The following is a 57,671-nucleotide window of genomic DNA, read 5'->3' as shown; positions in this document are numbered from 1 at the left end:
CTCCACGTCCGAGGAGACGCCGGAGCCGCGGGTCCTGAGCAGCGAGTCCATCTCGTCGATGAACACCACCACCGGCTTGCCTTCGGCGGCGCGTTCGCGGGCCCGCTGGAAGATGAGACGAATGAGCCGTTCGGACTCGCCCACGTACTTGTTGAGCAGTTCCGGTCCCTTGACGGACAGGAACACGCCCTTGACCGAGCGCTCGGCATCGCTGATCGCTCCGTCGCCGTCCGCGTCGTACCCGCCTTCGCACAGGGCGTTCGCCACGGCCTTGGCGATCATTGTCTTGCCGTTGCCGGGCGGGCCGTACAGCAGTACGCCCTTCGGCGGCTTCAGATCGTAGCGTTCGAACAGCGCGCGATGCTGGAACGGCAGCTGCACGGCGTCGCGGATACGGCCGATCTCCTCGTCCAGACCGCCGATGTCACGGAAGGTGACATCCGGCGTCTCCTCGAGCACCAGATCGCGGTCGCCTTCGGCCGGCAGCAGTTCGATGGCCATCCTCACGGACGGATCCACGATCACCCGGTCGCCTTGGTTGACGTTCCGGCGTGCAAGCGCGGTGGCGCGGCGGACGAGTACGGGATTGCCGGAGGCGTCGGCGATGATGAGACGACCGTCGTCAAGCGTCTGGCGGACGGTGCGGACCTGGCCCACGGTGTCCGCGTCGCGCTGTTCGACCAGTACCAGCTTCTCGTTGAGCATCACGGTGGTGCCGGTGGTCAGTCGCGCGGCGTTCACGTTCGCGGCCACGGGCACCACCATGCGTCGGCTGCCGGAGATGACCTCGGCCGAGGCGTGCTGGATGCCGTCTTCGTCCGTATGGGTGGAGTCCACCCTGACCATGGTGGCGAAGGTGAGCGGCGGCTGGGCCAGTTGGGCGAGCTGCGACTTGGCTTTGGTGAGCTCCTTGCCGGCACGGGTGAGCGCCTCGGCGAGCGCATGGTTCTTGGCCATGAGCCGGTCGTTGAGTTCGGCGAGATCTTCGGTTGCGGTCATGTGTTCCTTCTTGGCTTTCCGGCCCGGGCGAACCGGTTCCGGCCGGATTCGTCCGGCTTCGCGGACAGCTCCGCGGGCGGATTTCCTACTTACGCATCAGCGTACGCACTTTGCGTACCACGAACCACACGATGACCAGAACCACGGCAGCGATGACCACGTCCTCGAACACGCCGAGCACGCCTTGGATGGAGCACCACTGGTCGCCGAGCAGGTAGCCGGCGGAGACCAGGATGGTGTTCCATACGGCCGAGCCGAGCAGGGTCCAGCCGGTGAATTGCAGGAAATTCATGCGGTTGAAGCCGGCCGGGATCGAGATGAGCGAACGGACCACGGGGATCACGCGCCCGATGAGCACGGACCAGGTGCCGTACCTGGTGAACCAGTCGTTGGCTTTGCCGACATCCTTGCGGCTGACGCCCGGAATCCTGTCCGCGGCACGGTTGATGCGGTGCAGGCCCACCCATCGGGAGATGCCGTAGAGCGCCCATGCGCCGAGCAGCGAGCCGATGGTGGCCCAGATGATCGCGCCGGGCAGGCTCAGCGTGCCGCGGGCCGCGGTGAAGCCGGCGAGCGGCAGAATCACTTCCGAAGGGATGGGCGGGAACACGGATTCGAGGGCGATGGCCAGGGCCACGCCGATGCCGCCGATGGTTTCCATGAGACTGACGAGCCAGGCGGTGATCGTGCCGATCAGGCCGGGTTCCGCGGCGGTGCATACAGGCGTGGGGTCCGCGGCGAGGGCGGCGATATTGGTGGCGAAGGCGTCGGTCAATGTCGTGGTCAGTGCCGGGGAAAAACTCATAGGGGGCATTGTCCCAAGGTTTTTCGAGAATCGGAAGCATGACGCAAGAAGATGTGCATTTTGTTGACAAGTCCGCCGAAGGGTTGAACGGGGACGGCCTGAACGGCGAATCTTTGCCGCCGGTTCCCACGCTGTCCGAGCCTGGTCTGCTGGTCATGGACGTGGATTCCACGCTCATCGACGAGGAGGTCATCGACGAGCTGGGCGAGGCGGCCGGCTGCGGCGAGGAGATCGCCGCGGTGACCGAACGCGCGATGCGCGGCGAACTGGAGTTCTGCGATGCGCTGCGCGCCCGCGTGGCCCTGCTTGAAGGGTTGCCGGTCTCCGTGTTCGACACCGTGCATGACAAGCTGCACTTCACCAATGGCGCGTTGGAGCTCATCGACACGCTGCACGCCCATGGTTGGAAGGTGGGCGTGGTCTCCGGCGGATTCCATGAGGTGGTGGACCGTCTGGCGGCCGAGGGCAACATCGACTACTGGATCGCCAATCGTCTGGAGACGGCGGACGGCAAGCTCACCGGCAAGGTGCTCGGCGAGATCGTGTGCAAGACCGTGAAGCTGCACGCGCTGGAGGCATGGGCGAAGCGTCTGGGCATCCCGATGAGCCAGACCGTGGCCGTGGGCGACGGCGCGAACGACATCCCGATGATTCAGGCCGCCGGCCTGGGTCTGGCCTTCTGCGCCAAGCCCAAGACCCAGCTGGCCGCGGACGATGCCATCAACGAGCGCGATCTCACCCGCGTGCTTGATTTCCTGCGATAGGTGGGCCCGCAGGTTGCGAGACGCTTCACCACGCCTCGCAACCTCTTCTTCGGTAAAATTTTACCGTCTTCAATATCCCCACTTATAGTGGTGCCATGACTTTCGAGGACGCGGAACAGCTGACGCTTGCGGGGCTTGCCCCACGCAAGCGTCGCAAGCGCGCGCCCGCGGAACACCACCCGGCCGAGCACAATCCCATCGCCCAGGTGGTGCTGGACGTGCAGGCCCTGCATCTGGGGCAGACCTTCGACTATTTCATCGACGAAAAAGACAGCGAGGCCGCCCAACCCGGCGTATTGGTGCGGGTCCGTTTCGGCGGCCAGCGGGTCAGCGGCGTGATCTGGGCACGCACGGATTCCAGCGAGACACCGCACTCCTCCATCAGATACATCGAACGGGTGCTGAGCCCGGATGTGCTGGTGCCCGCCTCGATGCGCGAGGACATTGGTCTCATAGCCCAGGCGTACGGCGGTACGCGGGCCAATATTCTGCGGTTCGCGGTGCCGCCGCGCGTGGCCAAGGTGGAGGCCGAGCAGCGACTCGCGGCATCGTTCCGACGCCCGGTGGGTGGCGGTGCCAGCGCGGGCTCCCCTGTTGCGGGAGTGTCCGATGGTGCCGCACAGGGGTACAAGCGCATCAGTGCCAATTACGCGGATGCCAACGTGCTGCAGGACGGTCTCACCGGCAACCGTTTCCAATCCTTCGTCTTCGATCTTCTGCCGGGCGCGCAGGAATGGCAGCGGGACATGGCCTGGATGGTGGCCACGGCCCTGACCGCCGGTAAATGCGCGGTGGTGGAATTGCCCACCATGCGCGAGGTTGAGGATCTTCTCCCCGCATTGCGCAATTACGGGCTCGCACCGTTCGCCCCCTCTCCCTCGGGCGGTTGGACCGGGGACGTGGCCGTGCTCAACGCGGAGACCATGCCCGCCGCCGACCGGTATCGCACGTATCTCGCCGTCGCCCTGGGGCAGGTGAAGGTGGTGATCGGCACCCGCGCGGTCATGTATGCACCGGTGGAGGGACCTGCCCTGTTCGCCATTCTGGAGGATGCCGCCTACCAGAACATGGACGGCATGATGCCCTACCCGCAGGCCCGTGGGGTGATGCGGCTGCGTGCCAAGGCGCATGGCGGCGTGTTCGTGGCCATGGCCAATGCACGCACCCCGCAGAGCCAGTGGGAGAATGTGGGACCGGACACGGTGGAGACGCCGGTGAGCGGTTTCTCCACGGCCATCCATCCGTTGGGTTCGCCGTTGAAGGATGCCACGCCGTGGGTGCGGTGGCTCAACCGGGATGAGCTGGCGAGGTTGGCGGACCCCAGTATCGGCGCCCGTGTGCCGCACACCGCGGTGCGTGTGCTGAGCAAGGCGTTGGAAAGCGGCCCCGTGCTGCTGTCCATTCCTCAGGACGGCATCAGTGAGACGTTGAGCTGCGCCAAATGCCATCGTCAGGCCCGTTGCGCCAAATGCATGGGACCGTTGCAGCTGCCGGCCGACCGGCGGGATGCCACGCCGAGATGCCGTTGGTGCGGGGCTGCGGCCATCAACTGGGCATGCCCCGGCTGCGGGCATGAACGTATGCGCGTGGTGCGTGTGGGCGCGGCAGGCACCGCCGCGGAACTGGCCGGGCTGTTCCGTGGAGTGCCGGTGGTGCTGTCCAGCAAGACGCAGGGATTGGTGCGGGACGTGGCCTGCCAGCCGATGATCGTCATCGCGACGCCCGGATTCGAGCCGAGGGTACGACCCATCAGTGCCGAGCAGGGTGCGGCCGGGCATGAATACCGTGCGGTGGCGGTTCTGGATGCCTGGACCAGCCTGTATGCGCTGGGGGTGGATGCCCGGTTGGATACGCTGACCGCGTGGATGCGGGCGGTGTCGTTGTGCGCGCCGCGTTCTCGCGGCGGTCAGGCGTTGATCCTTGGCGAAACCGATCCGGCGATTGCCCAGTCGTTGATGGTATGGGATTCGCGGATTCTGGCGGCCAAGGACATGGAGGAGCGTGTCGAGACCGGCATGCCTCCGGCTGTGGCCGCGGCATGCGTATGGGGGCGTCGGGATGCGGTGATGACGCTGATGCAACGCATCGGCGCACTGTCCGGAGATTGGGCGGTTTGCGGCGAGATGCCCGGCATGCTGGGACCGGTGCCCATCGCCCAGCCGGATACCGTGGACGCCCGGGAACTGGAGGCCACGGCGGATCGGGTCAAGGCCGTGGTGCGCGTGCCGCAGGGCGAGCGCGCCGAACTGGCCGCACGGCTGCATCGCGAGGCCGCCCGGCATGTGGCGGCCCGGGAACCGGGGGAACTGCGGTTCCGCATCGATCCCAAGGACCTCATCTGAGTGGCGGTCCATCGTCGCCTAGGCATGGAACCATGGAAACGGACGTCAACATATTAAGGAGGACGCGATGAAGGGTTGGCCCGGAGAACCGGATATGGAATACGACGTGCTGGTCGCGGACGGCGAGGCCGCCGCGAACGCCGGCAAGCCGATCACCGATGTGATCTTCGATTTCGGCAATGTGCTCATCTACTGGGATCCGGCCGCCGCGCTCATCCCCCGCTACAGCCAGAAGACCATCGATGAGTTCCTGGACAACGACATCTCCGGTTTCTATGATGTCAACGATCTGATGGACGGCGGCATGCCCACGGATGAGGCCATCGCCGTCATGCGCGAGCGCACCGGCGACAAGTGGGCGGACATCCTGCGCTACTACATGGATAACTTCCGCGATTCCCTGACCGGCATCGTGCCGGGTGCGCGTGTGTTGGTCAACGATCTCAAGGCCGCGGGCATCGGCGTGTGGGGCCTGAGCAACTGGGAGGCCGACGTGTTCCATGTGGCCGAAGAGCAGTGCGACATCCTCCAGTTGCTGGACGGCAAGCTGGTCTCCGGTTTCGTACACCTGCGCAAACCGCACAAGGACATCTACGAGGCGGCGCTCAAGCAGTTCGGCATCAAGGCCGAAGGCGCGCTGTTCATCGACGACAAGGCCATGAACATCGTGGGGTCGAATTCCGCCGGCATCCGCGGTGTGCGGTTCCAGGATCCGGTCAAGCTGCGTCAGCTGCTCATCGCCAACGGCGTCGACATCCCGAACGTGCAGTAAACCATAATTATCAATTGCTCATACCCTGAGTTGGGTATTGCCATCGCTCCGGCTCCCCTTGTCAGGGGAGCTGTCGGCGAAGCCGACTGAAGGGTAGTCCGACAAGACCCATATTCCATCTTGGTTTACCACAACCAAAGAAATACAACATCCATCATTGTTCAAGGAGATTCATGCTCAGACTGGTGTTCGCCGGCACGCCCGATGTGGCCGTGCCTTCGCTCAAGGCCTTCGCCGCAGACCCTCGTTTCGAGGTGGTCGGTGTGATCACGCGGCCGGACGCGCCCACGGGCCGCGGACGCAAGCTCATGCCGAGCCCGGTCAAGGCCACGGCGACGGAGCTCGGGCTGCCGGTCATCGACTCGAAGCCCCGCTCCCCCGAGTTCCTTGAGGCGCTGGACGGCCTCAACGCGGATATCGCCGCGGTCATCGCCTATGGCAATATCCTGCCGAAGAACGTGCTGGATGCGGTGCCGATGGGCTGGTACAACCTGCATTTCTCCAACCTGCCGAAATGGCGCGGAGCCGCTCCCGCGCAGCGTGCAATCTGGGCTGGAGACGCCACCACCGGCGCTGATGTGTTCAAAGTTGGCGAAGGCTTGGATGATGGCCCGATCGTGGCCTCGATGACGGTGGAACTCACCGGCCGCGAGACTTCCGGCGAACTGCTCGACCGTTTGGCCGAGGAAGGCGCTCCCATGTATGTGGATGCGCTGGCCGCTGTGGGCGATGGCACAGCCACGTTCACGCCGCAGCCGGCTGAGGGCTTGGAGTACGCGCACAAGATCACCGTGGAGGACGCACGCATCGATTGGACGGATTCAGCCGAGGCCATCGACCGCCAGATTCGCGCCTGCACGCCTCATCCGGGTGCGTGGACCAAACTGTATGCCGAAGGTCTGCCGTCGACCGCGGATACCACGGATGAGGCCGATGCGACGGCGACTGCCGAGACAGATGCCGATAAGTCGGCCAAGTCCATCACGCTGCACGTGCTTGCCGCTCAGCCGGCCGACGCCGACAATCCGAATGCGCCCACCAATCTCAAGCCCGGCGAACTCAAGGTGGGTAAGAAGAACGTCTGGGTCGGCACCGGCACCGGCGCACTGGAGCTTACCCAGGTCAAGGCACAGGGCAAGAAAGCCATGCGTGCGGCCGACTGGGCCCGCGGCGCACGGCTTGCGGCCGACGCCTGCGTGCGGTGAGGTTTCTGACTCCCATTTCTAAGAAAATTTGTCATTATCGGGGCTGAAGGGAGCCTTTAGCTCCTACTCGCAGCCCCCGCAGCCAGCTTCGCCCGGAGAGGAGAGCCAGCGATATGAAAGAAGTCCTCCACGGTATTCCGTGGAGGACTTCTTTCATATCGTCAAGCGCCTATCACGCCAAACCAGAGAGCTTGTTGATGAGCTCAGGATCGCGCGTAGCACCCTTGTCAGCGGAGCGGGCGAAGGCGGCGTAGGCCTTGAGGGCCTGGGACACCTTGCGGTCGCGGTGAGCCACATAGCCGTCACCGGCCTCGAGCTCGGCGCGGCGCTCGGCCAGCTGCTCGTCGGTCAGTTCGACGTTTACCGAACGGTTCTCGATATCGATGTTGATGATGTCGCCGTTCTTGATGAGCGCGATCGGGCCCTTGTTGGCGGCCTCAGGCGCGATGTGGCCGATGGCCAGACCGGAGGAACCGCCGGAGTAGCGGCCGTCGGTGAGCATGGCCACCTGCTTGCCGATGCCCTTGCCCTTGACGAAGGAGGTCGGGTACAGCATCTCCTGCATGCCCGGGCCACCCTTCGGGCCCTCATAACGAATCACCAGAGCCATGCCGGGCTTGAGCGTATCGTCCAGAATGACCTTGATGGCCTCTTCCTGGGACTCGACCACCAGGGCCGGGCCGCGGAACTTCCAGATCTCCTGCGGCACGCCGGCGGTCTTGACCACGCAGCCGTCGGGAGCCAGGTTGCCGCGCAGCACGGCGAGGCCACCCTCGTGGATCTCCGGGTGGTCGATGTCATGGATGGCACCGTTGACGCGGTCGGTATCGAGCGTGTCGAACAGCGTGGTGTGCGTCCACGGCTCCGGGGAGATGATGTGGCCCGGTGCGGCCTTGTACATCTGCTTGGCCTCATCGGTGCAGGTGTCGCGCATGATGTCCCAATCGTTGAGTTTGTCCTCAAGGGTCGGGTAATCGATGGAGTGCACGTTGCGGTGCAGCTTGCCGGCACGGTCGAGCTCGCCGAGGATGCCGGTGATGCCGCCGGCGCGATGCACGTCGGAGATCTCCCACTTGCCGGACGGCGAGGCCTTGCAGATGCAGGGCACGGTGTGGGAGATGCGCTCGATGTCATCCAGGGTGAAGTCCACGTCCGCGGACTGGGCCATGGCCAGGATGTGCAGCACGGTGTTGGTGGAACCGCCCATGGCCACGTCCATGGTCATGGCGTTCTCGAAGGCTTCCTTGGTGGCGATGGAGCGCGGCAGCACGGAATCGTCGTCATCGCGGTAGTACTGGTTGGCGATCTTGACCACCTGCTGCGCGGCGCGCTTGAACAGGTCCTTGCGGTAGGAGTGGGAGGCCAGGATGGTGCCGTTGCCCGGCAGGGCCAGGCCGATGGCCTCGGTCAGGCAGTTCATCGAATTGGCGGTGAACATGCCGGCGCAGGAACCGCAGGTGGGGCACACGGTCTTCTCGTAGTTGAGCAGATCCTCCTCGGAGACGTTGTCGTCGGCGGAGGCGTACATCACGGAGATGAGGTCGGTGTTCTTCTTGACGGTGCCGTCGGCCAGCACGGTGGTGCCGGCTTCCATCGGGCCGCCGGAGACGAACACGGTCGGGATGTTGAGGCGGAGGGCGGCCATGAGCATGCCCGGAACCACCTTGTCGCAGTTCGGGATGCAGATCAGGGCGTCGGCGCAGTGCGCGTTGCACTGGTATTCCACGGTATCGGCGATGATATCGCGGGAGGGCAGGGAGTAGAGCATGCCGGTGTGGCCCATGGCGATGCCGTCGTCCACGGCCATCGTGTTGAACTCGCGCGGGATGCCGCCCGCTTCCTTGATGGCCTCGGAGACGATGCGGCCCACCTTGTTCAGGTGGACGTGGCCGGGGAGGAACTCGTCGAAGGAGTTGGCGATGGCGATGATGGGCTTCTTGCCCATGTCGTCGCCGCTGACGCCAGCGGCACGGTACAGGGCGCGCGCGCCTGCGAAGACGCGGCCGGACATGAGTTTTGCAGATCGCATTTCAGTCATGACTCCATTCAAGCCCTTACGCGGGACACGGGTTTTGTCAAGACTCACATAATGGAATTTTCAAAAACGTAACTTTTCCGGGGTACGGGAAAACACCCGGAAAAGCCGAAACGTACGTAAAAAGGACGATATTCCGGGGAAGTCTGCCCGAACGGCTACACTGGCTTCGTTTGAGATAGATTTTTCCAAGTCTGGAGATAAGCATCATGGCTTTTGGCACCGACCCGCACCCCACCGGTCTTGCGAACCCGCCGATCGACGACCTCATGCAGCACGCCGATTCCAAGTACGCGCTGGCCATCTTCGCGGCCAAGCGCGCCCGTCAGATCAACTCCTACTTCACCCAGCTCAACGAGGGCCTGCTGCAGAACGTCGGCCCGCTGGTGGAATACCAGAACAACGAGAAGCCGCTGTCCATCGCCTTCCGTGAGATCGACGAGGGTCTGCTTGAGGAGACCCTGGGCGAGGACGACACCAACGAGGGCAACTGACCTCGTCCGTCACGTCTGAGGCTCTGATAGTCGGGACTGCGGACCGGAGGCAGGGTTTTCACCGGAACGGTGAATTTGGGCGACACGCTTGCCACCTTGGCCGATAACGGCTATAACTCGTCATCAGAAGCAAACACGCTAGGGCTCGTGCCACCGCGCTGGTTGGCACGAGCCCTTTTGCATGCCCGCTTCGCCACGACGGGCAATATGCATCCGGCATGTATCAGATGCGCACCGTCCGCCGATAATTCAACATCAACAACGAACGTATCATTGTGCCTCGCGTCCGACGCGGGGCGATAAGTCCTGGGGAAAGGGATGATATGACCGAAGAAAAGCGGCTTATTTCCGCCGAATCCGTTACCGAAGGCCATCCTGACAAGGTCTGTGATCAAATCTCCGATGCCATTCTCGACGACCTGCTGGCGCAGGATCCCACGAGCCATGTCGCCGTGGAGACCTCCGCCGCCACGGGCGTGTTCCTGGTCTTCGGCGAAGTCACGTCCAAGGGGTACTGCGACGTGCAGGCCAAGGTCCGCGAGACCCTGCACAACATCGGCTACACCTCCTCCGAAGTCGGTCTGGACGCCGATTCCTGCGGTGTGATCGTGGCCATCACCGGCCAGAGCGCCGAAATCAACCAGGGCGTGAGCCGTCTCAACGCCGCCGAGGAGTCCGCCGCCAGCCGCGAACAGCGTTACGAGGCGCAGGGCGCCGGCGATCAGGGCGTGATGTTCGGCTACGCCACCGATGAAACCCCCGTGCTCATGCCGCTGCCGATCTATCTGGCGCATCGTCTCGCCTTCCGTCTGACCGAAGTGCGCAAGTCCGGCGAGGTGCCGCATCTGCGCCCGGACGGCAAGACCCAGGTGACCATCGAATACGACGACAATGACCGCCCCGTGCGTCTCGACACGGTGCTCATCTCCACCCAGCATGACCCCGAGGCCACGCACGAGTGGCTTGAGGCCCAGCTCAAGGAGCACGTCATCGACCCGGTGCTCAAGGATGTGCTGGGCGACAAGGTGCCGTACGAGGGCTATCGCCAGCTGGTGAACCCGACCGGCTCGTTCGTGCTGGGCGGCCCGGCCGCCGACGCGGGCCTGACCGGTCGCAAGATCATCGTGGACACCTACGGCGGCGCCGCCCATCACGGCGGCGGCGCGTTCTCCGGCAAGGATCCGAGCAAGGTGGATCGTTCCGCCGCATACGCCACGCGCTGGGTGGCCAAGAACATCGTGGCCGCCGGCCTGGCGCACAAGGCCGAGGTACAGGTGGCGTACGCCATCGGCGTGGCCGACCCGGTGTCCATCAATGTGGAGACCTTCGGCACCGAACGTGACGGCGTGACGCGCGGCCAGATCGCCGCCGCGGTGCGCAAGGTGTTCGACCTGCGTCCGGCCGCCATCATCGACGAACTCGACCTGAAGCGCCCGATCTACCTGAAGACCGCCGCATACGGCCACTTCGGCCGCACGGACGTCGAGTTCCCGTGGGAGCGCACCGACAAGGTGGACGAGCTCAAGGCCGCCATCGCCGCGGAGTGAGTCCGTTTTGCGGGGCTCCCCTCTCTGAGGGGAGCTGGCGGCGAAGCCGACTGAAGGAAGCACATGGATATCACCGCAACTCCCCTCAGTCTCACTTCGTTCGACAGCTCCCCTCGGAGAGGGGAGCCAAAGAATGACGCCGGCTTTGGCACATAACGAAGGCGGTGGGTGTCTGCTGTTAAAGCAGGCACCCACCGCCTTTCGCATATGGGCAGAAGAATCGTCGACTCAGCGTGCGTCTGGCTCGGCTTTGCCATTCTCCTCGGCCTTGCGGCAGTCGGCGCACAGTCCGAATACCTCCAGCGTGTGGGATTCCACGGTGAAGCCGTGTCCCTCGGCCACCTTGCGCAGCCAGGTTTCGCTCGGCGGGTCGATCTCCACGGTCTTGCCGCAGTTGCGGCACACCAGGTGATGATGGTGGCCGTCGTCCCCGCACAGGCGGAACAGCTGCTGGCCGTCCAGACGGATGGTGTCGGCGGCACCGGCGTCCGCCAGCGCGTTCAGCTGACGGTAGACGGTGGCCAGGCCGATTTTGGAGCCCTCGTCCTGCATGCGGCGGTGCAGGTCCTGCGCGGAGATGAACTCGTCGCAGTCCGCGAGCGCCGCATGGATGGCGTCTTTCTGCTTGGTCTGACGTTCGATATGTTCAGCCATGCCGGCGCTTACGCCTCCTGAGCGGACGGCGCGGCAGGCTCGGACGGCTGCACGAACGGGCGGGCGTAGGGCTTCAGATCATCCCAGCAGCCGGTCGCCTCAAGCTCGGCCACCGTGCGGGCGGTGTCGTCCGTGAGCACGGTGATGTGGCCCATCTTGCGGTTGTGGCGCACCTGGGCCTTGCCGTAATCGTGCACGTTCCATTCCGGGTGTTCGGCGATCTGCGCGCGCGTGGGAGACACATGCTGGCCGAGCACGTTGACCATCACGGCCGGGCTCAGAAGCTTCGGCTGGATGAGCGGCCAGCCGGCGATGCCGCGGATGTGCGCGTCGAACTGGTCGATGGAGCACGCCTCGATGGTGTAGTGGCCGGAGTTGTGCGGACGCGGGGCGAGCTCGTTGACGATGACACGGCCGTCCTTGGTCACGAACAGCTCGATGGCGAGCGTGCCGGCCAGTTCGAAGCCCTTGGCCAGCTCCAGCGCCATCTCATGCGCGGTCTTGGCGATCGCCGGGCTCACCTCGGCCGGGGCGATGGTCATGTGCAGGATGTTGTTGCGGTGGTCGTTGCGCACGATCGGGAAGGTCACGTAGTCCTTGCCGTTGCCGGAGACCAGGATGGACGCCTCGAACGCGAAGTCCACGAAGCCTTCGAGGATCGAGGGCGGGAAGCCGCCGCCGCGGTCGCCTCGAGCGCGGATCTTCTCCAGATCGGAATCGTTCTTCAGCACGTGCTGGCCGTGGCCGTCGTAGCCGCCGGAGCGGGTCTTGAGCACGCACGGGTAATGCAGCTCGTCGATGGCGGCCTCGAGCTCGTCGAAGTCGTTGACCTCGCGCCAGGGAGCGGTTTCGATGCCGTGCTGGTTGATGAAGGTTTTCTCGTTGATGCGGTCCTGGGTCACGCGCAGCAGGTCGGTGCCCTGCGGGGCGGCCACAAGATGACGCACCTCGTCGATGGATTCGGCGTCCACGTTCTCGAATTCGTAGGTGAGCACGTCGGACTTCTCCGCCAGATCATGGATGGCGGTCTTGTCGTCGTACTCGCCCACCACCTGGAAGTCGGCCACCTGCGCGGTGGGGCAGTCCGGGGTCGGGTCGAGCACGCCGATGCGGAAGCCCATGTATTTGGCGGACAGGGCCATCATGCGGCCGAGCTGACCGCCGCCGATGATGCCGATCGTGGCACCCGGCTGCAGCATGGAGACGGCGCCGTGGGTTTCCTCAGACAAGCTGGGCATTGGATTCAGCCACCTTTTCCTTCAGGGAGTTGCGGTAGTCCTCAAGCTTTTGGGCCAGGGACTCGTCGAACGCGGAAAGCATCTGCACGGCGAGCAGGCCGGCGTTGGTGGCACCGGAGTTGCCCACGGCCGTGGTGGCCACGGGGATGCCGCCGGGCATCTGCACGATGGACAGCAGCGAATCCCAGCCGGACAGGGCATGCGAACGCACCGGCACGCCGATCACGGGCAGCGTGGTCTGGGCGGCGATCATGCCGGGCAGGTGGGCGGCGCCGCCGGCACCGGCGATGATGACCTTGAGACCGTTCTTGCGGGCGTTGTGCGCGAAGTCGGCCATGAGTTCCGGGGTGCGGTGCGCGGAGATGACCTGCTTGTGGTAGGCGACGCCGAACTGGTCGAGGATGTCGCAGGCGCGCTTCATGGTCTCCCAGTCGCTGGAGGATCCCATGACCACCGCGACTTCGGGCTTGGATTCATTTGCCATTATCATTTACTCCCTAGTTATTGAGAATGATGATTTCACTGTACTCCCCTGTGCCGATTCGCCTGCAGGGTCAGACCTCCAGCACGATCTTGCCGAACATGTCGCCGCCGACCATCCTGGCGAAGGCTTCGGGCGCGGCGTCAAGGCCCGTGTACACCGAATCGATGGCGGGATGGAGGTCGGCATGCTCCACGAGCCGCAGCAGGCGGGCGAAGTCCTCGCGCGAGCCCATCGTGTTGCCCTGCACGCGGATGTCCTGGAAGAAGATGCGCGTCAGTTCCGCACCGGGCCGGTCGCCGGTGGTGGCGCCGCAGATGGCGATGGTGCCGCCCGGGCGCACGGATTTGACCGAATGGCTCCAGGTGGCGGCACCCACGGATTCGATGACCGCATCCACCTTGCGCGGCAGCCGTGCGCCGGTCTCGAAAGCGGCGTCCGCACCGAGTTCCAGCGCCTTGGCCCGCTTGGCCTCGCTGCGCGAGGTGACGAACACCTCAAGGCCGGCCGCGTGGGCCAACTGGATGGCCGCGGTGGATACGCCGCCGCCGGCGCCCTGGATGAGCACGGTGTCCCCCGGCTTGACGTTCGCCGCGTTGAACAGCATGGAATAGGCGGTCAGCCAGCTGGTGCCGAGCGCGGCGGCCTCCGCCATGGTGAGGTTCGTGGGTTTGACGAACACGTTGGCGGAGGGCACAGCGGTCTTCTCGGCCAACGTGCCGGGATACTTCTCCGAAAGGATCGTGCGGCGTTCTCCGGGGGCCACGCCCGCGCCGTCCGTGCCGACGAAGGTGTACAGCACCACTTCGCTGCCGGCCTTGAGGCCGTGCTTGCCGGGGATGTCCTCGTCCAGGATGCCGGCGGCGTCGGTGCCGAGGATCATCGGCGTCTGCTCGGCGGCGAGGCCCACGCCCTGCAGCGACCAGAGGTCATGATGGTTCACGGTCGCGGCCCTGACCGAGACGGTGGACCAGTACGGACGGGCCTGCGGCTCCGGCCGCTCCCCCACCTCCAGTGCTGTAAGCGGCTCGGCTGGGTTGACGGTGGATGCGTATACGGCCTTCATGGCGAGCTCCTTTGCTGGTGTGCTACGGCAAATACCGCCATCATTCTCCCACACCGAGGCCCGGAAAACAGGGTGCCGCACATGATTTACGGAGATGTTGGACGCATTGCCGTTCAGATCGTCGCGGGTCCGTCATCGGACGGTAGCATGGCTCATTTGGATAAGGCTTTGAAATAGGATGACATGCCTCTTTTTCTTGGCTCCCCTTGTCAGGGGAGCTGTCGGCTCAGCCGACTGAGGGGTAGTCCCGTACGACTCAGGTCAGTCTTGACATTAAGAAGACTTTTGAGGTTATCGGCATTGGAAGGGGATTCGCAGGAATGAACGGCATGGGTGATGGCACGGTGAATACACAGCATGATGATTCCGCTCCCCTGCTGCGTGACATCACCGGCCCGGCGGACGTCAAGGCCCTCTCCGACGGGCAACTGCACGAGCTATGCCGCGAGATCCGCCGCACGCTGCTGGATTACGGTCATCTGCACGGCGGCCATATCGGATCCAATCTGGGCATGGTGGAGGCCACGGTGGCCCTGCACAAGGTGTTCGATTCGCCACGCGACCGCATCGTGTTCGACGTCTCCCATCAAAGCTACGTGCACAAGATGCTCACCGGCCGTGCCGCCGCATATCTGGACGCCGGTCGTTTCGGTGAGGTGACCGGTTTCACGAACCCGGACGAAAGCGAGCATGACCAGTTCGTGCTTGGTCACACCGGCACGTCCATCTCGCTGGCGTGCGGACTGGCGAAGACCCGCGACACGGAAGGCCCGGACAGCGGCATCGGCAATGTAATCGCCATCATCGGCGACGGTTCGCTGAGTTCCGGCGTGGCGTTCGAGGGACTGAACAACGCGGCGGAGCAGGGCGGCAACATCATCGTCATCGTCAATGACAACGAGATGTCCATCGCCGGCGATTTCGGCGGCATGTACGGTCCGCTCGCCCGCCTGCGCGCCTCCGACGGCACGGCCCAGCCGAACCTGTTCGAGGCGTTCGGGTTCGACTACCGGTATGTGGAGCACGGCAACGACGTGGACGCGCTCATCGCCGCGTTCGACGAGGTGAAGGACACCGACCACCCGGTGGTGGTGCATATCCATACGCTGAAGGGTGCGGGGTATGCGGGCGAACCGTCCCTCGATACGACGATGACTGCCGAGAACGCCGCCCATGACGCCGCGGGCGAAAGCGCCAGGGCCGTAAACCCCGGAGGCGACATCGGCATCAAGCCCACCGATAACATCGCGCACGCCGAACCGTGGCATTCGGACCATTGCAACCTGTCCGACCACGAGCCGCACGAAGGCCAGTGCGAAGCTTCGCATTGGCAGAACCCGGATGCCGCGCTCGGTCGTCCGGACGACCCGCGCAAGCATTACGGCAAGCTGGCGATGGCCGCGCTCGAGCCGCGTTTCGCCACCGAGCCGGGACTGGTGGTCATCTCCCCCGCCACACCGGGCTCCAACGGCATCACCCATGAGTTCCGTGAACGCGCGGGCGCGCATTACGTGGATACGGGCATCACCGAATCGCACGCGGTGGCGTTCGCGGCGGGCATCGCACGGGCCGGCGGCACGCCCGTGGTGGCCACCACGGCCTCGTTCTTCCAGCGCGCCTACGACCAGTTCTTCCAGGAGATGAGTCTGAACCGTTCGCGCGTGACCGTGCTGGATTTCCTGGGTGGTCTGTCCGGTTCAGACAACACCCATTCCGGCGCGTACGACGTGGCGATGTTCGCCAACATCCCCGGCGTGACGATGCTGGCGCCGACCTCGCAGGCCGATTTCCTGGCCGGACTTGCGTGGGCCACAATGCCGGCCGGGGCCGCGGGCGCGCCGGACGGCCCGGTGGTGATCCGCGTGCCGGGCGAGCCGATTCTGGCGGCGGAGCGCGATGCCTCGTTGCTGCCGTTGACGGGCGGGCGCGGCGCTGCCAACGTATGCGATGCCGCCGAAAGCCGTTCGGATACGGATATGCTGTCGTGGCGCATCACACATGCAGGGGCCCGCGTGGCGCTGATCGGATTGGGCAACACGTACCCGCTGGCCGAGCGTACGGCCGTCGAACTGGCCGAGCAACACAATATCGATGCGACGGTCATCGACCCGAGACAGTGCAGCACGCTGGACACCGCCGTGCTGGAGTCGTTGCGCGAGCGCCACGGGCTTGTCGTCACATTGGAGGACGGCCAGCTGGAAGGCGGCTGGGGCGAGAAGGTGACCGCGTATTACGCGAATCACCGCATCGCAGGCGGCGACGGCACCGGTCACGCCGAGCACACCGGACGCAACCCGCACGTGCTGAACTTCGGCGCCGCCAAGGAGTTCACCGACCGCATCCCGCTGGCCGAGCTCAACGAACGCTACGGCCTGACCGTACCGGCCATCGTCAGCGCCGTCACTCGCTGTTCTTGATCGCGTCCAGGGCGGGGATCTTCACGGCCTTGTTGGCGGGGCCGAAGCCGAAGAGCAGGCCGATCAGCGTGGAGAACAGGATGGCGAAGAGGAACAGCCACCAGGGAATCACCGAGAAGCGCGTCACATCCTCGCCGCCGACCAGCGCCTGCCAGAATCGTTCCCCGAACGAGAGCGATTCGGCGTCGCTTGTGCTGACGTCGTACATCGATGCGAAGTACGTCATGCCTATCAGGTTGATGCCCAGCGATATCAGCCCGCTCAGCACGCAGCCGATGAGCCCGCCGAAGAAGCCGATCGCGCCGGCCTCCGTCAGGAACATCACGCGGATGTCGCGCACATAGCAGCCGAGCGCTTTCATGATGCCGATCTCGCGCGTACGTTCGGTCACGGACATGACCATCGTGTTGGCGATGCCGATGGCCGCCACCAGCAGGGACACCGCGCCGATGCCGCCCAGGATGATCTGGATGCTGCGGGTCTGCTCCTCCATGGACTTGCGCATGTCCTCGTAGGAGTAGGTCTCGTAGCCCATGGATTTGAGCTGCGACTCCACTTCGGGCACGGAGGTCAGATCGGCGGCCTTGACCAGCACCTGATCGTAGGTGGTGCCCTGCTTGGCGGCCGACGGGTTCACCTTGGCGATCAGTGCCTTGAGATCGTCAACGCTCATGACCAGTCCGCTGGAGGTGGCGTAGCCCTTGTTGCCATCCGCCTTGACGATGCCGGAGACGTTCAGGTCGAGGCTCACCGTCTCGGATTGCGTGCCGGTGCCGCCCATGTTGCCGTACATCTGCATGGTGGACGGGTCGCCCTGATAATCGGCGCCGGTCACGAGCGTAATCTGCGTCTTCATCGGGTCGAAGAACGGCTCCTGGTCCTCGGGCTCCTCGCATTCGCCGGTGGCCTCGTTGTAGGTGCAGGAATAGCTGCCGTCGCCGCGATTGGCGTAGCGCATGTCGCCGCCTTTGAGCATGTCCATGAAGTCGTAGGCGGTCCATTCGCCGATCAGCACCTGCCCATCCTTGGAGGGCATGGCACCGTCCTTGAGCTTGTAGCCCATACGCTCGAACTGGTCCATGTCAATGCCCATGATCTGCACGTAGTCGGCGACGTACCTGCCGCCGGCGCCGGCCTTGAGCGTGGCGTTGTACGGGAAGTTCATCATCGGGGTCACACCGGAGACGCCTTCGATCTGGCGGAAGGATTCGATCGCCTTGTCGTCCAGTTTGATGGTTTCGGTGCCCGAGCCGGTGTTCACCGTGCCGCCGCCGTTCATGTACACGGTCACGATGGACAGGTCGCCCATCTGCTTGAGCGTCTGCTCGTTGCGCTCGTTGATTCCCTGGGCCAGGGAAACCATGAGCACGATGGAGCAGCAGCCCACGATCACGCCGAGCACGGTCAGAATGGTGCGGGATTTGCGTCGCCAGAGGTTCTGGCGGCATAGTCGCAGGATATCGCCGAATCGCATGGCAGGGCCTTTCGTCAGGCCTTGTGGAACGGGCCGGAGAAGCGGGACTTGCCCGGCTTGGCCTGGGCGGCACCGTTTGCGGCGTCGGCGTCGTTGGCGGGGTCTGCGGGGGATGCAGCGGGAGCGATGACCTGGGTGGCGGCGGTGTCACCGGTGCCGGACGCACCCGCACCGCTGACGGACCCATCGCCATCGGACTTGACCTGACGGGCTCCGCCGGTGGAATCACCGTCGCCGGAACCGGCCCAGTCATCCCACTCCTCATCGATGTCGTCCTTGGCCTTCTTCCTGCGCTTGCGGCGCACGATCACCACGATCAGCACGATCACGCCGGCCACGACCACCACGGCCACGACCCACACCCACCACGGCACGCCCTGGTTGGTGTCCACGTTCGCGTTCGGATCGACCACGCCGCCGTCGTCCACGGGCATCGGATCGCTGACAGTGAGCTTGACCGGGAATTCCTTGGTCTTGGTCTGGCCGTCCGAATCCTCGTAGGTGATCTTGAGCTTGGCGTCCAGCTCGCCGGAGGCCTGCGGCGTGAAGGCGTAGCCGATCGAACCGGTGGCGCCGGAAGCCACGTTGCCCACGTACTGGGTCTTCATGGTGGCATCGAAGCCCTCGCCCTCCATGGTGGCCTCGACGTTCGAGATGTCGCCCTTGCCCTTGTTCACGTACTCCATGGTGAGCGTGGTCTCCTCGCCGGCGAAGGCCTGGTCCGGCAGCACCGGGTCGTTGATCTCGAAGCGGTCGGGCTGGCTGATAGGCACGGAGATCTTGATGTCGGACTGGTTCGAGGAGCGCGAGCCGGCGTCCACGTACTCGTATTTGAAGCTCACGGTGACGGGTTGCGCGCCGGACTTGGCGGAGGCCAGGGCCTGCATGGGCACGGATTGAGTCATGGCGTATCCGGCCCACAGCGAGTCCACGTAGAACGTGTTCGTGCCGCCCGCGATGGCGAAGCTTTCGCCGCCGTCCACGGTGATCACCATGTTCGAGACGGCCACCTGTCCCATGTTCTGGAAGGTGAAGTCCAGGTTGAAATCGGAGCCGGCGGGCACGGATTCGCCGCCGTACGTGAAGTTGGTGACGATGATGTTCGGCACCGGGCCGCCCACGGGGGCGGTGTCCGCACCTTGGGAGGAGTCGCCACCCTCGTCCACGGCGTAGGCGGGGTGCGGCAGGGAGATGACGGTGAGCGCCAGTGCGAGTGTGGCGAACAGCGCCACGATGACGGCGAGGGTGCGGTTGGTGATGTGCTTCATCGGTCAGCTCCTTGAACTGCTGGGGTGGACGGAATAATGGGTTGTGCGGATGATGTGGGCTGGTTGAGCCGGTCGTCGACGATCTTGCCGTCGAGCAGCGTGACGATGCGGTCGGCGTAGGAGGCCATCTGCGGATCATGCGTGACCAGCACGATGGTCTGGTTGAAGTCATGGGCGAACGCGCAGATCATGTCCATGACCTCGGCCTTGGTTTTGGAGTCGAGGTTGCCGGTGGGCTCGTCGGCGAACACCACCTCCGGCTTGGTCACGAACGCGCGGGCGATGCCGACGCGCTGCTGCTGGCCGCCGGACATCTGCCGGGGATAGTGGCCGAGACGATGGCCGAGTCCCACGCGCTTCAGGACGCCACGGGCCGCGCGTTCGCGCTGGTCCTTGGGTACGCCGCGGAACATGAGCGGCATGGCCACGTTCTCCACGGCCGTGAGGTTCGGCAGGAGGTTGTACGACTGGAACACGAATCCGAGATGCTTCTGCCGGAAGGCGGCGAGTTCGCGTTCGCTGAGCTTGCTGACCGGCACTCCCCCGATGCGCACGCCGCCGCGCGTGGGCTTCTCCATGCCGGCGAGCTGGTTGAGCAGGGTGGATTTGCCGGAGCCGGATTCGCCGAAGATGCAGCAGATCTGGCCCTGGGGTATGGCGAGGTTCACGCGGTCGAGCGCCACCACCGTCTCGTCCTCGACGGGGTACTCCTTGCGCAGGTTTCTCACTTCGATGATGGGTCGGGGCACACGCACCTTCTTCTCTCTCGTTCGTCGCCGTTGGCGGACGGTCGGTGCGATCGGCGGAATCATGCCACATGAATCATGCCGCGGAATGGACCGCGGATGGATTGCGACGATGTTTCCTTCTCGCACGTTTTCCAGCAAGTCTAGTGCGGACGTTCAGGCTTCGCACCCCGTAAGGGTGTTCCCTGATGGCGGCTCCGGGGTGACATCTCCGAGGTGGCGGTGACGGCCCTGCGACACTCGGGGCCGGAGCCGGAACCTTCCCAATCGCGCCCGGCATGGCTAGACTGGGATGCGGCTAGGGGAGCGATTTCGCTGAGACCGTTTGGGACCCTTTGAACCTGTGAGGCAATGCTCGCGTAGGGAAGCAACGTGTTGTTCCGCGAAGGTCCGAGGTTACGAAGCGGTGATCCGGCGCCTTCGATGCTCTGGCCGCAATAACGATAACGGGCTGTGCCGCGCACGACGAATGCGCGCGGCACAGCCCACGAAGTGTTTCATGACGCGCTCATGAAGCGCACGGAGTAAAGGAATCGCCATGACCAAGGCCAAATTCGACGGATACGCAGCGGACTACGACAGCTGGTTCATCGCCAACGAGAACGTGTTCCTCAGCGAGCTCAAGCTGCTCAAGCTTTCCCTTGACCTGGCCGGTGTCGCCGGAGACGGCGCCGATGCCAGGATTCTGTCCGTCGGCTGCGGCAGCGGCCTGTTCGAGAAGGCGCTGAAGGACGAGTACGGTCTGACCGTCACCGAGGGCGTGGAACCGTCCGAGGACATGGCCGCCATCGCCCGCAAGCGCGGCATGGAAGTGCAGATCGGCACCGCCGAAACCGCCGACCTGCCCGCGGACACATACGACGTGATCTACTTCAACGGCAGCTCCAGCTATATCCCCGACCTGACCGTCGCATACCGCAACTGCCTCGACGCGCTGAAAAGCGGCGGCAAGCTCGTTCTCATCGACGTGCCGAAGGAGAGCGCCTACGGTCTCATGTACCTGCTCGCCTCCGTGCAGGACGGCTATTCCAGCCACGAGCTCGAAGGCACGATGCCCGAGCTCCCCTACCCCATCGAGCTCGCGAAGTCCGCGTACTGGCACACCACCGAGGAGAAGATCGGCATCCTGACCGACCAGCTCGGCCTGAAGAACCTGCAGTACGCTCAGACGCTCGTGGCCAACCCGGTCTACACCAACCGCGGCGTCGAGGAGCCCTCCGAGGGCTACACCAAGGGCGGCTACGTCGCCATCGTGGCGGAGAAGTAGCGGCGCGAGGATAAAACGCAACACAAAACGGGTTCCAACGGAAATGAATCGTTGGAACCCGTTTTGTATGTGCAAATACATAGGTTTCGCCGCAGCTCCCCTCAGTCAGCTTCGCTGACAGCTCCCCTCAGGGAGGGGAGCCGGAAAACGGCGTTCGGACCGCTGCTACTCCAGTTCCACCGCTCCGGTGTAGAGCTGGTAGTACTCGCCCTTCTGGGCGATGAGCTCGTCGTGGGAGCCGCGCTCGATGATGTTGCCGTGGTCGAGGACCATGATCACATCGGAGTTGCGTACGGTGGACAGGCGGTGGGCAATCACGAAGACCGTGCGGCCCTTCATCAGCGCGTCCATGCCGGCCTGCACCACTTCCTCGGTACGGGTGTCGATGGAGGACGTGGCCTCGTCGAGGATCAGCGCGGGCGGGTCGGCCACGGCGGCGCGGGCGATCGAGATGAGCTGGCGCTGGCCCTGGGACAGACCGGAACCGTCGCCCTCGAGCACGGTCTGGTAGCCGTTGGGCAGCATGCGGATGAAGCTGTCCGCGTTCACCAGCTTGGCGGCCTCGATGCACTCCTCGTCCGTGGCGTTCAGGCGGCCGTAGCGGATGTTGTCCATCACGGTGCCGGTGAACAGGTTCACGTCCTGCAGCACGATGCCCAGCGAGCGGCGCAGATCGGGCTTCCTGATGCCGGCCACGGAGATGCCGTCGTAGAGGATCTGGCCTTCCTGGATGTCGTAGAAGCGGTTGATGAGGTTGGTCACCGTGGTCTTGCCGGCACCGGTCGCACCGACCAGCGCCACCTTCTGGCCGGGCTTGGCGAACCAGGTGATGTCGTGCAGGACCGGCTTGTCCGGGTTGTAGCCGAAGGTCACGTTGGTGAAGCGCACGTCGCCCCTGAGCAGCGTGTACCGGCCGTCCGGCGAGGTGATCGCCTGTTCCTTGGCCTTGATGGCCACCTCGCGGGCGGAACCGCGCAGCTTTTCGGCGGCCTTGAGGGAACGGGTGCCGTCGTCGCCGGCCTCGCGCTTCCATGCCCAGTGGCCGGTCTCGTGGTCCACTTCGGTCATGGTGTGGCCGTCCTCGCCGAGTTCGACGTTCACCAGCGTCACGGTGCCGCCGTCCTGTTCCACGGGCTCGTCCATCAGCGCGAAGATGCGGGAAGCGCCGGCGAGCGCCATCATCACCATGTTGAGCTGCATGGAGACCTGGCCGAGCGGGTTGATGAACGAACGGGAGAGAGTCAGCAGCGAGATCAGCGTGCCGAGGGTGAGCGAGCCGAAGCCGGACAGGCCGAAGTTGCCCACGCCGGCGAGCGCCATGGCGCCGCCCACGATGGCGAGCAGGATGTAGAGCATGTAGCCCATGTTGCCCACGATCGGCATGGTGACGTTGCCCCAGGTGTTCGCTTCGGCGGAGGCCTCGAACAGCTCCTGGTTCTTCTTGTCGAAGGTGTCCTGCGTGGCATCCTCGTGGTTGAAGACCTTGATGACCTTCTGGCCGTTCACGGACTCCTCCACGAAGGCGTTCACGTCGCCCAGCCACTGCTGCTGCTTGACGAAGTAACGGCCCGCACGGGAGACCACCTTGCGCACGATGAAGAACAGCAGCACGGTGAACAGCAGCACGAACACGGTGATCGGCACGGAGAGCCACAGCATGGAGATGACGGCCGCGATCGCCGAGATCAGCGAGGCGAACATCTGCGGGAACGACTGGCTGATGGCCTGGCGCAGCGTATCGGTGTCGTTGGTGTAGCGGCTCATGATGTCGCCGTGCTCGTTGGTGTCGAAGTAGCGGATCGGCAGGTGCTGCTGGTGGGCGAACATGTCATCGCGGATCTTCTTGAGCGTGCCCTGCTCGACGGTGACGATGAGCCACTGCCACAGCCAGCTCGCCACGATGCCGGCAAGGTACAGGCATCCCATGAGCGTGATCGCACGCAGCAGCGGACCCCAGTCGGGGTTCTTGGCACCCACCATCGGCAGGATGTACGTGTCGATGAGGGACTGGAGGAACAGCGCGGAGCCGGCCTGCGCGGCGGCTCCCACGAGGATGCAGACCACGATGGCGGTCACGCGCCACTTGTATTGCAGGATGTAGCCGAAGATGCGCTTGGTGGTGCCGGGAGCCGGCTTGCCCATGGCGGGCTTGCGGTCCTTGAAGTTCTGCTTCTCGCTCATCGTGCCTCTCCTTCCTGTTCGGCGCCGCGCACGGCTGCGGCCTCGCGTGCCGCGGCCTGTTCGAGCTCGGCCTGGCCGGCGGCGGTGTTCTTGGTCTGGGATTCGTAGATGGACCGGTATTCGTCGCAGGTGGCGAGCAGCTCCTCATGCGTGCCGCGGGCCATGATGCGGCCCTCGTCCATCACGAGGATCATGTCCGATTCCTGCACCGAGGCCACGCGCTGGGCGATGATGATCTTGGTGGTGTCCGGGATCTCGTGGTGGAACGCGGCGCGGATCAGCTGGTCGGTCTTGGTGTCCACGGCGGAGGTGGAGTCGTCCAGGATCAGGATCTTCGGCTTCTTGAGCAGCGCGCGGGCGATGCACAGGCGCTGGCGCTGGCCACCGGAGACGTTGGTGCCGCCCTGTTCGATGTACGTGTCGTACTTGTCCGGGAACTCCTGGATGAAGCCGTCGGCCTGCGCGAGCTGGCAGGCGTGGCGGATCTCCTCGTCCGTGGCCTCCGGGTTGCCCCAGCGCAGGTTCTCGGCAATGGTACCGGAGAACAGCACGTTCTTCTGGAGCACCATGGCCACCTGGTCGCGCAGGACCTCCAGATCGTAGTCGCGCACGTCGCGGCCGCCGACCTTGAGCGTTCCGGCGGAAACGTCGTACAGGCGCGGGACCAGCTGGACCAGCGAGGACTTGGCGGAACCGGTGCCGCCCACGATGCCCACGGTCATGCCGGAGGCGATCTTGAGGTCGATATCGTCAAGCACCGGCTTCTCGGAGTTGTCCGAGTAGCGGAAGGTGACGTGGTCGAATTCGATGGAGCCGTCCGCCACGTAGTCGACCGGATTGGCCGGGTCCGTCACGGTGCTCTGCTCCTGCAGCACCTGGCAGATACGCTCGGCGGAGGCCTGGGAGATGATGAACATGACGAAGATCATCGAAAGCATCATCATGGACATGAGGATCTGCATGGCGTAGGTGACCAGTGCGGTCAGGTCGCCGGTGGTCAGGCCCATCGCGGCGTTGTTGCCGGAGGCGACGATCTGCTGGGCACCCATCCAGGAGATGAGGATCATGGAGCCGTAGATGCAGAACATCATGATCGGGCTGTTGAAGCTCATGATGCGCTCGGCGAGCGTGAAGTCCTTGAAGATGCGCTTGGAGATGCGGTCGAACTTGGAGATCTCGAAGGATTCGCGGTTGTAGGACTTCACCACGCGGATGCCCTGCAGGTTCTCGTCCACCACGTTGTTGAGCGCGTCGTACGTGTGGAACACGCGCTCGAACACCGGGTGCACCAGCACCGCCAGGCCGCACAGGCCCAGGCCCAGGATCGGGATGCAGGCCAGGAACACCATCGAGATGGACGGGCTGATGCGGAAGGAGAAGATCCAGGCCACCACGACCATGATCGGGGCGCGCACGCCCATGCGGATCATCATGGCGTAGGCGTTCTGCAGGTTGGTCACGTCGGTGGTCAGTCGCGTGATGATCGAGCCGGTGGAGAAGCGGTCGATGTTGGTGAAGCTGAAGCCCTGCACCTTCTCGAACTGGTCGTGACGCAGGTTCTTCGCGAAGCCGGCGGCCGCGATGGCGGCGAACTTTCCGGCCAGGAAGCCGCAGGCCAGCGAAATCAGCGAGCAGGCCAGCAGGATCAGGCCGAACTTGACGATGGCCGGCATGCTGCCGTCGGTGATGCCCTGGTCGATGAGCGCGGCCATGACCGTGGGGATCACGATTTCCAGGATGCTTTCGATGGTCACGAACAGCGGGGCCAGCCAGCTTTCCTTGGTGTACTCGCGCATGGACTTGCCCAGCGTGCGGATGACGTGCTTCGGCCGGTCCGGCTCGGTGGCTTTGCGCGACTGTTCGATCGCCGTTTCGGTGGCGACGATGTTGTTCTCGCCGACCTTGTCGGTCGTATCGCTCATTTGCTCTCCTCCTTCATGTCTTGTTCGTATTCCCGTTGTGCGGCGTCGATGTTCGCCCGCATGCGTCTGACGTAATCACGCATGGCCGCCTGTTCCTCGGCGGTGAGTCCCTTGAGCAGCATCTTTTCGACGCGCTCGCCGTTCGCTTTGAGATCGGCCACGATGGCGTCCGCCTTGTCGGTGAGCACGATGCGCTTGAGCCTGGCATCATGGGCGACCGGCTCGCGCACGATCAGCCCCTTCTTCTCCATAAGCGTCAATACGCGCGACGCGGTGGAACGTGTGATGCAGAACTTCTGCTCTATGGTGTGCTGATAGACATCGCGGTCACGGTTGCGCGCCAGGAAAATGATGATATGGGCGTTGCCGCCGGTGGCCATACGGGCCGACTCCGGCATGCTTTCGCCCAGATACCGATCCACGGCCTTGCTCAGTGAGCGCATTTCGACGCTGAGGGCATGATGATCCATATCGCTCCCCCATTCGATTGCCCGACTGTTTTGACATATACGTCGCACCTGCAACTGTTGTATATGCAACGAAAAATGATAATAGGTACCGCATACAACAGTTGCAGATACAACAATCGGCGTGTCGCGGGTGGTCGCAGGCGAGCCGCGAGGACAGGATGCCTCGGATATGACTTAGGCTCCCCTCGGGGAGGGGAGCCGGATTTACACGTCATGCCGATTACGCGGCCGACACACTACTTCGTCAGCTTGGCGTATTCGTCGAGCAGGTAGGAGGTGAGGGTCTTGCCGGCCTCGCCGAGCAGGGTCGGCAGCGAGTTGATGGGCATGGACTTGAGGAACATGCGCATCATGGCGTTGTTCGGCAGGACGGGCAGGCCATCGGCACCGGCTTCGGCCGCGGCGGCAGCGGCCTCGACCACCTTGCCGCCCACCGGGTCGGATTCCCATTCGCCGTAGGTGGACCATTCGTCAAGCGGCAGGGACTTGCCGTCGCCGTCAAGCTCCACGGTCACGGTCGCGGCGATGTCGCGGCTGGAGGTGCCCACCTCGATGCCGTACTCACCGGATTCCACGTGCCAGTCGTTGAACTTCTCGGACCAGTAGGCGAAGGCGCGCTCGTCGAGGTCGATGGTCACGGTCTTGGACTCGCCGGCCTTGAGGAACACCTTCTCGAAGCCCTTGAGCTCGTGGGACGGACGGGCCACGTCGGCCTTGCCCGGCGCCACGTACACCTGCACGGTTTCGGCGGCGGCCACGTCGGACGTGTTGGTCACGGTGGCGGTCACGGACGCGGTGTTGGCGCCGGTCTTGGCCGCGGTCACATCGGAGATCTCGAAGGTCGCGTAGCTCAGGCCGTAGCCGAACGGGTAGTCGACGGCCTTGCCGTAGGTGTCGTAGTAGCGGTAGCCGACGAACACGCCTTCGCCGTAGTCCACATGGCCTTCCTCGCCGGGCCAGTTGAGCATGCTCGGGTCGTCGTTGATGTCCAGCGGAATGGACTGGGCGAGCTTGCCGGAGGGGCTCACCTCGCCGAAGATCACGTCGGCGAGCGCGGGGCCGCCGGCCTGGCCGAGCAGCCACGATTCCAGGATGCCCTTGGCGGAGTCGGCCCACGGAGCCACGGAGACGACCGAACCGTTGGACAGCACCACGGCCACGTTCTCGTTGACAGCGGCGATGCGACGCAGCAGGTCGATCTGCTTGGCCGGCATGTCGAGGGTTTCGCGGTCGAAGCCCTCGGATTCGGCGGCTTCGGGCAGGCCCAGGAACACGAGCGCCACGTCGGCGGCCTCGGCGGCCTTCACGGCTTCGGCCTCCAGCGCCGGGTCGGCCGGCTCGAGGTCGAGCGTGAAGCCGGGGGCGAAGTCAGTCTTGATGCCGCGTTCGGCGAGCGTGTCGAGGAACGAGGTCATCTTGGTGGGGGTGATGTGCGAGGAGCCGCCGCCCTGGTAACGCGGGGTGCGGGCGAATTCGCCGATGACGGCGATCTTCTTGCCACCGTTCGGGTCGAGCGGCAGGATTGCATCCTCGTTCTTGAGCAGCACCATCGATTCGACGGCGGCCTGGTGGGCGACCTCGTCATGCTCGTCCACGTCGAAGCGGTAGCCGTCGATGCTCATGGCGGCGCGGGCCTTGTTCGTCAGGTCGATCATGCCCTGGGCCATACGGTCGAGCTGGGCGGGGTCGATGCGGCCGTCGCGGGCGGCGTAGACGATCTGATCGTCCGTGAAGCTCGGCGGCATCTCCAGGTTGAGGCCGGCGTTGAGGGAGGCCACGCGGTCGTGGTCGGCACCCCAGTCGGACATGACGATGCCCTCGAAGCCCCATTCGCCGCGCAGCACGTCGGTGAGCAGCCAGTGGTTCTGGGCGGAGTGAACGCCGTTGATGCGGTTGTAGGAGCACATGATGGTCCACGGCTGGGCGGTCTTGACGATGTGTTCGAAGGCCGGCAGGTAGATCTCGCGCAGGGCGCGCTGGGAGATGCGAGCGTCCACGCGCAGACGGTCGGTTTCCTGATTGTTGGCGGCAAAATGCTTCAGCGAGGTGCCCACACCCTTGGACTGCACGCCCGCGACGATGCCGACGGCCTCATGGCCGGCCAGGTACGGATCCTCGCTCCAGTACTCGAAGCAACGGCCGCCGAGCGGGTTGCGCTTGATGTTGACGCCGGGGCCGAGGATGACGGCGACCTTCTCCTGGATGCACTCCTCGCCCATGGCCTCGCCGACCTTGTGGATGAGCTCCGGGTTCCACGAGCTGGACAGGCCGGCCGCGGGCGGGAAGCAGGTGGCGGGTACAGAGGCATCCAGATCGGTTTCACCGGTGCTGGCGGCCAGGGACTTCCTCAGGCCGTGGGGGCCGTCGGTGATCATGTAGCCGGGGATGCCCTTGGACTCGACGCCCTGCAGGTGCCAGGCGTCGCCGCCGGAGGTGAGGGAGGCCTTCTCTTCGAGGGTCAGGTCCTTGACGGAGGGGTAGGTGTGCTCGCTCATGTGTGCCTCTTTCCTTGAGTCGTGCGATTGCATGTTGGTCTCGCGCGGTTGCTGCGGCATGTCTGGCCGCATGCCGCCCAGGATTCGTCCGCGAATCCCTTCAGCCGATTTTCTATCGACCGACCGGTTGGTAGGTAGATTATCAAAATCGATAGCACAACACGCCGAAATCATTTGAAATCACTACTAACCGACCGTAAGGTTACGAGTATTCTTGTCTTCGGCAAGAGCCGGCACACCAACGGAGAGTGGCTCGGCGCAACCACGCGCATCGCACGGCGTATTCGACCGCCACGCTCTCAGAGACGGAAAGCAGAGAAGAGGCCCGTATGAGCGATACCACATCCTCCCCCACCGCGCAGGCGGACGACCGCCGCAACGCCATCATCGATGCGACCGTCGAATCATTCGGCAAACTCGGCTACTACGGCACGTCGCTGCAGCGTATCGCCACCAAAGTGGGCCTCACCAAGGCCGGCGTGCTGCACTATGTCGGCAGCAAAGAGGGACTGCTCAGCCTGGTACTGGGCGAAGTGTACGACCGGGAGACGTTGGACATCATGGCCGCCATGGTGACCGAACGACGCCCGCTCATCGCGGATATGTGGCGGCGCATCGTGGCGGTGAACGCCAAGCGGCCCGCGCTGGTGCACATGTTCTCCACACTGAGCGCCGAGGCTCTGGATCCCGAGCACCCGGCGCATGACTATTTCGCCGACCGCGAGCGACAGGCCGTGTCCAACGCCATGAACATCAACTGGTGCGTGCCGGACGGCGTGAGTGTGGAGCACGTGCTGCAGGCCGGCTTCTCGATGATGGACGGCTTGCAGCTGCGCTGGCTGCGCACGCCCGGTCAGGACCTTGCGGCCATGTGGGCCGATTGCGAGGATGTGCTCATGCCGCTGCCGATGTGGGATGGGTACCGGTAAGGCCAATCCACGTCAGGGGCTTCATGACCTCTTTACCTCCAATAACGCGAAGTCGCCTGCATAAGCAATGCCCAGCAGACTTCACTGGCCTCCCACTCCAAATTTGCATCGAAGCCGTTCGGCCACAAGCCGGCCTGTGAACCTCACTCAATTCCTTCAGTGAAGCCGAACGAGCAAAAACCTCGCATCGACTTCACTGACATCATTTCATCGAAGTTCTCTATCCAGTAACCGGACAATCGACTTCGCTGAGCAATGAAAAAGAGGTTGGATGGCCAGTTTTTGGCATTCCAACCTCTTCTAGGTCACCTATTTGTGATCAATCACAAATAGTGCTTGCAGTAGTCGGCGATGTCGCGGATCACCTGATGCGCTTCGGCGGCTTCGGGATCGCCGGCCTGCACGATGTTGAACACATGGCCCAGCGCGCGCTCGGTGCCCTTGGGCCATACGCTCATGGCGTGGTCCTTGTGACGGGCATGCAGGATGCGGGCCAGCTCGTAGGTGTTGTCCGCGATGAAATCCTCCACGCTGGTGATCATGTAGATCGGCGGCACGGCACCGTCCACGATGAGCTTGTCCAGGTCGAGGTACGGCGTGATCTTGATGCGGTCAGCCGGCGTCTGCAGATAGCCTTCCATGTAGTAGCTCAGCGCGGTGGCGTGCACCCCGCCGGACAGGCGGAACATACCGGAGGTCACCACGAGAGCCTTCACGTCGACGCCGGAAGGTTTGAGTCCCAGAGCTCCCGCCAGTTGCGGCGAACCGTTGGCGGCCGTGAGGTAGAGGGCCAGCGCACCACCCGCGGAATCGCCGGTCACGCATACGCGCTCGGTGTCGAGACCGTATTCGGCGCCATGGTCGCGGATCCAATCGAGCACGGCCATCGCGTCCCGAAGTTGTGTGGGGAAGCTCACCGAGGGCACCAGCGAATAGTTGGCGTTGACCACGGCGAATCCCTGCTTGGCGAGCAGCATGTCGCGGCACTCGTTGTTCTCCTTGTTGCCGTAGTACAGGCCACCGCCATGGAAGTCCACGATCACCGGCAGTTTGGTGCCGTCCTCGGCATCGGCCGGCGCATACACGTCCAGCAGATGGGCGTCGCTGCCATCATCCACATAGGCGATATCCTTGCGGCGCTCCACACCTTCCGGCAGCACTTGGGCCGCCAGATGCGGCGCGTCCCCGGCGGTCATGGCCGCCACATTCGTGGTGAACAGGTCGCGCGCTTCCTGACTAATCATGATGTTCGTTTCCTTTGCTTGTAATTGAAGTCCAGATTACTGATTTGTTGTCGCTCGCGGCTCAGCCACGCACCGGCAGCACGATGGCGGACGGGGCATCGGCTCCCATGTGGATGGTCTGATGCGCCACTTGCGTTTCGGTCTGCTCGCTCCACAGACCGGCGTGATTGGTGTGTACGGCGTACTGCGGGAAGTCGGAGGAGGAGATGTCGCAGCGGATGCGGGATCCCGCGGGCACCTTCCAGCAGATGTCCCACATGTCGATAGTCACGCGACGCACGTCACCCGGCGTGTATGGCGCGGCATCAGGCGTGTCCAAGCCGATGGTGGTGATGGAGGTGCGGTAGTTGCGGGCGGTACCGTCCGGATCCACGCACATGAGCTTGGCGGTGAAGGCGGTGTCCGGCGCACTGGAGGAGACGTACAGGTCCACGCTGATTTCGCCTTGGATGTGCAGGTCGTGTTCCAGAGGCTCGGATTCGAAGGTGATGACATCGTCACGGTAACCGGGTTCAGGTTGAATGCGCGCGCCGATCTCGTTCATGGTGGTCAGCAGAGCCTCACCGCCACGAGTCATGACAGGATTCTCAGGATCGTAGTCGTACTCGACGCTCGACGCGGATTGCGCGGCGGCACCAGTCAGGGAACCGCCTTCGGCCAGATACAGCTTGAACTGCTTGGTGTCCTCGGCGGGCAGCGGCCAGGATGTGGAGGTATGCCAGGAGTCGTCGCCGACCTCGTAGTATTCCACCTTGCGTTCCGGGGTCTTCTTCTGCTTGAGCGTCAAATCGAACCATTCGAGTGCGGCGGGCACCTCGGTGGCGTCCAGGTTCTCGGGTTCCAGGCCCTCCAGCGGGTTCAGGAAGTAATGGTTCCAGCATCCGATGCGCAGCCAGGAGTGCTTCTTGATGTCCTCGTTGAGGGCGGCGTAGCCGGTCAGGGCGCTGCCGAGGTGATGGTCGAACCAGCCTTCGTGGATGAACATCGGCACCTTGACGCGGCTCGGAATCTGCTTGAGCAAGCCCCAGAATCCTTCGTCCCAGTAGGAGTCGGTACCCTTGGGATGGCTGATCCAGTCGCGGTACCAGTCGAGACGTCCGCCCCACATGTCCTCGTCGACGGTCATCTGCGGCAGATGACGGGCGGATTCGAGGTAGTCGGCGGAGACTGGATGTCCGGCGTTCTGCATGGCCCAGGCGGTGAGCACATCGCAGCGGAAGGAGCCCTTCTGGTAGGCGGAGGAGAAGCGGTCGGTGCCGTAGTGGTTGGCACAGATGGAGGCGACCTTCGGGGTGGTGATGTCCGCCACGGTCCAGCAGGTCAGGGACAGGTAAGAAGTACCCCAGAGGCCGATCACATCGATCCAGTCCTGTTGCTCGCACCAGGCGAGCAGGTCGGCGCCGTCATTGCGTTCGTTGACGTTCGGCTCCCACGTACCGCCTGAGGTGTAAGTGCCGCGGCACCATTCGCACACCATCGCGTAGCCGCGGCGGTTGAGCTGTTCGCCATGCAGCTTCCACAGCTCGACCTGCTGCGGGTAGGGGCAACGAACCACGATGGTGGGCCACGGGCCGGGGGTGGCGGGCTTGTAAATGTCAACAGTGAGTTCCACGCCGTCACGACAGACGACCTTGGTGGTCTCGCGTTCGCCGGGCTCATATTCAGGCTTGAAGCGGGAGGACTCGTACTGGTTGGTGATGTTGTTAAGGTAGCGGGTCAGGAAATCGTCGATGTCGCTCATGGGATGCTCCTTTTTTATTTATTGAGACATACGTGCGTCGATGCACGATGCCGATCAGTGTCGATGGATTGAAGGAAGAAAGGTGAAGTCGGAGAAGGTCAAACCGCGCGGCCGCACGAGGAGGAGAGCGCAGCCACGCGGTGCCGGATTACGTAATCTGCGATCACTTGCCAGACTTGGCGATCGCCTTGAACGGGCGCATACGGAAGCCGATAACCATGCAGATGGCAGCGACGACATACAGAGCCACGTTGCCGAACAAAGACGGTACATAGGAACCGGTGGCGTCGAACACAGCGCCGTGCGCGGTGACGGCGATGGCGGAAGCGATGCCGCCAAGCATACCGACGATGGAGAGAATCTCACTGTAATCGCGCTGGCCGAAGGACTGGCGGATGAACCAGGGCAGGGCCACGAGCACGACGCCCTGGCCGATGCCGGCCATGAAGCCGGCGGCGATGGCCGGAGTGGGCGTGGTGGCGACGGCCATGAGACCCCAGCCGGACAGGCCGATGAGGGAGTAGATGACGATGGCGAGTTCGGGCTTGAGGTAGTCGAGCAGGATGCCGATGCTGGCCTTGCCAACGGCTGCGCCAAGCATGATGCCGGAAACGACGAGCGCACCCTGCTCCAAGGTCAGACCTTGGGCGATCTCATGACTGGAAATGTGCTGTACCACGGCCGCCACGATCTGCAGCAGCACGGAGACGGCGGCGAACAGGAAGAAGGTCGGCGTACGGAAGGCCTGCTTGGCGGCCATGCCCGGCAATTCGACGTCGCCCTTGCCGGATTCCTCAGTCTTGGTTTCGACATGGCCGTAGGCATATTCGCCCTTAGACTCATCAGGGCGGAACTTGAACACGAACAGGGAGAACGGCAGAATGCACACGAGCAGAATGACCGCGGTGATGCGATAGGAGTTCTGCCAACCGAGGTTGGTGATGAACCAGGAGACGACCGGGTTGAAAATGGTGCCGCCGATGCCGGACAAGCCGAGCGCGATGCCCATCACGGTACCGAGCTTGGCCTCGAACCAGTTAGCAAGCAGCACGCTGGGGGCGAGCGTAATCGGGATGACGTAGAGGATGCCCATCAACGCGAAGGAGACATAGAACTGCCAGACGGCGTTGAAGAACGACTGGATGAAGAACAGGGCGGCCACACCGATGACGCACACGCTGATGAGAATGCGCGCATCCACGAGTTTCATGACCTTGCCGGCTACCAGCATGGCTGGCAAGGCGGCAAAAGCCATGATGGATGTGGCCAATGCAATTTGGGTACGAGAGACGTTTAGCACCTCACCCAGTGTGGTGAAGTACAGACCGGGCGTGTTGACGATCAGGCCGAATCCGACCAGGGACAGCACGCAGCATCCGATGAAGACCCACCAGGAGCGGGCCGAAGACTTATTGGCTGACATCCGAACCTCCATGTTCGCGTGATGTGAATTGTTTGCCGCCGGCGACTTCCTAGATTGCAAAATCGCCGCATCAGTTGGTAAGTAAGTACTTACTTTTGTGATATACGATAAGTTAGTACTTACTTACTTTCGTGTCAAACCGGCGACACGCCGCATCAGACAGCCGACTGGCCGTACAATCGGCACAGAACAACGAAACGGCATCTCCCGTGCGGCATCAGCCCCGGCATCAGGCTCGCGGAGATCAACAGAGACACCGCCAAACCAGGAGGGAAATACAGGCATGGGCACACGCGGCGAAGCACGCATGAAGGAAATTGCCGATGCGGCCACCCAGGTAGTGGCCGAACGTGGTTATTACGGCATGACCATTCAGGAGGTGGCCGACCGCGTAGGCATCACACAGGCGGGACTACTCAAGTACGTCAAGAACAAGAACGGACTGCTGACGCTGGTGCTGCAGCGATATGACGACACCAACGAAGCCGATAGGGGATATATCGGGAGCAGACTCGCGCTCACCGACGAGCAGCGCGAACAATCCCCTTTGCTCATGCCCGAGTACTACCGCCAGATCGCCCAATACAACCTGAAGCGACCCCAGCTGACACAGTTGTATCTGGTCTTACGCGCCGAAGCCATCGATCCCAGCCACCCGGCCCATGAATACTTCGCGCAACGCGGCAACCGCATGCGCGCAATGATCTCCCACTACCCCTGGAAGCTGCCACCCGAATACGACACACCGCACAAGATCGGCATGCTTTCAATGTGTATCGGCTCGGCCATGGAGGGCCTGCAGATGCGTTGGCTCGGCGAACCGAGCATCGACTATCTTGCAAGTTGGGCCGAATACGAGGACATCCTCTTCCCGCTGCCGCACTGGGAAGGCTATCGCTAGATCTAGCGCCCAGCCAAGATCAACCAACCAACATTTGCAGTCCGATTGGCGACCCCTCATCCCCGGTTCTCGATATATAAGAATATGGTTAGTAAATAATTACTTACCTATTTGCGGAAAATGGAGACCCGATGCAGGAAACCGAGCAATCAAACGATGAGGAATTAGCCGAACACGCCAACACCTCCACTCCCCCACACGCGAACCACACGAAGTCAGCAAACCGCTGGAAACCGTGGCTGGTCTTCGCAGGTTGTTGCATGCTTTCCTGCATCGGCTACGGCCTGGTCATCAACACGCCCGGACTGTATTTCTCCACGCTTGCCCAGGAACTCGGCATCACCCATGCACAGGTGGCGCTGCCCATCTCCATCGAATACGCGACGGCCGCCGTCACCTCCATATTCGCAGGCCGGCTGTTGAGCCGCTTCGATTCCCGCGTCGTACTCTCGCTGGCGGTTGCCACGTGCGCCGCAGTGTTCATGCTATGCTCCCGCTTCACCGCAATCTGGCAGTTCTACGTGGCCTTCGCCTTCCTCGGCGCCGGCTATGCCATCGCAATCTATCTGGCCCCGTCGGCACTGTTGTCCAACTGGTTCCAGGCCAGGCAAGGCACGGTTCTCGGCATTGCGCTGGGATTGAGCGGCATCGGTGGAGCCATTTTCAATCCCGTGGTCTCCACCATGATCACCACATGGGGCTGGCGACGTTCCTATTTCATCACCGGTATGGCCGTCGCCCTGCTCATTCTGCCGTTCTCGGCGACGTTTCTGACCTTCCGGCCCGATCCGGCCAAGGGCGAGCAGGCATACGGCGCATCCGCACGGCAACAGGCGTCCGCGCCACTTCGCGCCGGTCTTAGCGCGAAAAACGCCTTCCGCAGCCGCTCGTTCGTGCTGATCATCCTCGCCGCTTTCATGCTTCAGTTCAATTCCGGACTTATCCAACACATCTCCGGCTATGAGATCTCCCAAGGCATGACGTTGCAGCAAGGTGCGACCGTGGTGACCGGTATCATGCTTGGCGCGGCCATCGGCAAGGTCGTCATCGGCATGCTGTTGGATGGCTTCCGCGCATACTATGTCATCGCCGGTTATGCGGCGATCGGTGTGACCGGATGGATCGGCCTACTGCTCGCGCACACCCCAACGGCCTCCGTGTTCTTCGGCGTGTTGGGTGGCATCGCACAAGGGCTACTGCTGGTCAGCATGCCATGGTTGGTCCGCACATGCTTCGGTCCGCGCAGTTATAGTCTGATCTTCTCGCGATACGCGATATTCACATCGTCGGCTTCCGCCATCGCACTGACCGCGCACGGCGCCATCTACGACATGCTCGGCTCCTACGCGCCGTCGCTGATCGTCAGCGCCCTCGCCTATGTGCTGGCTTCCATCGCCGCCTGCATGGCCTACCACCTGCGTCCGATACGCATCTACACCGTTACGGAATAAGGGGCAACGAAGCACTCACGGCACAGTCCGCACAGCAAACGTCCGTCAGTCGGCACCGACCGGAATCATCGGAAGGCCCGCCTGACGAACATGCATTCAACGCCCATATGGAATATGGGCTGCGGCGCAATCAATCGAGCGCATAGCGCATGAGGTTGTCGAAGATGGCCGCATAACCATCGGCATAGAAATGCAGTCCCTCCTTGCTGTATTCGGCCTTAAGGGCGCCGGACCCGTCGCGCAATCCGGCCGTCACGTCGATGTAGCCGGCGCCACGTGCATCCGCGATCGCGCGCACGCGGGCGTTGGCCTCATCGATGCGCGCGTTCGTGCGGTGCGCGAATCCTGCCCCGGCTGGTCCATTCGCCGCCAGCATCGCCTCGTTGACCGGATAGTAGGCCATCATGTATATCGCAGTAAGCGGCAAGGTGTCCTGGATGGACCCGATGATGCCGTCATAGCGGGCGGCGAATGCCTCGATGTCGAAGTCGGACCCGTTCAGATCGTTTGTGCCGATATTGATGAAGAGCTTGCGCGGCTCAAGGTCGAGCACCAGTACATCCAAGTTGTCGGCGAACTCCTGTGTGGTGAATCCGCCGACCCCGCGGTTGTACATGACGGTCTTGATGCCACGGTCAAGCATGAGCTCGTTGAGCGGGAACTGTTCTGCGAGCGACGAACCGGCGAACACAATCTGCCCTTTCTTGGCAAATCGGTTCAGACGACGGAACTGTTCGATTTTCTGCCGCTTCTCCAGTGCGAAATATTCCTTGAGGTCCATATGAGATGTTCCTTTGCAGCGCCGGGCCTTCCATGGTCGACCCAGTGTTTTGGAAAGTAAGTAAGTACTTACTATAATATGTCATATGCTCCAGTGTCGCAACAATTCATCACGGTCCGAGCACGCCGCGGGTATACCCGTCGACCTCACTTCCCGCACATCGGAGACCCATGCCGCCCCTATTCCGCAGGCTGGACTCGCCCTGGCGATATTCTCGCTGGGCAATCTCCTGCCATCGATGCTACCGGAGCCATGGTGGACACCGGTGCACATCGTGTGCGCGGGATTCGGACTTGTGTTTCTGGTTCCGGTATTGGGACGTCACCTGCACGCGATCCGTAATTCGAACGTTCGCCGAAGCCTTGTTTTCGATTACTGCAATCCGCTAATCGCACCGCTGACGACAACAGTGCCGATGGCGATAATCACTTTGGGGACGTATCTGATCCGCTTCGGACATGCGGGGTTACTGGGCGCACGCATCCTCTGGTGGATCGGAGCCGCGACCATTGCACTGCTGATGGGATACCTGCTTTGGCGATTCGTCATGCATGGCTTTCAACTCGAAAACGTCTGTCCGGCATGGCTGGTCGGGTTCGTGGGCATTCTGGTGGCAGCAGTTACTTCCGGCATGGTCAGACTCCCCTGGGCCGGGCGTGTAATCTTCCATGTGGGATTCGTCATTGACATCGTGATGTTGATGCTGATTTCCACCCGCATCGCATGGTTCGGCCTGCCCGACGCCATCCGACCGACGATGGCGATTTATACGGCCCCGGTCAGTTTGCTCGTCGCGTCCTACACCTCCACGTACCCACGGCACAATCCCCTGTTCATGCTGATGCTGATTACCTGCGCGCAATTGCTGTTCGCGTTCGCTGTCATACTGCTGCCTTGGATGCTCGCGGCACCCGTCTCCCCCGCCTGGGCGGCGTTCACGTTTCCGATGGTCATCACCGCGACCGCTCTGCGCAATGCGCTGGACGTCCTTGCACAGGAAGGGTGGCTGATTCCGGCATGGTTCCAATGGCTGCAAATCGGTGAAACGGCACTGGCTTGCTCGCTGGTGGTCGCGGTCGCCATCATATTCATCCGGCACCCATGGAAACGGTGAACGATGAGATCAGTAGGCAATCAACCATACCGAACGTTGGCGCGGGCAGCAGATACCGTCGCTTTTCTCATCGGCGTCTGCCGTCCGCGCATAACGGCGTCCCCTCGATTGCCAATCACTCCACACGACGGATGCGGACGGCCAGCCATTGGCGGCCGAGGGGCACGCGCACGGTGCGCTCGTGGGTGCCGGGCAGCGTCTCGACGGTCATGTTCCAAGTGTCGATCACGTCGACCATGTACCGGCGGCCGGCCGGTAGCAAGAAATCGCGCCAGGCAGGCCGGTACCAGCCGAAGTACACGAGCTGCCAGTCGAGGCCGGAGCGCAGTACTGGCACGTCCCAATACTGCATGGCCTTCTCCTGCGCAGGGGTCATAGGGGAGGGATCGGCAGCCGCAACCGCCAGCGGCCACACGGCATCCGGCGGCAGCATCTCATCCAGCGGCGCGGCATCGAGCGGCGCCTCGGCGAACACCGACCGCATGAACGCGATACGTTCCGGCGCCTCTCCGTGCAGTTCGCCGCCGTGCGCCCACCAGATCTGCGGACCGCGGTCGATGTACGTCTCACCGTGGGTCACGGAGCCGCCGCGCATCGCGCCTTCCCAGAAGCGGCGCATGAGTTCGGTGCCGGGCAGGTTGCCCCAACCCCAGTAGATGTTGCCTTCGTAACCGGGCTCGTCGCAGATGACCGGTTTGCCGTAGCGTTTGCGGTATTCGGCGATCGGCTCGGTGGTGCGGGTCACGTCCACGCGCTGGTACGAGCAGTGCGTAACCCAATCCTCACCCCAGTCGTACAGGGTGACGCAGTTGTGTACCGAACGCAGATGGCCGAACGCATCATTGGCCATGATTACGTGCGCGTAGTCACGCCAATCACCGCGGCTCTTCCACGGCATGAGGTCGTATTCATTGGCCAGCGACCACCACACGTTGCGGTATGCGCCGTAACGGCGGGCCATGTAGGCAAGGTAGCGCTCGTCATCGGCCTTGGACATGCGGGAGAAACCCCATTCGGGCTTGTCGTACGGGTGCAGCAGGATGATGTCCGCTTCGATGCCGAGTTCGGCGAGCTGTGCGATGCGCCGGTCGAGATTGGCGAAGAACGGTTCGTTGAAGCGCGTGTGGTCGAATCCGTGAGCCATCGAGCCCTCGTAGGCGAACATGGCTGGGTCGGCGGTGTTGAAGTCGTAGAACTTGGGGAACACGCACATGCGGATTTTGTTGAACGGTGCCTGCGCGAGCGTCGTCAACGTCCGTTCCTGCACGTCCGGCGCTTGGTTGATCCACGCATAGCAGGTGGTGCCGTACGGTTGGTACGGGGTGCCGTCCGCATAGCAGAAGCGATATGGCAGTTCCCGTCCGTACGCCGCCGCGGCCTCGCCGTTCAGCACGTCGGCGGCAAGTCGCACGGGTCCATGATTGTCCGGCGATGGCGGTTCCGCAATGAATGTGCCGGCAATCCCGTCGAGCGCGGGATCATTGCTGGCTGTCACGTACGTCCATTCACCGGCCGATTCCGGCATGAAGCGCACGGCATAGCGACCGGCGCCGCGGTAGAAGCCGCCGACCTCAACGGTACGGCCGGTGCCGGCGTGCGTAAAAGTGGCGTACACATCGACATCCACATACGGATTGCCGTCCGAGGTACCGTTCAGTTCGATTTCAGCCAGGCCATATTGCTCCATTGCATCTCCGTTCGGATCGTCTCGACATACCAGACAACACATATCACATATCGGCCATGCAGCATGTCGGCGCATCGCCAAAAGGGTCGCACAGGTGGCAACTAACCGAATTGCACCGCTTACGCCCCACTCGACGAGGCAAAACAGGCACAAACATACCTGAGCTGCCCCACTGACATCACTCAGCGGCGTTTTCAGGACCACACATACCCGAGCCGCCCCGCCTACAACCCACTCAGCGAAGCAAAACAGGCACAAACCGCCAGGTCTGCCCCGCCAGCCAACAAGCAAATGGGGTTGGAAAGGCATTACCTGCCCTTCCAACCCCACTCATGCATCAATGAGCCCGAGCCATCAGCCAATCAGCACATCACGCCACGGTGAACGTGGTGCGCTTGAGCTCCTCGCGGCGGGAGGAGTGGCCGATGAGCAGCTCGAATTCGCCGGGTTCCACGATGCGGTTGGCGTCCGGGTCCACGATGGTGCAGTCGGCCACCGGGATGTCGAACGTCACGGTCTTGGTCTCGCCGGGCTCCAGAGCCACGCGCTGGAAGGCCTTGAGTTCGCGGTCGGTCCAGCTGTAGGAGGTCACGATGTCGCCGATGTAGGCCTGCACGACCTCGACGCCGGCGCGGTCGCCCGTGTTGGTCAGGGTGATGGAGGCGTGCACGGTGTCGCCCTCGGCGAAGGTGCCGTCCGCATTCGAGGCGCCGCCGGTGACGACGGGCTCGCCGTACTCGAACGTGGTGTAGCTCAGGCCCTCGCCGAACGCGAACGCCGGATCCTGCGTGAGATCGGCGTAACGGTCACCGTGCTGACCGCGCACCTGGTTGTAGTAGACCGGCAGCTGGCCCGCGTGGCGCGGGAAGGTCACGGGCAGACGGCCGGACGGGTTGGTCAGGCCGAAGATAACCTCGGCGATGGCCCGGCCGCCCTTCATGCCGGGGTTCGCGGCCCACAGGATGGAGCCGGTGCCGGTGGCCGGGTTGCTCACGCGCTTGGCGAACACGCCGGCCTCGCCCACGATGGAGGCGGGCAGGATCTGCGGCTTGGAGCTCACGAGCACGGTGACCAGCGGCTTGCCGGTCTCGCGGGAGACGGCGGCGAGCGCGTCGAGCAGCGCGTTCTGGCCGCCGAGCAGTTCGAGGGTGGCAGTGGAGCAGGTCTCGCCGGTGAGCTGGACGGTATCGCCCACCACAGCCACGATCAGGTCGGACTGACGCGCGTTGGACACGGCCTCGTCGAGCATGGCCTGATCCACGGCGGCGGAGATGCCGATCTTCGGGCGGGGCTGGCCGTCCGGGTAGAACTCGCCGGCCGGGTCGATCACGAGATCCACGACGTTCGCGCCGCGGGAGTACACGACTTCGGTGTCTTCGCCGGCGAGCTCGCGGATGCCGTCGAGCACGGTGGTGATCATCTCGCGCGGCTGGCCGTCCGGCATCCAGGAGACCTGGCCGGAGTTGCCGGTCCAGTCGCCGAGCTGGTTCTGGGCGTCGTCGGCGAGCGGGCCGACCACGGCGATGCGCTTGGCAGAGCCGGCGGCGAACGGCAGGTTGCCGTCGTTGCGCAGCAGGGCCACGGCCTCGCGGGCGAGCTCCAGGTTGACCTGCTGGTGGGCGTCGGAGCCGATGACGGTCTTGATGCGCTCGGCGTCCGGCAGGCGCGGCTCCTCGAACAGGCCGAGACGGAACTTCAGGGCCAGGATGCGGGCGACGGCCTCGTCGATCAGGGACTCGTCCAGCAGGCCGGTCTTCACGGCCTCGATGGCGCCCTCGTAGAACTGCGGGGTGGTCATGACCAGGTCGTTGCCGGCCTTGACGGCGTCGGCGGCGGCGTGCACGTAGTCGGGCTTGACCTTCTGCTCCCACACGGAACGCCCCACGTTGTCCCAGTCGGTGATGAGGGTGCCCTGGTACTTCCAGGCGCCGCGCAGCTTGTCGGTCAGGAGCCACTTGTTGAAGGTGACCGGCACGCCGTCGATGGATTCGTAACCGAGCATGAACGTGCCGCAGCCTTCCTTAGCCACGCGCTCGAACGGCGGCAGGAACCAGGATTCGAGCTTGCGGTGGGACAGGTCGGCCTCGGAGGCGTCGCGGCCGCCCTGGGTCTCGGAGTAGCCGGCGAAGTGCTTGGCGCAGGCCAGGATGGCGTTCTTCGGCAGTTCCTCGCCGGCCTTGGCACCGCCCTGGTAGCCCTTGACCATGGCGGAGGCGAGCTCGCCGATCAGCGTCGGGTCCTCGCCGAAGGTCTCGTCCACGCGGCCCCAGCGGGTGTCGCGGGCGATGCACAGCACCGGGGAGAAGGTCCAGTGCACGCCGGTGCAGGAGACCTCCTCGGCGGTGGCGCGGCCGGCGGCCTCGACCGCGGCCGGATCCCAGCTCAGCGCCATGCCGAGCTGCGAGGGGAAGATCGTGGCGCCGGGCCAGAAGGAGTAGCCGTGGATGCAGTCGTCGCCGATGACCAGCGGGATGCCGAGGCGCGTCTTCTCGTTGACGGTCTTGACGGCGCGGGGCAGGTCCTCCGGGCTGGTATGCAGGATGGAGCCGACGTGCTTGTTGACGATGAGGTCGTCAAGGTCGCCGCTGCGGGCGTCCAGCTGCATCATCTGGCCGACCTTCTCCTCGAGGGTCATGCGGGAGAGCAGGTCGGCGATGCGCTCGGAGGCGGGCAGGTCGGGATTCTTGTAGGGCAGGGTTGCTGCGGTATCGGCCATTGTGCTTTCGCTTTCTTCGATGAAATCGAACAACATGTTCTTTAACTACCGATTGGTAGTTTAGCACGACCGCACTGATGGACACGCCATGCGGACGCAACGCCCGCACAACACATGGCGCGTGTTATCGGATCAGCGATACCCGTCCCACAAGGGCGAAGGGAAGATCATCGGCTCCAGCTCGGCCCATTCCTCGTTCAAATCGATGGCGGGCTCGCGCAGCCATCGCAGCTGCACACCGTCCATGATCTCCAGGGCCTTGCGCACGGTGGGCCGGACGTCGTCGAACGAATCGAACGTGGCCGGGATGCGCCAGTCGAAGCCGGAGTAGTACCGCCAGACCGATTCCTGTCGGGTGGCGAACTCGTCGTGCAGCGGATGATCGGGGTTGAACGACTCGACCTGCAGGATGGAGAACAGCTGCACCAGCATGCGGCGGCGGGAGTTGTGCCGTACCAGGAACCGCAGGTAGGCGGGAAGACGCAGGTTGCCTTCCTCGGAGCCCGGTTCGCCCGAGGCCCGGAAGTCCTCCACGTTGCCGGTGGCGTTGTAGTTTTCGAGATACACCATGGCGAGCAGGTTGTCCTTGCTGCCGATGTACCGCAGCACGCCCTGCTTGGTGACGCCCACCGCATCCGCCACGTCCTGCACGGAGATGCCGTTGTATCCCCGCTCGGAAATGAGTCGCACCGCCGCGTCGAGGATCTCGCGCTTGCGTTCCTCGGGGGATTTGCGGATGCGTTTGGGCGTCGCCTGCTGTGTGGATTGTGTGGACATAGCTGCCCAGTGTATCCCGCCCCCTCCCAAAAAGAGGAGGCGGAAAGGCACCTACATCGCGCGCAGCAGCGGTTCGGCCACGGCCTGGATCACCGCGGACGGCATGTGCGAGTCGTCGAAGTCGTGGCGCGGGTGGTCGCTGGCTGTGCTTTCCAACGTATGCAGCGCGCCCAACGCCCCGGCCCCGCTCTCGCGGATGAGGCCGTAGGCCCGCTCCTTGGTGAGGTAGTCGATCTGCGCGTCGTACAGCACGCGGAAGGCGTCCTCGACGGCCGGATCGTCGGCGATGACAAGGTTCGCGGCGATCGCGAGTTCCGCGGCGACCGGTACGTCGGGCACCGTCACCGTGAGGCTCAGCGTGTCCGCATCGTACGAGACCTGCGCCTCGACCGGCTCGCCGTTCACCGTGACGGTCGGTCCGGCAACGGCCAGATCAGCCGGGGCCACACCACGGAAGGTGACGGTCCAAGTGCGACGCTCGGGCACGGCCGTACGGTTGCCGTCAGCCGGCGCGATGACAAATCGAGATTCGCCGGACCCACCTTCGCCGGCCGCTCCCCTGCCCCACGCGAGGTTCATGGCCGTGACGGCCAGGGCCGATTCGTCCGGACGGGCCTGGTTGGTGCCTTCGTCCTCCTTCAATGCGAACGTGCCGGAGGCGCCAGGGAAGACGAGCACGTCGAGGTGTGCGGGGTTGTCCACGGAGTTCTCGCGGCCGTTGAGCCCATCCAGCACCTGCAGCGGTACGATGCCGCCGGCCTTGGCGAACACGGGCATGCCGTCGAGCCCGCGCCACACCTCGAACTTGCGGCCCGCGGCCGGGCGGGATTCGTAGCGGCGTCCGGTGAAGAAGTCGAACCAGGTGCCCTGCGGCAGCCAGACGTCGGCCTTGGCCAGCTGCACGTCACGGTCGGCGGGGGTCACGATCGGGGCCACGACGAGTTCGGTGCCGAAGCGGAACTCCTGCTCCACGCCGTAGGCGTTCGCATTCTCCGGCGACTGCCAGTACATCGGCTCGACCAGCGGTCGGCCTTCGGTGGCGGCGCGCCAGTTCATGGCGTACAGGTACGGCAGGAGCATGTGGCGCAGTCGCAGCGCCTTGTCCATGGCGGCGCGCGTCTCGGCGTGGAAGTTCCACGGCTCCTTGCCGTTGAACGGCGAATCGGTGGAATGCAGACGGTTGATCGGGCTGAACGTGCCGAGCTGGTACCAGCGGGCCTCCAGCTCCTCGTCACGGTAGCCGAACATGTGGCCGCCGATGTCATGACTCCACCAGCCGTAGCCGATGTTGGAGGCGGTGGAGGTGAAGTAGGGCTGGAATTTCAGCGATTCCCACGTGACCACGGTATCTCCGGAGAAGCCGACCGGGTAGCGGTGCGAGCCGGGGCCGGCGTAGCGGGAGAAGGTGAGCGGCCAGCGCCCCTCGCGGCCGGAGTCGAGGTAGTGCATGTGGTTGAGCATCCACAGCGGGTCGAGGCCCTTCTGCCGGGTCACGCCGCCCTGCTGCCAGTCGAGCCACCAGAAGTCGGTGCCCATGGCCTCGAGGTCATGGTGGAGGCAGAAGTAGGCGTCCATGAAACGAGGGCTGGTCAGATCGAATTCCACCGGCTCGCCGCTCTTCGGGTCGATGCCCATGACCTCGGCCACCGCATCGTAGCCATCCTCGAAGGCGCGGATGCCGTCTCGCGGATGGACGTTGAGCGTGGTTTTGAGGCCGTGCTCGTGCAGGATGCGCTGGAAGCGTTCGGGGTCAGGGAAGAACTTGCGGTTCCACGTGTATCCGGTCCAGCCGGAGCCGTATTTGGGATCCACGTCGTCCACGAGGTGCCAGTCCATGTCGATGACGGCGGTGGTGAACGGCAGACCTTCCTGCTCGAAGCGGTCCACGAGCTTCAGGTATTCGTCTTCGGTGTAGCGGTGGTAGCGGCTCCACCAGTTGCCCAGGGCGAAGCGCGGCAGCAGCGGGGTCGGGCCGGTGAGGCGGTAGAAGTCCTGCACGGCCTCGATGAAGCGGTGGCCGTAGCCGAAGAAGTAGAGGTCCGTGCCATCGTTGTCACGCGGGACGACCCAGGTGCCGAACGGGTTGGCCTCGCCCCTGACCTCGGCGGCTTCGGTGCCGTCCACGATGGCGTTCGAGACGGAGTCGTCGATGACGGCCCAGCCGTCGTGGGAGATCACGCCGAGGCCCAGTTCCGTCTCGCCGTTCACCTCGTCCAGCGTGCGGGCGGTGCCCCTGAGATTGCCACGCTGCACGTCGCCGTAATGCCAGGTGTTCATCTGGGAATTGGACACGCCCTTGACCACGATGCTCAGGCCTTCCTTGCTGAAGGGCTGCATGTCGTAGGTCAGGCGCAGGGCCGGGGTGTCCACGATGAGCAGGCCGTCACGGACGGTCTGGGTGAAGTGCGGGGTGTCGCCGGCGAAGTCGCGGTCCACGACCATCTGCGTGGCATGGTCCTCGAACACGCCGCTTTCCTGCCATTCGAGGCGGATGAGCGATTCGGTGAGGATGCCGATGCGCCAGCGGTCGCCCTGGATCACCGACTCCGGGTTCATGCCGGGGTTGGTCTTCAGTTTCGGGAAGGTCATGCCGTGCTCCTTTGCGTGGGTGCTGCCTGCTGTTCATGACAACGATATCATCAGCGACCGCCCAACTCACCGGGCAAGGGCGTCCCTCGCCTCCGTCAAGCCCGGCGACACCCTCTGCACCGCGGCATAAAGGGCTTCTCAACGCAAAAGGCTCCCCTCCCGATGATGGGAGGGGAGCCGATCACAACGCAATCAGTCGATGCCGGTCACCCAATCGGCGTCAGTTGATCACAGGATTGCTCAGTCGAGCACGAAGGTGTTGAAGGAGCGCGGGGCGAGCGTGACCTTGAGGCCGCGGGAGGCGTCGGACGGGTCGGCGAACTCGAACGGGCGCTCGGTCTCGAGGGCGTTCTGGGCCACGACCACGATGGTGCCGTCCGGGTTGCGGAAGGCGATGGCCATGGAGTTGAAGTGGCCGGTGGTGCCGAGCAGCACCGCGCCCGGACGTACGTACTTGGAGAAGTGGCGCATCACGTAGTATTCGGGGTTGCGGCGCACCTCGTGCGTGTCGGCGGTGATGGTGAACAGGGAGTTCTGCCACCAGCCCCAGGTGGAATCCTGGTCGTCCAGGATCATGTTCCAGTAGGTGTAGGCGGTGGCGCCGTTGCGGAAGTAGTGGTTGATGAGGTGGAACACGTACTCCGCGTACTCCCAGGTGTTCTGGCCGTCGCCGCACTCGGATTCGGACTGGATGAGCTCGATCTCCGGCCACGATTCGTGGGTGCGGGCGATGCAGTTCTGGCCGGCCCACTGGTAGGCGATGCCCTTGATGTAGTGGCGGGCGCCGTCGTCGAAGAGGATGTTGTCCACGAAGCGGTTGTAGTTGTTGAGGGCCATGCCGTAGCCGCCGCCGGTCCACTTCATGTCCTCCGGGCCGTTGAGGGTGCCAAGCCAGATGTCGGTGTCGAGGCCAGCCTCGTCGAAGGAGGGGCCCAGGTAGTCACGGATGAAGACCTTCAGGGCTTCGGCGTCCCACAGGGCGCTCGGGAACTTCTGGTCGGCGAACACCTCGTTCTGCACGTGCAGCTGGTTCACGGTGATGCCGTGCTCGGCGTAGGCCTGAACGTACTTGACCAGGTACTTGGCGTAGGCCTTGAGGTTCTCGGGGGTCTGGATGAGACGGCCGTAGTTGTAGGCCTTCGGGCGCTTCATCCAGGTCGGCGGGGACCACGGGCTGGAGAACAGGCGCATGTCCGGCTGCCACTCCTGGGCGCGGTGGATGTACGGGATCAGGGTCTCCTCGTCTCGTTCGACGGAGAAGTGCTCCATGTCGTAGTCGCCTTCGACCTCGTCGTAGCTGTACCAGTGGTCGGCGAAGTCGTTGGCGGCCACGGGGGCACGGTTGAACGTGAAGTTCATCTCCTCGGGGTCGAACAGCTCCTTGATGATCTGGTCGCGTTCGGCCTCGGTGACGGTCTGCAGCGGCAGCCAGCCGAGTTCGTTGAAGCAGCCGCCGAAACCGCGCAGCGCCTGGTATTCATTACCGTCGAGGGCCAGGTCCGGGGCCGCGGTGGCGCCGGTGGCGGCGACTTCGGCCGAACGGTCAACAAGCTTGGCGTCCGGGGTGGTGGCGATCCATGTGGTCATGATGGATTTCCTTTCTTTCGGTGATGGTTGCGCGATCCCGCGGGCGGGATGCGCGGCTCTTCGTTGAGTTATGCTTTTTCGCTGTCAGTCGACTTCTTTATCTAACAGCTACTAGATAAAGTATAGCGCAATCAAAGCAAGGGAAATATCGGCGTGTCTACATCTTTTCTAGCAATGGGACTATAGCTATCTATATATCAGTAGTTAACGGATAACCATCTGTGTCACATACCTGCATCTATGCAGATGGCCTCCCTAAGAAAAGGGAGGCCATCCATGCTGCTTACTCAGGCAACCGACTGCGGCAATATGTCACGCAAGAGCCACACGCAAGGTATTGACGGATGCAGCAGCCAAGCGAACTGTGATTTCGCCGGTCGAACCAGATGCACCGCCAGCGTGAACCGCAACACGCTCATCGATGTCGACATCATGCGCGCGAATCAGGTCCGGCTGATCAACGGTGTTGCAATCATGCGGGTCGGAGGACGCGAGCTCGCGCATCTGCTCCACGCGCGCACCGGCTGGCAACACCAAGGTGATTGCAGCCGCATCGTTCATATGCGCATTGGTCAGGTTGATCAGCAGTTCGCCACCGTCCGCCGACTTGGATGCGAACACATACACATCCTTATCATCGGCATCAGCTCGCGGCACATCAAGCGCCACCGCGCCACGATGCCGCTGGTACATCATGAACACGTCGTAGTTCGGCGTGAGGATGGTGGCATCACCATCGGTGAGAATCAGCGAATTGAGCACATTAATGGTCTGCGCATTGCAGGCCATGGAGACCTTGTCGCAGTTGCGCTGCAGCAGATCAAGGGTAAGCGCGGTGGTGACGGCATCGCGCATAGTCACCTGCTGCTTCAGCGCCGGACGCGCGTAGAACGCAGTCTTGTGCCAGTTGCCCCATTCGCCGATGATGAGATCCACATGCGTCAGCTTGGTGTCCATCGCTACTTCCGGCTCGTCGATCAGCGCAAGTCCGTCGTTGATGAGACGCCATTGGTCTTGCAGAATATCCTCAAGTTCCAGGCATCCGGCGATCACCTTGTTCCAGCCGGCTTCGTCGAACTCGGTGGGCGTATCCGCGTCGTTCTCCACATTCCAGTTGTAGAAATGCAAATCGTAACCATTGATATGCGGCTGACGATATTCGGCAAGGCCGCGGAAGAAGTCCTGAGTCCATTTGACTCGTTCGCGCGGTTTATTACCGTCGGGCCCGCAGGCGATAGCATACATCGGCGAGGGAGCGAACACGTCCGTGGTGAATGAAGGCATGGCGGAGGCGAAGCGTCGGTATTCATCGAGGTAAGTGGACGGGGTCATCATGCCACCGCCTGCCCAGACTTCGTTGCCGATGCCCCAGTATTTGACGCCATAGGGGGCTTCGTGACCATTAGCGGCGCGTTCACGGGCCAGGTCGGTGGGCTGCTCGCGGTTGCAGTACTCCATCCAATCCTTCATCTCGGCCACGGTGCCGGACAGCATATTGATGTTGATCCACGGTTCGGCACCGATCAGCTCGCACAGGCGCAGGAATTCGTCGGTGCCGAATGCATGGTCGTCCAGCTCGTAGGTGGCGAAGTTCTCGTTGAACGTGGTTGTGCGGTGTTCGCGCGGGCCGATGCCGTCGCGCCAGTGGTAGGTGTCGGCATAGCAACCGCCGGGCCAGCGAATTACCGGCGGCTTCAACGCGCGCAGGGCGTCAAGCGTGGCTTTACGGTAGCCGTGCTCGTTCTCGATGGCGGAGCCCTCCCCCACCCACAGGCCTCCATCGATGCATTCGCCGAGGAATTCAATGAACTGACCGTGCAACTTGGGATCGATGCTACCGATTTCCTGATTCGGATTGATGGTAACGGTCATGAGTATTACTTCACCTTCTTGATCAGCATGATGAACACGCAGCCTACCACCGCGAGCGCGATGGCGGTCGGGAACACCAGCGCATAGGACTTGGTGGCCACCACGATCGAGGAGGTTACAATCGGGCCGACCATCTGCCCCAGGGTGGTGGCGATGTTCAGAATACCCAGATCCTTGCCGGCTTCCTCCTCATTCGGCAGCACGTCCACGTTCAGGGCCTGGTCGACGGAGCCGTACATGCCGTAGCCGAAGCCGCCGATGGCGGAGAAGAGAATCATGCCCATGGCGTTGTGCAGCAACCATGGCATGGCGTAACCCACGGCGAGCAGCAGGCTGGCTGCGACGACCGGAACCTTGCGGCGACCGATCTTATCGGAGATGGGACCCGCGGAAAGGGCGGAGACCAGGGAGACGACCATCAGTACCAGGCTCATGATGGACAAGGTGGAGCCGGCGGACTTGTCATCAAGGCCGATGAAATCCTGCAGAATATAGAGCTGGTAGTTGAGGATCATGTAGTAGCTGAACAGCAGCAGGGAACGGCCCACGAACGCCAGCCAGAAGTCACGGGCACCCTTGACCGGGGGCTTGAAGCTTACGAGGATGCTCTTGAAATCGGCCTTCTGCTTGGGCATATCCTTGCTGGAGGCTTCACGCGGCCAGAAAATGACGGTCAGAATGCCGGACAGTGCCATCACAACGCCGGAGACCACAAAGCCGGGCATCATCATGGTGATGAACTGGGCGCCGACGATCTGGCCCAGGGCGGAGCCGAACAATGTACCGGCGGAGATGAAGGCAGACATGGTGCCGCGCAGGCCTTCCGGCACACGGTCGGACAGTGAGGCGACTACCGGGGCGATCATCATGTTGAGGCCCACCATGGCCAGGCAGTAGCTTACGCCGATGCTCACACCGTCCGGCAGGAAGCCGATGAGGAACAGCGTCACACCGGCAAGAATGCCGCCGGCCGCGATCCACGGGGTACGGCGACCGAAGATGGAGCGGGTGCGGTCGGACATATTGCCAACCACCAGGTTGGAAATCAGGGATGCGAGTGCGGTAGCGGAGTTCAGCACGCCGAAGATCGCGTCCTTGGAGTCCGGAGCGATGATGGACAGGCGCTGCGGCAGCAACACGGCGGCCACAACCTGGAGGGCCAGCATCCAGCAGAATGAGAAGATGAAGAAGGCTATGCAGAAGCGGGTCTTATCCATTTTGGACAGTGAACCGGAGGCCTGAGCGGGCTGAACAGCAGCCACAGTGCTTTCCTGAGACATGGAATCTCCTTGCAATCATTGGTTCTTACCCAATCCCGACCGACCTTCATTGGCGCGGGGCGATTGGTTTATCGGCATGCCGCTTAGGCTTGCCACGCCCACTATCTTATATCTTTAAGATAAGAGATAGTTCCGGCGTGTCGCAAAACATGCGCTTATGTATCGATAGCCGCCGGCAGGCAATCGGCGGTGGTACCCTCAGGAAGGCAACAGAAGGGAATACGTACCACATGGCTTCGAGCACCAATCCTCTTCGCAGACGAATCAGGCTGACTCCACAACAGCGCCGCGAGCAAATCGCCCAAGCGGCGGTCAGACTTATCGTGCAATACGGCTCATACGGGTTCCCCATGCAGCTTTTGGCTGATGCCGTCGGCATGAGTGTACCGGGATTGAACCATTACGTAGCCAGCCGCGAGGAAGTGCTCGCTCTTGTCATCAAAACTTTCTACGATGCGCAAACCGGCTCTTACGCGCCGATACCAAAAGCCGAAGATGCATCCATCACCAATGCCGATGACGGAGCCGACAGTGGTCCCACACACTCCAAATCCATCAGCATGCCGACGTACCTGCGCGAACTGGTGGCCAGCAATGCCGAACGTCCGCAAATGGTGGCGCTGTTCATGCAATTGGCGGTGGAAGCATCCGACCCGCAGCATCCGGCGCACGACTTCTATCGCGACCGTCATGCCACGATTTTGAAGATGATGATGGCGGTCGACTGGAACCTGCCCGAGCAATATCGCACGCCGGAAATGCTGCATGACCTCATCGTCACCGTGTTCTTCGCCATGGATGGCGTGCAGGTGCAGTCCATGACCAACCCGAACGAATCCATGGTCGAACTCTGGGCCCGTGCCGAGCGAATCCTATTCCCCTCCCCTATCTGGGATGGGTACCGCTGAGTCTGACCGATTTCAGCTTCCAGCGCATAATACGACCGGTAACATATCCGCTTCGCCGCATGCAAAAGCCCGTGATGCGATGACAGGGCACTATACTCCCCACCATCGCATCACGGGCTTGCTCAGTTATCGGGTCGCTCAGCCGGCGATGACGGCGAGGTTCCAGCGCGGAATCGTCAGCTCGTCGCCGACAGCGACCGGCATGCCGGGGCGCACGGCGAGCGATGCGGACACGGCCTCGTCGATCAGGCCGTCGGCGCCCACGACCTGCGGGGCCACGACCACGGAACCGGCCACGGGGCTGGCGAACGAGACCGCATCGGCCGAGTAGTTGAGCAGGTAGGTCACGGTTTCGCCGGCCTGGTTCACGCCCTGACGCACCACGATCTTGCCCGCGAGCGCCAATCCAGCCGGTTCGATGCCGGCGTGGGCCACGGCCTCGCGCATCACGGCCTTCATGGTATCGGCGTCGAGCAGGGTGCCGATCCATTCGGCGCTGCCCTTGCCGAATCCATGACGGGTCACGGCCGCGTAGGACTCCCAGGCGTAGTGGCCGTAGCGGGCAAGCACTTCGGTGCCGGCGGCCGTATCCGCCTTGAGCAGCTCGATGAGCGCCTCGGCCGGGGCCTCGGGTGTACCGGCGAGCGCGGCGTCGTCCGCGAAGACCACCGGCACGCGGCCCTTCGGACGGGTGAACTGGTTGTAGGTCAGGCCGAACACGTCCGTGAGTCCGTGCGGCGCACGGTCGTGCCAGACGGTCACCTCGTCGTCCGTGACGAACGAACGCATCGTGGAGACCAGGTGTCCGCCGCCGGCCACGAAGCCGCGCAGGCGTGCGATGGTCTCCTCCGGCGTGCAGTAGAGCGCCGGGGTGACGATCATGGCGTACTGGGCGAGGCGCTCGGTGGGCGCGTCCACGGGCAAGAAGTCGCATTCCACGTTGAGCTGGAAGAGCGCGTCGTACACGCGACGCACGATGTCGTTGTAGTTGACGCCCGTACCGTCCGGGAAGCCGGTCTCCACGCGGAACCATTCGAGCGCGGACAGGGCCTCGTTGGAGACCATGATGGCCACCTTGTTGCTCTTCTTCAGGTGGATCAGGCGCTCGCCCACGGCCGGGTCGGCCACCTCGCGGCCGAACACGCCGGCCTCCTCGTAGGTGGGGTTCGGCTCCATGTCGTGGCTCAGGAGGCCCTTCCAGTAGGTCTCGAAGGAGTTGTGGATGGAGTGCCAGTGCCAGTACTCCACCATGTCCGCGCCGGAGGCCAGGTGCGAGTAGGCCTGCAGGCGCAGCTGGCCGGGGAACGGCACCCAACCGTGCTGGCCCTGCGCCTCGGTTTCGAGCACCAGGTAGTTGGCGCCGTTCTTGGTGGAGCGGGTCATGTCACCGCCGAACGCGATCTCGGTGCCGGTCAGCTCGTCCTCGGTGGGGTGGTAGATGTCCACGCCGGTGATGTCCACGGCGGCCGAGGCCTTGAAGTGGTCGACGGCCGGCTGCACGCCGTAGGAGTAGCCGCGCCATTCGAAGTCGAAGTTCTGGGTGACGAACTGGTCGTCTCGGGCGTACTCACGCACGATGTCCGCCTGCCAGGCGAGGAATTCGGCCACTTGGGCGCGGCGGAAGCGGTCGAATTCGCCGCGCAGCGACTGGTTGATGGTGTTGGTCACGTCCGGGAAGTCCTCCCAGGCGTCCACGCGGTTGGACCAGTAGTCGAGGCCGAAGTGGGCGTTGAGCTGGTCGAGGTCGTCGTTGAACTTGCCGCGCAGGTACTTGACGAACAGCGCCTGCATGTCCGGGCTCACGGAATCGTAGTACTTGGTCTCGTTGTCCACCTGATAGCCGATGACGGCCGGGTGGTTCGCCACGTGCCTGATGAGCTCGCGGATCACGCGCTCACCGTAGTAGCGGTAAGCGGGGTTGACGATGTCCATGATCTGGCGCGGGCCATACTTGCCGGGACCGTTCGGGGTCACGGCGAGCACGTCCGGGTGCATGCGCACGAGCCAGGCGGGCACGGCGTAGGTGGGCGTGCCCACGATGACGCTGATGCCGTGGCGCTGCGCGGCGTCCAGCGCGCGGTCCACGTGGCTGAAGTCGAAGACGCCCGGTTGCGGCTCGCAGGTGCTCCAGGTCGATTCGGCGATGCGGATCACGTTGATGCCGGCCGCGTCCATCATCTTCATGTCGGTTTCGATGCGGTCCTCGCCCGCAGGCATGTATTCGTCGTAGTAGGCTGCACCGAACAGGATGCGGTCCACGCTGTGCTTGCTCATGGTCAGGTCACTCTCCCTGTGTCGTCATGTTTCGTATTGGTTCGATTGGTCGATTGATGAGGCGATTGATTCCGGATACGGCAACGGCCGGTCCACCGGGGTGATTCGAGGGGACCGGCCGCGGCCGTGGGGTTTCGCGATTATCGCGCGGAGGCTTACTTGACGCCCTTGATCATCATGATGAACACGCAGCCGAGCAGCGCGAACACGATGGAGATCGGGAAGGCGGCGGCGTAGCCGAGGGTCATGGTGATCACGGACATGAGCACCGGGCCGAGCATCTGGCCGAGGGTGGTGGCGAGGTTCAGGACGCCGAGGTCCTTGCCGGCCTCCTCCTTGTTGGGCAGCACGTCCACGTTCAGGGCCTGATCCACGGAGGAGTAGACGCCGTAGCCGAGGCCGGCGATGCCGGCGTACAGGAACATGCCCAGGGTGGTCGGCATGATCCACGGCATGGCCATGCCGATGGCGAACAGCACAGAGGCTGCGACGACCGGGATCTTGCGGCGGCCGATGAGGTCGGAGATCGGGCCGGCGACCACGGAGCCGCCGAGGGAGACGACCATGGTAATCACGGACATGGTGGCCATGGCGGCGCCTGCGGCGGTGTCGTCCAGGCCGATGTACTTCTGGAAGATGAGCAGCTGGTAGACGGTGATCATCTGGTAGCTCAGCAGCATGCAGATACGGCCGGCGAACGCCTTGTAGAAGTCATGGGCGGTGGAGAACTTCGGCGGGATGAAGCTGCGCAGCACGTCGGAGGCCTTGCCCTCGTCCTTGGGCAGGAAGTCGGCGGAGGATTCCTTCGGCACGATGATCACGGCCACGATGCCGCCGAGGAACATGAGCACGCCGGCGAGGATGAAGCCCGGGAACGGCTTGAGGATGAAGGCGGAGCCAATGAGGGTGCCGATCGGGGCGCCGCAGGTCTGGCCGGCGCCGAAGAAGGCGGACATGGTGCCGCGCACGTTCATCGGGATACGGTCGGAGATCATGGCCACCAGCGGGGCGATCATGGCGTTCAGGCCGAACATGCACAGGCAGTAGATGATGGTGATGGCCACCGGGTTCGTGACCATGCCGGTCAGGAACAGGGTGACGCCGCCAAGGATGGCGCCGAGCACGATGAACGGGGTGCGGCGGCCCCACTTGGAGCGGGAGCGGTCGGACAGGGTGCCGAACAGCAGGTTGGAGACCAGGGAGGCCACGGCGGTGCAGGCGTTGATCACACCGGTCAGGCCTTCGACGTCCGGGCCGAAGATGGACTGGAGGTGCTTGGTGAGCAGCACGGCGGAGACGATGGCCAGGCCGCTCATCCACAGCAGGCCGAAGACCAGGAAGCCGGCGCCGAAGCGGATCAGCGTGACCTTGTCCATCTGCTTGCCGGTTTCGGGGGACAGCGACGGATCCTTGTCCGCCGCGGCGATGTTCGCATTGAAGGCCGCCAGACGCTCGTCTGCGGGGATTGCGGTTGAAGCACTCATCCTTGACCTCGTGTTTCCTATTCTTCTGTGTCTGCTTTGACAGGTATCTAACACCCGTTAGATACCTAGAAGAATAGCGCCGTCGCCGCAGGTTTGTCAAATCATTACTGAGTGCCTATTAGATAACAGAAAACGTTGATTTTCCAACACTTTTGCTGTCATCGCGACACGCGGGAAGGTTGGTAACTATCAACGATTCTGCAAGTGGTTGTCGAATCGCACCCAATACCGACGCCGCACGCCAGCACCATAGCGCCACCGGCACCCCGCCATCGCACCACCGGCGATCATCGACGGCGTCAGCGGTAGTTGTCCCACAACGGCGAGGGGAAGATGACTCGCTCGAACGCCAGCCATTCGTCGTACAGATCCACCGGGGGCTGGCGCATCCAGCGCAGCTGCGCGCCGTCCATCGCCTCGATGCACATGCGCACCACGAGCCCCATCGAGTTCTCCCACGAGCCCATCTCCGGCGGGATTACCCACGGGTAGCGGCAATAGTGGTCCCATACCGCGGCCGGGCGGTTCTCGAAGTAGTCGTAGAGCGGGTGTTCGGGGCTGAACGCCTCGGCCTCGAGGCTCATGTACAGCCGCACCAGCTCGCGGCGCTGCGCGTTGTAGCGCACCAGATAGCGCAGGTAGGCGGGGAACAGCAGTCGGTCGGGGTCGCTGCCGGGCAGGCCCGAGGCCATGAAATCGTCCGGGGTGCCGTAGACGTCGTAGTTGTCGGTGATGAGCATCGACAACAGGCCTTCCTTGTTGCCGATGTAGTGCAGCAGGCCCGGCTGGCTCATGCCCACCGCGTCCGCCACATCCTTGAGCGACGTACCGTAGTAGCCCTTCTCCCCCACCAGGCGAACCGCCGCCTGCGCGATTTCGGCGCGACGTTCCTCGGGGCTCTTGCGCACGCGCTTGGTCTTTGTCGTCGTTGTCATAAGGACAGTATATCGAATAACCATTCGATATACTGCATCAACGACGATAAACAAGGCCTGCTTCTCCCTGAATATAAGAAGAAGCAGGCCTTATTTAACGCGAACGATCGCGGCGACCGCGGCGTTTACAGCCGCACGAGCTCGCCGCCGTCGGCCGCGCGCTTGACGGCGTTCAGCACCTCCAGCGTCTTGATCGCGTCCTCGGGGGTGACCAGCGGCGCCTCCTCGCCACGGATCACACGCTCGAAGTGCCTGAGCTGCAAGCGATGCGGCAGCCCCTCACGCACGCCCTGCACCTCGCAGGTGAACGGTTTGGTCCAATCGCTCACGCCGCCCACGTGCGAGAACAGGTGCAGTCGCGGCAGCGACAGCGAGGCCTTGGTGCCCATGATGTAGTAGGCGTCCGTGTCGTACGGCGCGAAGAACGGGTTCTCGCGCGCGGTGGACTCCCAGTTCCACGGGCTGGCCGCGGAGTCGGACAGGGTGATGGTGCCGAGCGTGCCGTTCTCGAAGCGCACGGTGGCCACGGCGGAATCCTCCACTTCGAAGCCGCGTGCGGCGTTGGCGCTCATGCCCTGGATCTCCACCGGCTCACCGATGAGGTAGCGCATGAGATCCACGTCATGCACCATGTTCACGAGGATCGGGCCGGCGCCCTTCTGCCTGCGCCACGGGATGTCGTAGTAGGTGTCCGGCTTGTACAGGTTGTACAGCACGGCCACGGTGACGATGCGGCCCAGCGCCCCGGATTCGATGATCTCCTTGGCGCGGCGCACCTTGGGGTTGTGGCGGCGGTGCTGGCCCACGAGCACCGGCACGCCGGAGGCGCGGGCTTCGGCGGCGAAGGCGCGTGCGTCGTCCAGGTCGTCGCTGATGGGCTTCTCCACCAAGGTGGGGATGCCTCGGGCCACGGTTTCGCGGGCCATCGGCACGTGCAGGTGATTCGGCGAGGCGATGACCACGCCGTCGAGCGCGGTGCAGTCCAGCATCTCCTTATAGTCGGCGAACCAGGGCACACCGGCGTTCTTGGCCACCTGTTCGGTGTCGGGCACGGGGTCGGCGATGGCCACGAGCCGGGCGTCCGGATCGTCCTGGATGTAGCGGATGTGGTCGCGGCCCATGGCGCCGGCGCCGATGACGGCCAGTCGAAGTTGTTCGGTCATAATGTGTTCCTTCTTTGCCTGTTTGTATCGATTCGTCTTAATCCGACTCCGCAACTACCCCTCAGTCACCTTCGGCGACAGTTCCTCTGGCAAAGGGAGCCGAAGGTAAAGGTGGTAGGGATTGGTTACTTGCGCGGCGGCATCATCGTTCCGGCCTTCCTGACGCGGGCGGC

41 protein-coding genes, 2 pseudogenes and 2 riboswitches (2 of these 45 cut by a window edge) are annotated in these 57,671 nt (G+C 63.5%); of the genes and pseudogenes, 13 read left to right on the top strand and 30 right to left on the bottom strand.

Annotated elements, in window-relative coordinates:
- Nucleotides 1–981 (bottom strand): annotated as a pseudogene (gene arc, locus JS536_RS02890) (proteasome ATPase); its annotated part reaches 570 nt to the left of the window's first position; the annotation flags it as partial.
- Nucleotides 982–1,074: 93 nt separating this feature from the next.
- Nucleotides 1,075–1,750: pseudogene (locus JS536_RS02885) on the bottom strand (DedA family protein); the annotation flags it as partial.
- 92 nt (nt 1,751–1,842) lie between these two features.
- Here JS536_RS02885 and serB point away from each other — a divergent pair.
- The 4 genes from serB (at nt 1,843) to fmt (ending at nt 6,887) form a co-directional block, all read left to right on the top strand.
- Nucleotides 1,843–2,568, top strand: coding sequence for a phosphoserine phosphatase SerB (serB, locus tag JS536_RS02880; RefSeq protein ID WP_214355682.1), 726 nt, complete (start codon nt 1,843–1,845; stop codon nt 2,566–2,568).
- A gap of 95 nt (nt 2,569–2,663) precedes the next feature.
- Nucleotides 2,664–4,910: a primosomal protein N' gene (locus JS536_RS02875; RefSeq protein WP_214355681.1), complete on the top strand. Its 2,247-nt coding sequence runs from the start codon at nt 2,664–2,666 to the stop codon at nt 4,908–4,910.
- Nucleotides 4,911–4,977: 67 nt separating this feature from the next.
- A complete protein-coding gene (locus JS536_RS02870) occupies nt 4,978–5,682 on the top strand; it encodes an HAD family phosphatase (protein WP_214355680.1) in 705 nt (234 codons plus the stop codon).
- Nucleotides 5,683–5,855: 173 nt separating this feature from the next.
- A complete protein-coding gene (gene fmt / locus JS536_RS02865) occupies nt 5,856–6,887 on the top strand; it encodes a methionyl-tRNA formyltransferase (RefSeq protein WP_214355679.1) in 1,032 nt (343 codons plus the stop codon).
- A gap of 172 nt (nt 6,888–7,059) precedes the next feature.
- On the opposite strand, the gene ilvD is transcribed toward fmt, so the two are convergent.
- Nucleotides 7,060–8,925, bottom strand: coding sequence for a dihydroxy-acid dehydratase (ilvD, locus tag JS536_RS02860; RefSeq protein ID WP_214355678.1), 1,866 nt, complete (start codon nt 8,923–8,925; stop codon nt 7,060–7,062).
- Nucleotides 8,926–9,131: 206 nt separating this feature from the next.
- Here ilvD and rpoZ point away from each other — a divergent pair, with 206 nt between their 5' ends.
- Nucleotides 9,132–9,416, top strand: a complete 285-nt coding sequence (gene rpoZ / locus JS536_RS02855) for a DNA-directed RNA polymerase subunit omega (protein ID WP_094667091.1) — start codon at nt 9,132–9,134, stop codon at nt 9,414–9,416.
- A gap of 266 nt (nt 9,417–9,682) precedes the next feature.
- Nucleotides 9,683–9,744, top strand: a riboswitch (SAM riboswitch).
- Nucleotides 9,740–10,963: a methionine adenosyltransferase gene (metK, locus tag JS536_RS02850; RefSeq protein WP_214303822.1), complete on the top strand. Its 1,224-nt coding sequence runs from the start codon at nt 9,740–9,742 to the stop codon at nt 10,961–10,963. Its footprint overlaps the riboswitch before it by 5 nt.
- Before the next feature lie 228 nt (nt 10,964–11,191).
- On the opposite strand, the gene JS536_RS02845 is transcribed toward metK, so the two are convergent.
- The 4 genes from JS536_RS02845 to JS536_RS02830 form a co-directional block, all read right to left on the bottom strand.
- The gene (locus tag JS536_RS02845) at nt 11,192–11,617 is read right to left on the bottom strand and encodes a transcriptional repressor (RefSeq protein ID WP_214355677.1); all 426 of its coding nucleotides are present in this window, start codon (nt 11,615–11,617) and stop codon (nt 11,192–11,194) included.
- A gap of 8 nt (nt 11,618–11,625) precedes the next feature.
- A complete protein-coding gene (gene purK, locus JS536_RS02840; protein WP_214355676.1) occupies nt 11,626–12,855 on the bottom strand; it encodes a 5-(carboxyamino)imidazole ribonucleotide synthase in 1,230 nt (409 codons plus the stop codon).
- Nucleotides 12,839–13,345, bottom strand: a complete 507-nt coding sequence (purE, locus tag JS536_RS02835; RefSeq protein ID WP_338024718.1) for a 5-(carboxyamino)imidazole ribonucleotide mutase — start codon at nt 13,343–13,345, stop codon at nt 12,839–12,841. Before purE ends, purK begins: the two co-directional genes overlap by 17 nt.
- 64 nt (nt 13,346–13,409) lie before the next feature.
- The gene (locus tag JS536_RS02830; protein ID WP_214355675.1) at nt 13,410–14,402 is read right to left on the bottom strand and encodes a zinc-binding dehydrogenase; all 993 of its coding nucleotides are present in this window, start codon (nt 14,400–14,402) and stop codon (nt 13,410–13,412) included.
- A gap of 329 nt (nt 14,403–14,731) precedes the next feature.
- On the opposite strand from JS536_RS02830, the gene JS536_RS02825 reads away from it, so the two are divergent.
- Nucleotides 14,732–16,819, top strand: a complete 2,088-nt coding sequence (locus JS536_RS02825) for a 1-deoxy-D-xylulose-5-phosphate synthase (protein ID WP_240544214.1) — start codon at nt 14,732–14,734, stop codon at nt 16,817–16,819.
- Here the strand turns inward: JS536_RS02825 and JS536_RS02820 are convergent.
- From JS536_RS02820 to JS536_RS02810, 3 genes are read right to left on the bottom strand one after another with little or no spacing between them, the layout of a single operon-like run.
- Nucleotides 16,803–18,293: an ABC transporter permease gene (locus tag JS536_RS02820; protein WP_214355673.1), complete on the bottom strand. Its 1,491-nt coding sequence runs from the start codon at nt 18,291–18,293 to the stop codon at nt 16,803–16,805. The genes JS536_RS02825 and JS536_RS02820 overlap by 17 nt on opposite strands.
- Before the next feature lie 14 nt (nt 18,294–18,307).
- Nucleotides 18,308–19,561 carry an ABC transporter permease gene (locus JS536_RS02815; RefSeq protein ID WP_214355672.1) on the bottom strand — a complete coding sequence of 418 codons (1,254 nt, stop codon included), beginning with the start codon at nt 19,559–19,561 and terminating at the stop codon, nt 18,308–18,310.
- Complete coding sequence (locus tag JS536_RS02810) at nt 19,558–20,310, bottom strand: ATP-binding cassette domain-containing protein (protein ID WP_214355671.1); 753 nt, start codon at nt 20,308–20,310, stop codon at nt 19,558–19,560. The genes JS536_RS02815 and JS536_RS02810 overlap by 4 nt, the downstream gene beginning before the upstream one ends.
- A 287-nt stretch (nt 20,311–20,597) precedes the next feature.
- Nucleotides 20,598–20,690: riboswitch (TPP riboswitch) on the top strand.
- A gap of 155 nt (nt 20,691–20,845) precedes the next feature.
- Between JS536_RS02810 and JS536_RS02805 the strand changes: the two genes are divergently transcribed.
- A complete protein-coding gene (locus JS536_RS02805; RefSeq protein ID WP_214303814.1) occupies nt 20,846–21,574 on the top strand; it encodes a class I SAM-dependent methyltransferase in 729 nt (242 codons plus the stop codon).
- Nucleotides 21,575–21,739: 165 nt separating this feature from the next.
- Here JS536_RS02805 and JS536_RS02800 read toward each other — a convergent pair whose 3' ends face one another.
- From JS536_RS02800 to JS536_RS02785, 4 genes are all read right to left on the bottom strand, one after another.
- Nucleotides 21,740–23,755 carry an ABC transporter ATP-binding protein gene (locus JS536_RS02800; protein WP_214355670.1) on the bottom strand — a complete coding sequence of 672 codons (2,016 nt, stop codon included), beginning with the start codon at nt 23,753–23,755 and terminating at the stop codon, nt 21,740–21,742.
- Nucleotides 23,752–25,677, bottom strand: a complete 1,926-nt coding sequence (locus JS536_RS02795) for an ABC transporter ATP-binding protein (protein ID WP_214355669.1) — start codon at nt 25,675–25,677, stop codon at nt 23,752–23,754. Before JS536_RS02795 ends, JS536_RS02800 begins: the two co-directional genes overlap by 4 nt.
- Nucleotides 25,674–26,147 carry a MarR family transcriptional regulator gene (locus JS536_RS02790; protein ID WP_109056580.1) on the bottom strand — a complete coding sequence of 158 codons (474 nt, stop codon included), beginning with the start codon at nt 26,145–26,147 and terminating at the stop codon, nt 25,674–25,676. Before JS536_RS02790 ends, JS536_RS02795 begins: the two co-directional genes overlap by 4 nt.
- A gap of 236 nt (nt 26,148–26,383) precedes the next feature.
- Nucleotides 26,384–28,642, bottom strand: coding sequence for an exo-alpha-(1->6)-L-arabinopyranosidase (locus JS536_RS02785; RefSeq protein WP_214355668.1), 2,259 nt, complete (start codon nt 28,640–28,642; stop codon nt 26,384–26,386).
- Between the two features lie 329 nt (nt 28,643–28,971).
- Here JS536_RS02785 and JS536_RS02780 point away from each other — a divergent pair, with 329 nt between their 5' ends.
- A complete protein-coding gene (locus JS536_RS02780; RefSeq protein ID WP_214355667.1) occupies nt 28,972–29,571 on the top strand; it encodes a TetR/AcrR family transcriptional regulator in 600 nt (199 codons plus the stop codon).
- A 323-nt stretch (nt 29,572–29,894) separates the two neighbouring features.
- Here the strand turns inward: JS536_RS02780 and JS536_RS02775 are convergent, their stop codons facing one another.
- The 3 genes from JS536_RS02775 to JS536_RS02765 all read right to left on the bottom strand — a co-directional run bounded on the left by JS536_RS02775 (nt 29,895) and on the right by JS536_RS02765 (nt 33,979).
- Nucleotides 29,895–30,815, bottom strand: coding sequence for an alpha/beta hydrolase (locus JS536_RS02775; RefSeq protein ID WP_214355666.1), 921 nt, complete (start codon nt 30,813–30,815; stop codon nt 29,895–29,897).
- A gap of 61 nt (nt 30,816–30,876) precedes the next feature.
- Nucleotides 30,877–32,556 (bottom strand): CocE/NonD family hydrolase, encoded by a 1,680-nt coding sequence (locus tag JS536_RS02770; protein WP_214355665.1) that lies wholly within the window; start codon nt 32,554–32,556, stop codon nt 30,877–30,879.
- Between the two features lie 163 nt (nt 32,557–32,719).
- The gene (locus JS536_RS02765; RefSeq protein ID WP_214355664.1) at nt 32,720–33,979 is read right to left on the bottom strand and encodes an MFS transporter; all 1,260 of its coding nucleotides are present in this window, start codon (nt 33,977–33,979) and stop codon (nt 32,720–32,722) included.
- Between the two features lie 283 nt (nt 33,980–34,262).
- Between JS536_RS02765 and JS536_RS02760 the strand changes: the two genes are divergently transcribed.
- Together JS536_RS02760 and JS536_RS02755 are read left to right on the top strand one after the other, a co-directional pair.
- Nucleotides 34,263–34,880, top strand: coding sequence for a TetR/AcrR family transcriptional regulator (locus tag JS536_RS02760; protein ID WP_214355663.1), 618 nt, complete (start codon nt 34,263–34,265; stop codon nt 34,878–34,880).
- Between the two features lie 260 nt (nt 34,881–35,140).
- Nucleotides 35,141–36,331 (top strand): MFS transporter, encoded by a 1,191-nt coding sequence (locus tag JS536_RS02755; protein WP_214355662.1) that lies wholly within the window; start codon nt 35,141–35,143, stop codon nt 36,329–36,331.
- Nucleotides 36,332–36,461: 130 nt separating this feature from the next.
- Here JS536_RS02755 and JS536_RS02750 read toward each other — a convergent pair whose 3' ends face one another.
- Entirely contained in the window at nt 36,462–37,112 is a 651-nt protein-coding gene (locus tag JS536_RS02750) for a GDSL-type esterase/lipase family protein (RefSeq protein WP_214355661.1), read from the bottom strand.
- An 85-nt stretch (nt 37,113–37,197) separates the two neighbouring features.
- Here JS536_RS02750 and JS536_RS02745 point away from each other — a divergent pair, with 85 nt between their 5' ends.
- Complete coding sequence (locus tag JS536_RS02745) at nt 37,198–38,226, top strand: TDT family transporter (RefSeq protein WP_214355660.1); 1,029 nt, start codon at nt 37,198–37,200, stop codon at nt 38,224–38,226.
- A 115-nt stretch (nt 38,227–38,341) separates the two neighbouring features.
- Here the strand turns inward: JS536_RS02745 and JS536_RS02740 are convergent, their stop codons facing one another.
- From JS536_RS02740 to JS536_RS02710, 7 genes are all read right to left on the bottom strand, one after another.
- On the bottom strand, nt 38,342–39,913 hold the full coding sequence (locus tag JS536_RS02740) for a DUF5060 domain-containing protein (RefSeq protein WP_214355659.1): 1,572 nt from the start codon (nt 39,911–39,913) through the stop codon (nt 38,342–38,344).
- 370 nt (nt 39,914–40,283) lie between these two features.
- A complete protein-coding gene (locus JS536_RS02735; RefSeq protein WP_240544213.1) occupies nt 40,284–42,629 on the bottom strand; it encodes a glycoside hydrolase family 3 N-terminal domain-containing protein in 2,346 nt (781 codons plus the stop codon).
- Nucleotides 42,630–42,761: 132 nt separating this feature from the next.
- On the bottom strand, nt 42,762–43,406 hold the full coding sequence (locus JS536_RS02730; protein WP_214355657.1) for a TetR/AcrR family transcriptional regulator: 645 nt from the start codon (nt 43,404–43,406) through the stop codon (nt 42,762–42,764).
- A 51-nt stretch (nt 43,407–43,457) separates the two neighbouring features.
- A complete protein-coding gene (locus JS536_RS02725) occupies nt 43,458–45,995 on the bottom strand; it encodes a TIM-barrel domain-containing protein (RefSeq protein ID WP_240544212.1) in 2,538 nt (845 codons plus the stop codon).
- Between the two features lie 240 nt (nt 45,996–46,235).
- Entirely contained in the window at nt 46,236–47,582 is a 1,347-nt protein-coding gene (locus JS536_RS02720) for a glycoside hydrolase family 30 protein (protein WP_214355656.1), read from the bottom strand.
- A gap of 312 nt (nt 47,583–47,894) precedes the next feature.
- Nucleotides 47,895–49,454 (bottom strand): alpha-L-arabinofuranosidase C-terminal domain-containing protein, encoded by a 1,560-nt coding sequence (locus JS536_RS02715; protein WP_214355655.1) that lies wholly within the window; start codon nt 49,452–49,454, stop codon nt 47,895–47,897.
- Between the two features lie 5 nt (nt 49,455–49,459).
- Nucleotides 49,460–50,734: an MFS transporter gene (locus tag JS536_RS02710; protein WP_214355654.1), complete on the bottom strand. Its 1,275-nt coding sequence runs from the start codon at nt 50,732–50,734 to the stop codon at nt 49,460–49,462.
- A gap of 230 nt (nt 50,735–50,964) precedes the next feature.
- Between JS536_RS02710 and JS536_RS02705 the strand changes: the two genes are divergently transcribed.
- Nucleotides 50,965–51,642, top strand: a complete 678-nt coding sequence (locus JS536_RS02705; protein ID WP_214355653.1) for a helix-turn-helix domain-containing protein — start codon at nt 50,965–50,967, stop codon at nt 51,640–51,642.
- Nucleotides 51,643–51,780: 138 nt separating this feature from the next.
- Here JS536_RS02705 and JS536_RS02700 read toward each other — a convergent pair whose 3' ends face one another.
- The 5 genes from JS536_RS02700 to JS536_RS02680 all read right to left on the bottom strand — a co-directional run.
- On the bottom strand, nt 51,781–53,916 hold the full coding sequence (locus JS536_RS02700; protein ID WP_214355652.1) for a beta-galactosidase: 2,136 nt from the start codon (nt 53,914–53,916) through the stop codon (nt 51,781–51,783).
- A 155-nt stretch (nt 53,917–54,071) separates the two neighbouring features.
- Nucleotides 54,072–55,400: an MFS transporter gene (locus JS536_RS02695; RefSeq protein ID WP_214355651.1), complete on the bottom strand. Its 1,329-nt coding sequence runs from the start codon at nt 55,398–55,400 to the stop codon at nt 54,072–54,074.
- A 299-nt stretch (nt 55,401–55,699) separates the two neighbouring features.
- Nucleotides 55,700–56,335 (bottom strand): TetR/AcrR family transcriptional regulator, encoded by a 636-nt coding sequence (locus tag JS536_RS02690; RefSeq protein ID WP_240544211.1) that lies wholly within the window; start codon nt 56,333–56,335, stop codon nt 55,700–55,702.
- A 125-nt stretch (nt 56,336–56,460) separates the two neighbouring features.
- Nucleotides 56,461–57,498, bottom strand: a complete 1,038-nt coding sequence (locus tag JS536_RS02685) for a Gfo/Idh/MocA family oxidoreductase (protein WP_214355649.1) — start codon at nt 57,496–57,498, stop codon at nt 56,461–56,463.
- Nucleotides 57,499–57,623: 125 nt separating this feature from the next.
- Nucleotides 57,624–57,671, bottom strand: the end of a protein-coding gene (locus JS536_RS02680; RefSeq protein WP_214355648.1) for an OFA family MFS transporter. Its footprint extends 1,248 nt past the window's final position; 48 of the gene's 1,296 nt are visible here — the last part of the coding sequence; its start codon lies off the right edge, out of view; its stop codon occupies nt 57,624–57,626.

The organism is Bifidobacterium sp. SO4, from assembly GCF_018555355.1.
GTDB classification, from domain to species: Bacteria; Actinomycetota; Actinomycetes; order Actinomycetales; family Bifidobacteriaceae; genus Bifidobacterium; species Bifidobacterium miconisargentati.
This window is presented reverse-complemented; position numbering and strand designations above follow the sequence as displayed.

Excerpts from the sequence above, each read along its gene's own strand:
- JS536_RS02690 (WP_240544211.1), bottom strand. The coding sequence starts at position 56,335 with ATGACAACGACGACAAAGACCAAGCGCGTGCGCAAGAGCCCCGAGGAA.
- JS536_RS02845 (WP_214355677.1), bottom strand. The coding sequence starts at position 11,617 with ATGGCTGAACATATCGAACGTCAGACCAAGCAGAAAGACGCCATCCAT.
- JS536_RS02780 (WP_214355667.1), top strand. The coding sequence starts at position 28,972 with ATGAGCGATACCACATCCTCCCCCACCGCGCAGGCGGACGACCGCCGC.
- JS536_RS02695 (WP_214355651.1), bottom strand. The coding sequence starts at position 55,400 with ATGAGTGCTTCAACCGCAATCCCCGCAGACGAGCGTCTGGCGGCCTTC.
- JS536_RS02870 (WP_214355680.1), top strand. The coding sequence starts at position 4,978 with ATGAAGGGTTGGCCCGGAGAACCGGATATGGAATACGACGTGCTGGTC.
- JS536_RS02720 (WP_214355656.1), bottom strand. The coding sequence starts at position 47,582 with ATGACCACATGGATCGCCACCACCCCGGACGCCAAGCTTGTTGACCGT.
- JS536_RS02790 (WP_109056580.1), bottom strand. The coding sequence starts at position 26,147 with ATGGATCATCATGCCCTCAGCGTCGAAATGCGCTCACTGAGCAAGGCC.
- JS536_RS02725 (WP_240544212.1), bottom strand. The coding sequence starts at position 45,995 with ATGACCTTCCCGAAACTGAAGACCAACCCCGGCATGAACCCGGAGTCG.
- JS536_RS02795 (WP_214355669.1), bottom strand. The coding sequence starts at position 25,677 with ATGAGCGATACGACCGACAAGGTCGGCGAGAACAACATCGTCGCCACC.
- JS536_RS02740 (WP_214355659.1), bottom strand. The coding sequence starts at position 39,913 with ATGGAGCAATATGGCCTGGCTGAAATCGAACTGAACGGTACCTCGGAC.
- rpoZ (WP_094667091.1), top strand. The coding sequence starts at position 9,132 with ATGGCTTTTGGCACCGACCCGCACCCCACCGGTCTTGCGAACCCGCCG.
- JS536_RS02730 (WP_214355657.1), bottom strand. The coding sequence starts at position 43,406 with ATGTCCACACAATCCACACAGCAGGCGACGCCCAAACGCATCCGCAAA.
- JS536_RS02750 (WP_214355661.1), bottom strand. The coding sequence starts at position 37,112 with ATGGACCTCAAGGAATATTTCGCACTGGAGAAGCGGCAGAAAATCGAA.
- JS536_RS02685 (WP_214355649.1), bottom strand. The coding sequence starts at position 57,498 with ATGACCGAACAACTTCGACTGGCCGTCATCGGCGCCGGCGCCATGGGC.
- JS536_RS02805 (WP_214303814.1), top strand. The coding sequence starts at position 20,846 with ATGACCAAGGCCAAATTCGACGGATACGCAGCGGACTACGACAGCTGG.
- JS536_RS02715 (WP_214355655.1), bottom strand. The coding sequence starts at position 49,454 with ATGACCGTTACCATCAATCCGAATCAGGAAATCGGTAGCATCGATCCC.
- JS536_RS02820 (WP_214355673.1), bottom strand. The coding sequence starts at position 18,293 with ATGCGATTCGGCGATATCCTGCGACTATGCCGCCAGAACCTCTGGCGA.
- JS536_RS02755 (WP_214355662.1), top strand. The coding sequence starts at position 35,141 with ATGCTTTCCTGCATCGGCTACGGCCTGGTCATCAACACGCCCGGACTG.
- fmt (WP_214355679.1), top strand. The coding sequence starts at position 5,856 with ATGCTCAGACTGGTGTTCGCCGGCACGCCCGATGTGGCCGTGCCTTCG.
- JS536_RS02770 (WP_214355665.1), bottom strand. The coding sequence starts at position 32,556 with ATGAGCGACATCGACGATTTCCTGACCCGCTACCTTAACAACATCACC.
- JS536_RS02745 (WP_214355660.1), top strand. The coding sequence starts at position 37,198 with ATGCTCCAGTGTCGCAACAATTCATCACGGTCCGAGCACGCCGCGGGT.
- JS536_RS02705 (WP_214355653.1), top strand. The coding sequence starts at position 50,965 with ATGGCTTCGAGCACCAATCCTCTTCGCAGACGAATCAGGCTGACTCCA.
- JS536_RS02735 (WP_240544213.1), bottom strand. The coding sequence starts at position 42,629 with ATGGCCGATACCGCAGCAACCCTGCCCTACAAGAATCCCGACCTGCCC.
- JS536_RS02800 (WP_214355670.1), bottom strand. The coding sequence starts at position 23,755 with ATGAGCGAGAAGCAGAACTTCAAGGACCGCAAGCCCGCCATGGGCAAG.
- purK (WP_214355676.1), bottom strand. The coding sequence starts at position 12,855 with ATGCCCAGCTTGTCTGAGGAAACCCACGGCGCCGTCTCCATGCTGCAG.
- JS536_RS02875 (WP_214355681.1), top strand. The coding sequence starts at position 2,664 with ATGACTTTCGAGGACGCGGAACAGCTGACGCTTGCGGGGCTTGCCCCA.
- purE (WP_338024718.1), bottom strand. The coding sequence starts at position 13,345 with ATGATAATGGCAAATGAATCCAAGCCCGAAGTCGCGGTGGTCATGGGA.
- JS536_RS02815 (WP_214355672.1), bottom strand. The coding sequence starts at position 19,561 with ATGAAGCACATCACCAACCGCACCCTCGCCGTCATCGTGGCGCTGTTC.
- serB (WP_214355682.1), top strand. The coding sequence starts at position 1,843 with ATGACGCAAGAAGATGTGCATTTTGTTGACAAGTCCGCCGAAGGGTTG.
- JS536_RS02765 (WP_214355664.1), bottom strand. The coding sequence starts at position 33,979 with ATGTCAGCCAATAAGTCTTCGGCCCGCTCCTGGTGGGTCTTCATCGGA.
- metK (WP_214303822.1), top strand. The coding sequence starts at position 9,740 with ATGACCGAAGAAAAGCGGCTTATTTCCGCCGAATCCGTTACCGAAGGC.
- JS536_RS02710 (WP_214355654.1), bottom strand. The coding sequence starts at position 50,734 with ATGTCTCAGGAAAGCACTGTGGCTGCTGTTCAGCCCGCTCAGGCCTCC.
- JS536_RS02700 (WP_214355652.1), bottom strand. The coding sequence starts at position 53,916 with ATGAGCAAGCACAGCGTGGACCGCATCCTGTTCGGTGCAGCCTACTAC.
- JS536_RS02785 (WP_214355668.1), bottom strand. The coding sequence starts at position 28,642 with ATGAGCGAGCACACCTACCCCTCCGTCAAGGACCTGACCCTCGAAGAG.
- ilvD (WP_214355678.1), bottom strand. The coding sequence starts at position 8,925 with ATGACTGAAATGCGATCTGCAAAACTCATGTCCGGCCGCGTCTTCGCA.
- JS536_RS02775 (WP_214355666.1), bottom strand. The coding sequence starts at position 30,815 with ATGATTAGTCAGGAAGCGCGCGACCTGTTCACCACGAATGTGGCGGCC.
- JS536_RS02825 (WP_240544214.1), top strand. The coding sequence starts at position 14,732 with ATGGGTGATGGCACGGTGAATACACAGCATGATGATTCCGCTCCCCTG.
- JS536_RS02830 (WP_214355675.1), bottom strand. The coding sequence starts at position 14,402 with ATGAAGGCCGTATACGCATCCACCGTCAACCCAGCCGAGCCGCTTACA.
- JS536_RS02760 (WP_214355663.1), top strand. The coding sequence starts at position 34,263 with ATGGGCACACGCGGCGAAGCACGCATGAAGGAAATTGCCGATGCGGCC.